The organism is Streptomyces pratensis, assembly GCF_037137275.1.
Classification (GTDB): Bacteria; Actinomycetota; Actinomycetes; order Streptomycetales; family Streptomycetaceae; genus Streptomyces; species Streptomyces pratensis_B.
Map to the genome: position 1 here is coordinate 300,977 of NZ_JBBBEN010000092.1, position 56,882 is coordinate 357,858.

Annotated in this window: 49 protein-coding genes (1 of these 49 cut by a window edge); 21 read left to right on the plus strand and 28 right to left on the minus strand. The window is 72.0% G+C overall.

The features are described from left to right. Window positions 1-28: 28 nt before the first annotated feature. The gene (locus V9U70_RS18180) at window positions 29-646 is read right to left on the minus strand and encodes a histidine phosphatase family protein (RefSeq protein WP_336676511.1); all 618 of its coding nucleotides are present in this window, start codon (window positions 644-646) and stop codon (window positions 29-31) included. A gap of 99 nt (window positions 647-745) precedes the next feature. Here V9U70_RS18180 and V9U70_RS18185 point away from each other — a divergent pair, with 99 nt between their 5' ends. Continuing rightward, entirely contained in the window at window positions 746-1,354 is a 609-nt protein-coding gene (locus V9U70_RS18185; RefSeq protein WP_336676513.1) for a hypothetical protein, read from the plus strand. A gap of 88 nt (window positions 1,355-1,442) precedes the next feature. Here the strand turns inward: V9U70_RS18185 and acnA are convergent, their stop codons facing one another. Further along, entirely contained in the window at window positions 1,443-4,160 is a 2,718-nt protein-coding gene (gene acnA, locus V9U70_RS18190) for an aconitate hydratase AcnA (protein WP_336676515.1), read from the minus strand. A 398-nt stretch (window positions 4,161-4,558) separates the two neighbouring features. Here acnA and V9U70_RS18195 point away from each other — a divergent pair, with 398 nt between their 5' ends. Together V9U70_RS18195 and V9U70_RS18200 are read left to right on the plus strand one after the other, a co-directional pair. Next, window positions 4,559-6,088, plus strand: a complete 1,530-nt coding sequence (locus V9U70_RS18195) for a helix-turn-helix domain-containing protein (protein ID WP_336676517.1) — start codon at window positions 4,559-4,561, stop codon at window positions 6,086-6,088. Window positions 6,089-6,330: 242 nt separating this feature from the next. Beyond that, on the plus strand, window positions 6,331-6,696 hold the full coding sequence (locus V9U70_RS18200; RefSeq protein ID WP_336676519.1) for a hypothetical protein: 366 nt from the start codon (window positions 6,331-6,333) through the stop codon (window positions 6,694-6,696). A 190-nt stretch (window positions 6,697-6,886) separates the two neighbouring features. Here V9U70_RS18200 and V9U70_RS18205 read toward each other — a convergent pair whose 3' ends face one another. Then, complete coding sequence (locus V9U70_RS18205; protein ID WP_336676520.1) at window positions 6,887-7,315, minus strand: arsenate reductase ArsC; 429 nt, start codon at window positions 7,313-7,315, stop codon at window positions 6,887-6,889. 109 nt (window positions 7,316-7,424) lie between these two features. Here V9U70_RS18205 and V9U70_RS18210 point away from each other — a divergent pair, with 109 nt between their 5' ends. From V9U70_RS18210 to V9U70_RS18220, 3 genes are all read left to right on the plus strand, one after another. Beyond that, window positions 7,425-7,733 (plus strand): ArsR/SmtB family transcription factor, encoded by a 309-nt coding sequence (locus V9U70_RS18210; RefSeq protein WP_336676521.1) that lies wholly within the window; start codon window positions 7,425-7,427, stop codon window positions 7,731-7,733. Then, window positions 7,730-8,818, plus strand: coding sequence for an ACR3 family arsenite efflux transporter (gene arsB, locus V9U70_RS18215; protein ID WP_336676523.1), 1,089 nt, complete (start codon window positions 7,730-7,732; stop codon window positions 8,816-8,818). The genes V9U70_RS18210 and arsB overlap by 4 nt, the downstream gene beginning before the upstream one ends. 207 nt (window positions 8,819-9,025) lie before the next feature. After that, on the plus strand, window positions 9,026-10,309 hold the full coding sequence (locus V9U70_RS18220; RefSeq protein ID WP_336676525.1) for an APC family permease: 1,284 nt from the start codon (window positions 9,026-9,028) through the stop codon (window positions 10,307-10,309). Here V9U70_RS18220 and V9U70_RS18225 read toward each other — a convergent pair. Beyond that, window positions 10,293-11,795, minus strand: a complete 1,503-nt coding sequence (locus V9U70_RS18225) for a SulP family inorganic anion transporter (protein WP_336676527.1) — start codon at window positions 11,793-11,795, stop codon at window positions 10,293-10,295. The genes V9U70_RS18220 and V9U70_RS18225 overlap by 17 nt on opposite strands. Before the next feature lie 399 nt (window positions 11,796-12,194). Here V9U70_RS18225 and V9U70_RS18230 point away from each other — a divergent pair, with 399 nt between their 5' ends. Further along, window positions 12,195-12,590 carry a MerR family transcriptional regulator gene (locus V9U70_RS18230; RefSeq protein WP_336676855.1) on the plus strand — a complete coding sequence of 132 codons (396 nt, stop codon included), beginning with the start codon at window positions 12,195-12,197 and terminating at the stop codon, window positions 12,588-12,590. A 262-nt stretch (window positions 12,591-12,852) separates the two neighbouring features. On the opposite strand, the gene V9U70_RS18235 is transcribed toward V9U70_RS18230, so the two are convergent. Both V9U70_RS18235 and V9U70_RS18240 read right to left on the minus strand, forming a co-directional pair. Further along, entirely contained in the window at window positions 12,853-14,454 is a 1,602-nt protein-coding gene (locus V9U70_RS18235; RefSeq protein ID WP_336676529.1) for a peptide chain release factor 3, read from the minus strand. Beyond that, entirely contained in the window at window positions 14,451-14,606 is a 156-nt protein-coding gene (locus tag V9U70_RS18240) for a hypothetical protein (RefSeq protein ID WP_336676531.1), read from the minus strand. Before V9U70_RS18240 ends, V9U70_RS18235 begins: the two co-directional genes overlap by 4 nt. Before the next feature lie 659 nt (window positions 14,607-15,265). Here V9U70_RS18240 and V9U70_RS18245 point away from each other — a divergent pair. The 4 genes from V9U70_RS18245 (at window position 15,266) to V9U70_RS18260 (ending at window position 20,416) form a co-directional block, all read left to right on the plus strand. Further along, entirely contained in the window at window positions 15,266-16,951 is a 1,686-nt protein-coding gene (locus V9U70_RS18245) for a ribonuclease J (RefSeq protein WP_336676533.1), read from the plus strand. A 107-nt stretch (window positions 16,952-17,058) separates the two neighbouring features. Next, a complete protein-coding gene (locus V9U70_RS18250) occupies window positions 17,059-17,775 on the plus strand; it encodes a polyamine aminopropyltransferase (RefSeq protein ID WP_336676535.1) in 717 nt (238 codons plus the stop codon). Window positions 17,776-17,965: 190 nt separating this feature from the next. Then, window positions 17,966-18,595, plus strand: coding sequence for an alpha-ketoglutarate-dependent dioxygenase AlkB (locus V9U70_RS18255; RefSeq protein WP_336676537.1), 630 nt, complete (start codon window positions 17,966-17,968; stop codon window positions 18,593-18,595). Between the two features lie 276 nt (window positions 18,596-18,871). Then, window positions 18,872-20,416 carry an exopolysaccharide biosynthesis polyprenyl glycosylphosphotransferase gene (locus V9U70_RS18260; protein WP_336676538.1) on the plus strand — a complete coding sequence of 515 codons (1,545 nt, stop codon included), beginning with the start codon at window positions 18,872-18,874 and terminating at the stop codon, window positions 20,414-20,416. Between the two features lie 62 nt (window positions 20,417-20,478). Here the strand turns inward: V9U70_RS18260 and V9U70_RS18265 are convergent, their stop codons facing one another. Beyond that, window positions 20,479-21,462 (minus strand): GDP-L-fucose synthase family protein, encoded by a 984-nt coding sequence (locus tag V9U70_RS18265; RefSeq protein WP_336676540.1) that lies wholly within the window; start codon window positions 21,460-21,462, stop codon window positions 20,479-20,481. A gap of 115 nt (window positions 21,463-21,577) precedes the next feature. Here V9U70_RS18265 and gmd point away from each other — a divergent pair, with 115 nt between their 5' ends. From gmd to V9U70_RS18285, 4 genes are all read left to right on the plus strand, one after another. Beyond that, complete coding sequence (gene gmd, locus V9U70_RS18270) at window positions 21,578-22,591, plus strand: GDP-mannose 4,6-dehydratase (RefSeq protein ID WP_336676542.1); 1,014 nt, start codon at window positions 21,578-21,580, stop codon at window positions 22,589-22,591. Window positions 22,592-22,907: 316 nt separating this feature from the next. Continuing rightward, window positions 22,908-25,160, plus strand: a complete 2,253-nt coding sequence (locus V9U70_RS18275; RefSeq protein ID WP_336676543.1) for a LamG domain-containing protein — start codon at window positions 22,908-22,910, stop codon at window positions 25,158-25,160. Further along, a complete protein-coding gene (locus tag V9U70_RS18280; RefSeq protein WP_336676545.1) occupies window positions 25,160-25,888 on the plus strand; it encodes a hypothetical protein in 729 nt (242 codons plus the stop codon). Before V9U70_RS18275 ends, V9U70_RS18280 begins: the two co-directional genes overlap by 1 nt. Beyond that, the gene (locus tag V9U70_RS18285) at window positions 25,885-26,724 is read left to right on the plus strand and encodes a glycosyltransferase family 2 protein (RefSeq protein WP_336676547.1); all 840 of its coding nucleotides are present in this window, start codon (window positions 25,885-25,887) and stop codon (window positions 26,722-26,724) included. Before V9U70_RS18280 ends, V9U70_RS18285 begins: the two co-directional genes overlap by 4 nt. On the opposite strand, the gene V9U70_RS18290 is transcribed toward V9U70_RS18285, so the two are convergent. Continuing rightward, on the minus strand, window positions 26,696-27,901 hold the full coding sequence (locus tag V9U70_RS18290; RefSeq protein ID WP_336676549.1) for a glycosyltransferase: 1,206 nt from the start codon (window positions 27,899-27,901) through the stop codon (window positions 26,696-26,698). The genes V9U70_RS18285 and V9U70_RS18290 overlap by 29 nt on opposite strands. A 100-nt stretch (window positions 27,902-28,001) precedes the next feature. Between V9U70_RS18290 and V9U70_RS18295 the strand changes: the two genes are divergently transcribed. After that, a complete protein-coding gene (locus V9U70_RS18295; RefSeq protein ID WP_419723994.1) occupies window positions 28,002-29,540 on the plus strand; it encodes a hypothetical protein in 1,539 nt (512 codons plus the stop codon). Here V9U70_RS18295 and V9U70_RS18300 read toward each other — a convergent pair. The 3 genes from V9U70_RS18300 to V9U70_RS18310 are packed head-to-tail and all read right to left on the minus strand — an operon-like array spanning window position 29,509 to window position 33,706. Beyond that, entirely contained in the window at window positions 29,509-30,762 is a 1,254-nt protein-coding gene (locus V9U70_RS18300; protein WP_336676551.1) for an MATE family efflux transporter, read from the minus strand. The genes V9U70_RS18295 and V9U70_RS18300 overlap by 32 nt on opposite strands. Continuing rightward, entirely contained in the window at window positions 30,759-32,447 is a 1,689-nt protein-coding gene (locus V9U70_RS18305; protein WP_336676552.1) for a lipopolysaccharide biosynthesis protein, read from the minus strand. Before V9U70_RS18305 ends, V9U70_RS18300 begins: the two co-directional genes overlap by 4 nt. Beyond that, window positions 32,444-33,706, minus strand: coding sequence for a glycosyltransferase (locus tag V9U70_RS18310; RefSeq protein WP_336676554.1), 1,263 nt, complete (start codon window positions 33,704-33,706; stop codon window positions 32,444-32,446). Before V9U70_RS18310 ends, V9U70_RS18305 begins: the two co-directional genes overlap by 4 nt. A 148-nt stretch (window positions 33,707-33,854) precedes the next feature. Between V9U70_RS18310 and V9U70_RS18315 the strand changes: the two genes are divergently transcribed. Then, window positions 33,855-34,304, plus strand: coding sequence for an FAD synthase family protein (locus V9U70_RS18315; protein ID WP_336676556.1), 450 nt, complete (start codon window positions 33,855-33,857; stop codon window positions 34,302-34,304). On the opposite strand, the gene V9U70_RS18320 is transcribed toward V9U70_RS18315, so the two are convergent. The 7 genes from V9U70_RS18320 to cmdF all read right to left on the minus strand — a co-directional run bounded on the left by V9U70_RS18320 (window position 34,273) and on the right by cmdF (window position 42,413). Next, a complete protein-coding gene (locus tag V9U70_RS18320; protein ID WP_336676558.1) occupies window positions 34,273-34,995 on the minus strand; it encodes a CDP-alcohol phosphatidyltransferase family protein in 723 nt (240 codons plus the stop codon). The genes V9U70_RS18315 and V9U70_RS18320 overlap by 32 nt on opposite strands. 79 nt (window positions 34,996-35,074) lie before the next feature. Continuing rightward, the gene (locus V9U70_RS18325) at window positions 35,075-35,632 is read right to left on the minus strand and encodes an MOSC domain-containing protein (RefSeq protein ID WP_336676560.1); all 558 of its coding nucleotides are present in this window, start codon (window positions 35,630-35,632) and stop codon (window positions 35,075-35,077) included. A gap of 117 nt (window positions 35,633-35,749) precedes the next feature. Then, the gene (locus V9U70_RS18330; protein ID WP_336676561.1) at window positions 35,750-36,739 is read right to left on the minus strand and encodes an alpha/beta hydrolase; all 990 of its coding nucleotides are present in this window, start codon (window positions 36,737-36,739) and stop codon (window positions 35,750-35,752) included. Between the two features lie 413 nt (window positions 36,740-37,152). After that, window positions 37,153-38,208, minus strand: a complete 1,056-nt coding sequence (locus tag V9U70_RS18335) for an alcohol dehydrogenase catalytic domain-containing protein (protein WP_336676562.1) — start codon at window positions 38,206-38,208, stop codon at window positions 37,153-37,155. Window positions 38,209-38,222: 14 nt separating this feature from the next. Continuing rightward, window positions 38,223-39,656: an aldehyde dehydrogenase family protein gene (locus V9U70_RS18340; protein WP_336676564.1), complete on the minus strand. Its 1,434-nt coding sequence runs from the start codon at window positions 39,654-39,656 to the stop codon at window positions 38,223-38,225. Further along, window positions 39,656-40,756: a phenazine antibiotic biosynthesis protein gene (locus V9U70_RS18345; protein ID WP_336676566.1), complete on the minus strand. Its 1,101-nt coding sequence runs from the start codon at window positions 40,754-40,756 to the stop codon at window positions 39,656-39,658. Before V9U70_RS18345 ends, V9U70_RS18340 begins: the two co-directional genes overlap by 1 nt. 49 nt (window positions 40,757-40,805) lie before the next feature. Then, window positions 40,806-42,413 carry a tyrosine 2,3-aminomutase gene (gene cmdF / locus V9U70_RS18350; RefSeq protein WP_336676568.1) on the minus strand — a complete coding sequence of 536 codons (1,608 nt, stop codon included), beginning with the start codon at window positions 42,411-42,413 and terminating at the stop codon, window positions 40,806-40,808. Window positions 42,414-42,872: 459 nt separating this feature from the next. On the opposite strand from cmdF, the gene V9U70_RS18355 reads away from it, so the two are divergent. Continuing rightward, a complete protein-coding gene (locus V9U70_RS18355; protein ID WP_336676570.1) occupies window positions 42,873-43,709 on the plus strand; it encodes a phytanoyl-CoA dioxygenase family protein in 837 nt (278 codons plus the stop codon). A 99-nt stretch (window positions 43,710-43,808) separates the two neighbouring features. Then, on the plus strand, window positions 43,809-44,843 hold the full coding sequence (locus V9U70_RS18360) for a methyltransferase (RefSeq protein WP_336676572.1): 1,035 nt from the start codon (window positions 43,809-43,811) through the stop codon (window positions 44,841-44,843). Window positions 44,844-44,957: 114 nt separating this feature from the next. Here the strand turns inward: V9U70_RS18360 and V9U70_RS18365 are convergent, their stop codons facing one another. Together V9U70_RS18365 and V9U70_RS18370 are read right to left on the minus strand one after the other, a co-directional pair. Continuing rightward, a complete protein-coding gene (locus V9U70_RS18365; protein WP_419723995.1) occupies window positions 44,958-45,629 on the minus strand; it encodes a helix-turn-helix transcriptional regulator in 672 nt (223 codons plus the stop codon). A gap of 89 nt (window positions 45,630-45,718) precedes the next feature. Then, window positions 45,719-46,228 carry a hypothetical protein gene (locus V9U70_RS18370; RefSeq protein ID WP_336676576.1) on the minus strand — a complete coding sequence of 170 codons (510 nt, stop codon included), beginning with the start codon at window positions 46,226-46,228 and terminating at the stop codon, window positions 45,719-45,721. 484 nt (window positions 46,229-46,712) lie between these two features. On the opposite strand from V9U70_RS18370, the gene V9U70_RS18375 reads away from it, so the two are divergent. Both V9U70_RS18375 and V9U70_RS18380 read left to right on the plus strand, forming a co-directional pair. Beyond that, entirely contained in the window at window positions 46,713-46,871 is a 159-nt protein-coding gene (locus V9U70_RS18375; RefSeq protein WP_336676578.1) for a hypothetical protein, read from the plus strand. Window positions 46,872-47,157: 286 nt separating this feature from the next. After that, a complete protein-coding gene (locus V9U70_RS18380; RefSeq protein ID WP_336676580.1) occupies window positions 47,158-48,681 on the plus strand; it encodes a PLL family lectin in 1,524 nt (507 codons plus the stop codon). A gap of 47 nt (window positions 48,682-48,728) precedes the next feature. On the opposite strand, the gene mnhG is transcribed toward V9U70_RS18380, so the two are convergent. The 8 genes from mnhG to V9U70_RS18420 form a co-directional block, all read right to left on the minus strand. Then, on the minus strand, window positions 48,729-49,082 hold the full coding sequence (gene mnhG, locus V9U70_RS18385; protein ID WP_336676581.1) for a monovalent cation/H(+) antiporter subunit G: 354 nt from the start codon (window positions 49,080-49,082) through the stop codon (window positions 48,729-48,731). Next, on the minus strand, window positions 49,079-49,402 hold the full coding sequence (locus V9U70_RS18390) for an MrpF/PhaF family protein (protein WP_336676582.1): 324 nt from the start codon (window positions 49,400-49,402) through the stop codon (window positions 49,079-49,081). Before V9U70_RS18390 ends, mnhG begins: the two co-directional genes overlap by 4 nt. Next, on the minus strand, window positions 49,399-50,028 hold the full coding sequence (locus tag V9U70_RS18395) for a Na+/H+ antiporter subunit E (RefSeq protein WP_336676583.1): 630 nt from the start codon (window positions 50,026-50,028) through the stop codon (window positions 49,399-49,401). The genes V9U70_RS18390 and V9U70_RS18395 overlap by 4 nt, the downstream gene beginning before the upstream one ends. Further along, the gene (locus V9U70_RS18400) at window positions 50,025-51,677 is read right to left on the minus strand and encodes a Na+/H+ antiporter subunit D (RefSeq protein WP_336676584.1); all 1,653 of its coding nucleotides are present in this window, start codon (window positions 51,675-51,677) and stop codon (window positions 50,025-50,027) included. Before V9U70_RS18400 ends, V9U70_RS18395 begins: the two co-directional genes overlap by 4 nt. Further along, on the minus strand, window positions 51,674-52,285 hold the full coding sequence (locus tag V9U70_RS18405; RefSeq protein WP_336676585.1) for a Na(+)/H(+) antiporter subunit C: 612 nt from the start codon (window positions 52,283-52,285) through the stop codon (window positions 51,674-51,676). The genes V9U70_RS18400 and V9U70_RS18405 overlap by 4 nt, the downstream gene beginning before the upstream one ends. Then, the gene (locus V9U70_RS18410) at window positions 52,282-55,185 is read right to left on the minus strand and encodes a Na+/H+ antiporter subunit A (RefSeq protein ID WP_336676587.1); all 2,904 of its coding nucleotides are present in this window, start codon (window positions 55,183-55,185) and stop codon (window positions 52,282-52,284) included. Before V9U70_RS18410 ends, V9U70_RS18405 begins: the two co-directional genes overlap by 4 nt. A gap of 221 nt (window positions 55,186-55,406) precedes the next feature. Beyond that, window positions 55,407-55,808 (minus strand): RidA family protein, encoded by a 402-nt coding sequence (locus V9U70_RS18415; RefSeq protein WP_336676588.1) that lies wholly within the window; start codon window positions 55,806-55,808, stop codon window positions 55,407-55,409. Next, on the minus strand, window positions 55,805-56,882 hold the 3' portion of the coding sequence (locus tag V9U70_RS18420) for an acyl-CoA dehydrogenase family protein (RefSeq protein ID WP_336676590.1). Its footprint extends 152 nt past the window's final position; only the last 1,078 of its 1,230 coding nucleotides appear in the window; its start codon lies off the right edge, out of view; its stop codon occupies window positions 55,805-55,807. The genes V9U70_RS18415 and V9U70_RS18420 overlap by 4 nt, the downstream gene beginning before the upstream one ends.

Below are 56,882 nucleotides of genomic sequence, written 5' to 3' on the forward strand. Positions count from 1 at the left end.
CCGGCGGGCCCCCTGCCGTCCGGCCGTCTCACCCCGGCGCGAGCCCGTCCGGCAGGGCCAGGTTGAGCGCGGTGACGACCGGTCGGCCGTGTTCCGTGCCGAGCCGGGAGACCGCGCCGGTGGCGAGCTGGAAGAGCCGCCCCTCCGCCGGAGTCAGGCCCAGATAGCGGGCGGTGAGGACGCGCAGGAAGTGCGAGTGCGCGACGAGAGCGATGTCCCCGCTCCCGAGCTCCTCCGCCGCCGAGCGGACGCCCGCGAGCACCTGGTCGGCCCGTTGCCCGATCTGCTCGGGGCTCTCCCCCGGGTGCTCGGGGGAGCCGGGGTCGACGCCGTCGGTCCACAGGTTCCAGAAGGGCCGGGTGCGGCGGATCTCCCGGGTGGTGACGCCCTCGTACCCGCCGTAGTCCCACTCCCGCAGCTCGGGGGTGACCCGGGGCGCGGGGAGCCCGGCCAGTTCGGCGGTGCGGCGGGCCCGGATCAGCGGGCTGACGAGGGTGAGCTCGATGTGCCGGTCGGCCAGCAGCGGCACGAGGGCGCGGGCCTGGCGCTCCCCGACGTCGGTGAGGGGGAGGTCGGTGTAGCTCGTGTGCTGTCCGGAGCGGGACCACTCGGTCTCGCCGTGCCGGACGAGGATCAGCTCGCCCACAGCGGTTCCTTTCGCCTTCTGCGCGGGTGGTGCGGGAGGTGCGGGGGTGGCCCCGTACCGTAAGCCCCTCACCTGACCGACTTCCCGTGGGGGGACCTCATGTCCGACACCTTCCCGCCTCCGCCGCCCGAACAGCCGCGTCCCGAGCACCCCGCGCCGCAGCCGGAGGCTTCGCCCTGGGCGGCCCCCGCCGCCGCTCCGGAACGCGGGCGGCAGCGTACGGGGCTGGTCGTGGCGCTCTCCGTGGGGGGCGGGCTCGCCCTGGTGGGGGCCGTGACGGCGCTCGTCTACACGTTGATGGGTACGGTCACGGACTCGATGGACCTGCCGCCGGAGCGGTCGGCCGCCCCGTACGGCGCGGAGCCTGGGGAGCCGGCCGAGGAGCCCGGCGCGACCGAGGAGTCGGACGCGGCGGACGTGGCGGACGTGGCGGACGACGTCACGATCACGGCGTGCACCAGGGACCCGCAGATCGGGTGGCCGGCCGCCGATGTGGAGGTCGTGAACGGGTCGGCGGCTCCGGCGGACTACTACGTGAGCGTGGAGTTCCTGGACAAGGACGGCGCCACGGTCGCGGAGGGGGTGACCGGGGTCCTCGGCCTCGGGCCCGGCGAGTCGGCGGAGAAGAAGGTCCAGGGGCTGGGCGAGGTGCCGAGCGGCACGACGTGCCGGCTCGACGACCTCGCGCGGACCCCTTCGGCGGGCTGAGAGACGGACGCCGCCCCGGGTCGGGGAACGCGGAGGGGCCGTGCCCCGGAACTCCGGGGTACGGCCCCTCGTCACTGGCGCCCTCCGCCTACTTGCGGATGAGGCTGCGGAGCACGTACTGCAGGATGCCGCCGTTGCGGTAGTAGTCGGCCTCGCCGGGGGTGTCGATCCGGACGACGGCGTCGAACTCCACTCCGGTGTCGGTGGTGACCTTGACCGTACGGGGGGTGGTGCCGTCGTTCAGCTCGGTGACGCCGGTGAAGGAGAAGGCCTCCTCGCCGGTGAGGCCGAGGGTCGCGGCGTTCTGGCCCTCGGGGAACTGGAGCGGCAGGACGCCCATGCCGATGAGGTTCGAGCGGTGGATGCGCTCGTACGACTCGGCGATGACCGCCTTGACGCCGAGGAGCGCGGTGCCCTTGGCGGCCCAGTCGCGGGACGAGCCGGAGCCGTACTCCTTGCCCGCGAGGATCGCGAGCGGCACGCCGGCGGCCTGGTAGTTCTGCGAGGCGTCGTAGATGAACGACACCGGACCGCCGTCCTGGGTGAAGTCGCGGGTGTAGCCGCCCTCGGTGCCCGGCGCGATCTGGTTGCGCAGGCGGATGTTGGCGAACGTACCGCGGATCATCACCTCGTGGTTGCCCCGGCGCGAACCGTAGGAGTTGAAGTCACGGCGCTCGATGCCGTGCTCCGTGAGGTACTTGCCGGCCGGGGTGTCGGCCTTGATCGCACCGGCCGGGGAGATGTGGTCGGTGGTGACCGAGTCGCCGAGCTTGGCGAGCACCCGGGCGCCGGTGATGTCCTCGACCGGGCTCGTCTCCATGGTCATGCCCTCGAAGTACGGGGGCTTGCGCACGTAGGTGGACTCGGCGTCCCACTCGAAGGTGTCGCCGGTGGGGATCGACAGCGCCTGCCACTGGGCGTCGCCCGCGAAGACGTCCTGGTAGGACTTGTTGAACATGTCCTCGCCGATGGCGTTCGCCACGACGTCGTTGACCTCGGCCTCCGAGGGCCAGATGTCGTCCAGGTAGACCGGCCGGCCTTCCTGGTCGACGCCGAGGGCGTCCTTGGTGATGTCGACCTTCATCGAACCGGCGATGGCGTACGCGACGACCAGCGGCGGGGACGCCAGGTAGTTCATCTTGACGTCGGGGTTGATCCGGCCCTCGAAGTTGCGGTTGCCGGAGAGCACGGAGGTGACGGCGAGGTCGTTGTCGTTGACCGCCTTGGAGACCTCCTCCGGCAGCGGGCCGGAGTTGCCGATGCAGGTGGTGCAGCCGTAGCCGACGAGGTTGAAGCCGACCTTGTCGAGGTAGGGGGTCAGACCCGCCTTGTCGAAGTAGTCGGTGACGACCTTGGAGCCCGGGGCGAGGGTGGTCTTGACCCACGGCTTGCGGGTCAGGCCCTTCTCGACCGCCTTCTTGGCCACGAGCGCGGCGGCGACCATGACGTACGGGTTGGAGGTGTTGGTGCACGAGGTGATCGCGGCGACGGTGACGGCGCCGTGGTCGATCTCGTACGTCGAGCCGTCGGGGGCCGTGACGGTGGTCGGCTTCGACGGGACGCCGTTGGGGGACACGGCCGGGGCGTCGGAGGCCGGGAAGGACTCCTTGCTCGCCTCCATGTCGTCCATGACGTAGTTGCGCACGTCCTGGGCGAACTGCTCCTTGGCGTTCGCGAGGACGATGCGGTCCTGCGGGCGCTTCGGGCCGGCGATGGAGGGGACGACCGTGGCGAGGTCGAGCTCCAGCTTCTCGGAGAAGTCCGGCTCGGCGGCCGGGTCCAGCCAGAGGCCCTGCTCCTTGGCGTACGCCTCGACCAGGGCGACCTGCTGCTCGTCGCGGCCCGTCAGGCGCAGGTACTTCAGCGTCTCGTCGTCCACGGGGAAGATCGCGGCGGTGGAGCCGAACTCCGGCGACATGTTGCCGATGGTGGCGCGGTTGGCGAGCGAGGTCGCGGCGACGCCCTGGCCGTAGAACTCGACGAACTTGCCGACGACGCCGTGCTTGCGGAGCATCTCGGTGATGGTCAGCACGAGGTCGGTGGCGGTGGTGCCCGGCTTCAGCTCACCGGTCAGCTTGAAGCCGACGACGCGCGGGATCAGCATGGAGACCGGCTGGCCGAGCATCGCGGCCTCGGCCTCGATGCCTCCGACGCCCCAGCCCAGCACGCCCAGGCCGTTGACCATGGTGGTGTGCGAGTCGGTGCCGACGAGGGTGTCGGGGTAGGCCTGGCCGCCCCGGACCATGACCGTGCGGGCCAGGTGCTCGATGTTCACCTGGTGGACGATGCCGGTGCCCGGGGGGACGACCTTGAACTCGTCGAAGGCGGTCTGGCCCCAGCGCAGGAACTGGTAGCGCTCCTTGTTGCGGCCGTACTCCAGCTCGACGTTCTGGGCGAACGCCTCGTTGGTGCCGAACTTGTCAGCGATGACGGAGTGGTCGATGACCAGCTCGGCCGGGGCCAGCGGGTTGATCTTCGCCGGGTCGCCGCCCAGCTCCTTCACGGCCTCGCGCATGGTCGCGAGGTCGACGACGCAGGGCACGCCGGTGAAGTCCTGCATGATCACGCGGGCCGGCGTGAACTGGATCTCCTGGCTGGGCTGTGCCTGGGAGTCCCAGCCGCCGATCGCCCGGATGTGGTCGGCGGTGATGTTCGCGCCGTCCTCGGTGCGGAGCAGGTTCTCCAGCAGCACCTTCAGGCTGTACGGGAGGCGCGCGGAGCCCTCTACCTTGTCCAGCTTGAAGATCTCATACGACTCGTCGCCCACGCGCAGCGTGCTGCGGGCGTCGAAGCTGTTCGCCGACACGACAGTCTCCTTCTTCAATGTGCGCGTATCCCCGCGCCGCGCCTCATGGGAAACGGGCGCCGCGTGGTGCCGCCTACGGCCCCCACCATCCGCTAAGGTAAGAGCTTAGTTAGGTAAGCCTTACCGGGCGGCGGCTGCGGTGCGCCTCGGCAGATATCTCGATGTCGAGATAACTCTAGTACATAGCCGCCGCTCGGTCATGCCCAGGTGCGGCCGGCCCGTCGGTGCGTCTCGGCACACACCCCCTCGACCCCCCGTTCGGACGCGCGCCCCGCGCTCCGGACCGCGAACCGAGAGACCCTGGAGCGAGCAGGCGGCGGCGGAGGGCATGCGCACCCGTCACTCCAACAGCCCACCCCCACATCACCCTCATCTCATATCTGAGATAACCTGCCGCCATGTCAGACGACTACCTCGTACGCATCGGCAAGCTCATCCGAGACGCCCGCCAACACCGGGGCTGGACACAGACGCAGCTGGCCGAGGCGCTCGCCACGAGCCAGAGCGCCGTCAACCGCATCGAGCGCGGCAACCAGAACATCAGCCTTGAGATGATCGCCCGTATCGGCGAAGCCCTCGACAGCGAGATCGTGTCACTCGGCTACGCCGGTCCCATGCATCTGCGGGTCGTCGGGGGCCGACGGCTCTCCGGGTCGATCGACGTCAAGACCAGCAAGAACGCCTGCGTCGCGCTGCTGTGCGCCTCGCTCCTCAACAAGGGACGGACCGTCCTGCGCCGGGTCGCCCGGATCGAGGAGGTGTTCCGGCTTCTGGAGGTGCTGAACTCCATCGGGGTGCGCACCCGCTGGGTCAACGACGGCGTGGACCTGGAGATCGTGCCGCCCGCCCAGCTGGACATGGAGGCGATCGACGCCGACGCCGCGCGCCGCACCCGCTCGATCATCATGTTCCTGGGGCCGCTGCTGCACCGGATGGAGCAGTTCACGCTTCCGTACGCCGGCGGCTGCGACCTCGGCACCCGCACCATCGAGCCGCACATGATCGCGCTGCGCCGGTTCGGGCTGGAGATCGCCGCGACCGAGGGGCTCTACCACGCGCAGGTCGACCGCACGGTCGCTCCGGGCCGCCCCATCGTGCTGACCGAACGCGGCGACACCGTGACGGAGAACGCCCTGCTGGCCGCCGCGCGCCACGACGGGACGACCGTCATCCGCAACGCCTCCTCCAACTACATGGTCCAGGACCTGTGCTTCTTCCTGGAGGCGCTGGGCGTACGGGTCGACGGCGTCGGCACGACGACCCTCACCGTGCACGGTGTCCCGCAGATCGACGTGGACGTGGACTACTCCCCCTCGGAGGACCCGGTCGAGGCGATGAGCCTGCTGGCCGCCGCCGTGGTGACCGAGTCCGAACTCACCATCCGCCGGGTGCCGATCGAGTTCCTGGAGATCGAGCTCGCGGTCCTGGAGGAGATGGGGGTCGACTGCGACCGCACCCCGGAGTACGCCGCCGACAACGCCCGCACGCGACTGGTGGACCTGACCGTGCGCCCCTCCAAGCTGGAGGCGCCGATCGACAAGATCCACCCCATGCCGTTCCCCGGCCTGAACATCGACAACGTCCCGTTCTTCGCGGCCATCGCGGCCTCGGCGCACGGCCAGACCCTGATCCACGACTGGGTCTACGACAACCGCGCCATCTACCTCACCGACCTCAACCGCCTCGGCGGCCGCCTCCAGCTCCTCGACCCCCACCGGGTGCTGGTCGAGGGCCCGACCCGCTGGCGCGCCGCCGAGATGATGTGCCCGCCCGCACTGCGGCCCGCCGTGGTGGTGCTGCTGGCGATGATGGCGGCGGAGGGCACCTCCGTACTCCGCAACGTCTATGTGATCAACCGCGGTTACGAGGAGCTGGCCGAGCGACTCAACTCGGTCGGCGCGCAGATCGAGATCTTCCGGGACATCTGAGCGACGGTTGCCGCCGCGCGCCTCCTTGCCGACCTGCTGCCCGGTGGGCCCGGGAGGGGCGCGGCACCGTCTCCGGTCGTTCTCCGCTCCCTGCGCCCTGACCACCCGCTCCCCCGCGACGCGCCGCTGCCACAGGCCGGAGGCCGCCGACCGCCGGGCCTGTCGGGGCCGCCGGGCCCGACCCGGGAGGGGCCGCGGGGCCTACCCTGGAACTCAGCGGTGCGAGGGGGAGGAGATATTCGGTGAACTGGATCTGGGTGCTGCTCATCATCTTCTGGACGGGCGGCTTCGCGTGGATGGCCGACAACGCCCGTACTGCTCTGCGCAACCGGCACGAGCGCAAGATGGAGGTTCTGGAGGCCGCGAAGCAGGAGCGGCTGGCGCTCGAAGCGGCGCAGCAGCCGCCGGAGCCGGTGTGCGGGTGCGCGCACCACCTCGCCAAGCACGACAAGCAGGGGCGATGCCATGAGCGGGTCGAGGTGCCGACGGCGTGGGACGAGAACAAGAAGCCGCTGAGGTACGAGGCCGGCCAGTGCAGCTGCCAGCAGTACGTGGGCCCGCAGCCCCTGTCACAGGTGTACGCCGAGGAGTTGACGGACCGGGCCTGAGCCCGGGTCCGTCGAGGTCGCGCGGGCTTCGCCGCTCTGCTCGGGAGCACGGCCGACCCTCGGCTGCACGACGGTGAGCGTCCCGCTCCATCCCCGGCGCGCGCCGCTCTCCCCGGGCGGCGCCTAACCCCCGTCCCGCGCGCCGCCCGGCCGGAGCCCCTTCCGTGGAGCGCTGTGGGACAGGGTCCGCTCAGACGGTCCGCCGCCGCCCCGGGACCTGCGGGGCGATCTCCTCGATCAGGTCCTCGACGAGTGCGCGGATCTGGTCGCGGATCGGGCGGACGGCGTCCACGCCCTGGCCCGCCGGGTCTTCCAGCGTCCAGTCGAGGTAGCGCTTGCCGGGGAAGACGGGGCAGGTGTCGCCGCAGCCCATCGTGATGCAGACGTCGGACGCCCTGACCGCGTCGACCGTGAGGATCTTGGGGGTCTCGGCGCTGATGTCGACGCCGGCCTCGCGCATCGCCTCGACGGCGGCGGGGTTGACCTGGTCGGCGGGCGCGGAGCCGGCAGAGCGCACCTCGACGCGGTCTCCGGCCAGGTGCGACAGCCAGGCCGCGGCCATCTGGGAGCGGCCGGCGTTGTGGACGCAGACGAACAGGACGGAGGGCTTCTCGGACACGGGGGTCTCTCTTGTCTCGCGACGAGTTCGGGCACGTAGGACGCGTTCAGGCACGAGGAACGTCAGCACCCGGTGGTGTCAGCCACCACTGATGTGACAGTATCAGCCCATGATGACGTCAGTCGACGCTGAACTGATCCGGGTGCTGAGCGATCCCCTGCGCCTGCGGATCGTGACCCTGCTCGCCCGCGAAACCCTGTGCACCACCCACCTCGTGGAGGAGACCGGCGCACGGCAGACGAACCTCTCCAACCATCTGAGAGTGCTGCGCGAGGCCGGGGTCGTGGAGACCGAACCCTGCGGCCGCTTCACCTACTACAAGCTCCGCCCCGACGTCATCGCCCAGCTCGCCGGCCAGCTCTCCGGTCTGGCCGAGTCCGCCCGCACCGCTGCCGAGAACAAGAGGGCCTGTCCGTGACCCCCACCCAAGCTCCCGCGACCACCGGGGACCCCTCTGTCGTCGCGAGGCTCTCGACGCTCGACCGCTTCCTCGCCGTCTGGATCATGCTCGCCATGGCTCTGGGCCTCGGGCTCGGCCGCCTGATTCCCGGGTTGAACGACGCGCTCGCCAAGGTCGAGATCGGCGGCATCTCCCTGCCCATCGCCGCGGGCCTGCTGATCATGATGTACCCGGTGCTGGCCAAGGTCCGCTACGACAAGCTCGACGCCGTCACCGGCGACCGGAAGCTGATGATCTCCTCGCTGGTCGTCAACTGGGTCCTCGGCCCGGCCCTGATGTTCGCGCTGGCCTGGATATTCCTGCCGGACCTGCCCGAGTACCGCACCGGCCTGATCATCGTCGGCCTGGCCCGCTGCATCGCCATGGTCATCATCTGGAACGACCTCGCCTGCGGCGACCGCGAGGCCGCGGCCGTCCTCGTCGCCCTGAACTCCGTCTTCCAGGTCATCGCCTTCGGCCTGCTCGGGTGGCTCTACCTCGACCTGCTGCCCGGCTGGCTCGGACTCGGCGAGGGCGAACAGCTCGACATCTCCATGGGGAAGATCGCGCTGAACGTCGTCATCTTCCTCGGCGTCCCCCTGGTCGCCGGCTTCCTCACCCGCCACCTGGGCGAGAAGAAGATGGGCCGCGAGTCCTACGAGGCGAAGTTCCTGCCGAAGATCGGCCCCTGGGCCCTGTACGGCCTGCTCTTCACCATCGTGATCCTCTTCGCCCTCCAGGGGAAGACCATCACCTCTCAGCCGCTGGACGTGGCCCGGATCGCGCTCCCGCTGCTCGTCTACTTCACGCTCATGTGGTTCGGCACGTTCCTGCTGGGCAAGGCCATCGGTCTGACCTACGACCGCACCGCCACCCTCGCGTTCACCGCCGCCGGCAACAACTTCGAGCTCGCCATCGCGGTCGCCATCGCCACCTTCGGCGTCACGTCCGGGCAGGCCCTCTCCGGCGTCGTGGGCCCCCTCATCGAGGTTCCGGTCCTCGTCGGCCTCGTCTACGTGTCGCTGGCCTGGCGCAAGAAGTTCACGGCGGCGCGGCTGGAGTGAACCGGTTCCGACACCGCCCCGCCGTCCCGCTGTCCCGCCTCGCCCGGCGGGCGGCGGGACGGTGTCGTACGGCGGTGGCGGCCCGCCGCACCGGCGTCGCCGCCATCGGTCGGCGGGGCTGAGGCCGGGGCGGCGGCCCCGCCTCGTACAGTGTCTGCCGGTGCCCAGCCCTGGGGAGCGTGCGACCGTGCCGCCGAGGAGTCAACGATGAGCAGACCAGCGAGCCAGGCCGGGGCCCCGGACGAGTTGCGGCGGCGGCTCGGGGTGCCCGACGCCGTGGTGATCGGGCTGGGCGCCATGGTCGGCGCGGGCATCTTCGCCGCGCTGGCCCCGGCCGCGCGCGCCGCCGGTTCCGGGCTGCTGCTCGCTCTGGCGGTCGCCGCGGTGGTGGCGTACTGCAATGCCACCTCCTCCGCCCGGCTGGCCGTCCGCTACCCGGCGTCGGGCGGCGCCTACGTCTACGGCCGTGAACGGCTCGGCGCCTTCTGGGGCTATCTGGCGGGCTGGGGGTTCGTGGTCGGCAAGACCGCCTCCTGCGCGGCGATGGCGCTCACCGTCGGCTCCTATCTGTGGCCGGACCAGGCGCACGCGCTGGCGGTGGCCGCCGTGGTGGCGCTGACCGCGGTCAACTACGCCGGGGTCCAGAAGTCCGCCTGGTTGACCCGGGCCGTCGTCGCCGTGGTCCTGGCGGTGCTCGCCGCCGTCGTGGTCGTCTCCCTCACCTCCGACGGGACTGACACCGCCCGGCTGGCCATCGCCTCGGACGCCGGTCCCTGGGGCGTGCTCCAGGCTGCGGGGCTGCTGTTCTTCGCGTTCGCCGGATACGCCCGCATCGCCACGCTCGGTGAGGAGGTCCGCGACCCCGCCCGTACCGTCCCCCGCGCCGTTCCGGTCGCCCTCGGCATCACCCTGGTCGTCTACGCCCTCGTAGCGGTCAGCGTCCTGCTGGTGCTGGGGCCGCAGCGGCTGGCGGACTCAACCATGCCGCTGGCGGACGCCGTGCGCGCCGCGGGCGCCCCCTGGCTGGCTCCGGTCGTCCGCGTGGGGGCGGCCGTCGCGGCGCTCGGCTCCCTGCTGGCGCTGATTCTCGGCGTCTCCCGTACGACGCTGGCGATGGCCCGGGACCGGCATCTGCCGCACGTCCTGGCCGCCGTACACCCCCGCTACGGGGTGCCGCACCGGGCGGAGCTGGTGGTCGGCGCCGTGGTGGCGGTCCTGGCCGCGACGGCGGACGTGCGCGGGGCGATCGGGTTCTCCTCCTTCGGGGTGCTCGCCTACTACGCCGTCGCCAACGCCTCCGCGTGGACGCTCACCCCGGCCGAAGGCCGCCCGCCGCGCCTGGTCCCCGCGGTCGGGCTGGCAGGCTGCCTGGCCCTGGCCTTCGCCCTGCCGCTCTCCTCCGTCGTCACCGGCGCCGCCGTCCTGGCCCTCGGAGCGGCCGCCTACGGGGCCCGCCGCGCCGCCGGCGTCTTCGTCAGTGGCCCGCGGTGAGCTGACCGGCGAGCTTGCCGTGCATCTCGGCGCTCGCCTCGTTGAGGCCCACGATGGTGACCTTCTTGCCCCGGTCGGCGTATTTCGTCTCGATGGCGTCGAGGGCGGCGACGGAGGAGGCGTCCCAGATGTGCGCGCCGGACAGGTCGATGACGACGTCGTCGGGGTCGTCGGTGTAGTCGAACTGGTAGACGAGGTCGTTGGAGGAGGCGAAGAACAGCTCGCCGGTGACCGCGTAGACGACCTGGTTGCCCTCGGGGTCGACCACTCCGGACACCTGCGCCAGGTGCGCGACCCGCTTGGCGAAGATCACCATCGCGGTGATCGAGCCGAGGACGACGCCGACGGCGAGGTTGTGGGTGGCGACGACCGCGGCGACGGTGACGACCATGACGGTGGTCTCGCCGACCGGCATGCGCTGGAGCGTCTTGGGCTGGATCGAGTGCCAGTCGAAGGTCGCGAAGGACACCAGGATCATCACGGCCACCAGGGCGGCCATCGGGATGTCGGAGACGATCGGGCCGAAGACGATGCACAGGACCATCAGGAACGATCCGGCCAGGAAGGTGGAGAGGCGGGTGCGGGCGCCGGACGTCTTCACGTTGATCATGGTCTGGCCGATCATGGCGCAGCCGCCCATGCCGCCGAAGAAGCCGGTGATCACGTTGGCGACGCCCTGGCCGAGGGACTCGCGGGTCTTGTTCGAGTGGGTGTCGGTGATGTCGTCGACGAGCTTGGCGGTCATCAGGGACTCCATAAGTCCCACCAGCGCGAAGGCGAAGGCGTAGGGGGCGATGGTGTTCAGGGTGTCCATCGTGAAGGGCACGTCCGGCAGGCCCGGCACCGGCAGGGACGAGGGCAGCTCCCCCTTGTCGCCGACGGTCGGCACCGCGATGCCCGCGGCCACCGTGATCACGGTGAGGATCACGATGGAGACCAGCGGGGCCGGGATGACGGTGGTGATCTTCGGGAAGAACACCATCAGCGCAAGGCCGCCGACGATCAGCGGGTAGACGGCCCAGGGCACGTCCCGCATCTCGGGGACCTGCGCCATGAAGATCAGGATCGCCAGAGCGTTGACGAACCCGACCATCACACTGCGCGGCACGAACCGCATCAGTTTGGCCACGCCCAGGGTGCCCAGGACGATCTGGATGATCCCGCCCAGGATCACGGCGGCGATCAGGTAGCCGAGTCCGTACTCGTGGTTCAGCGGCGCGATGACCAACGCGATCGCGCCTGTGGCGGCGGAGATCATCGCCTTGCGGCCGCCCACGACGGAGATGACCACGGCCATCGTGAACGAGGCGAACAACCCGACCGCCGGATCGACGCCCGCGATGATCGAGAACGAGATCGCCTCAGGGATCAGCGCCAGAGCCACCACCAGGCCCGCCAGCACCTCGGTGCGGAAAACCTTCGGGGAGGCGAGCCAGTCCGGCCTGGACATACGGAACCTGGGACCTGCAGACAGCGATGAAGACATGCAACCGTTTCTGTTTCGGGCGCACGCATTCACCGAACGGAATGCCCACGCTGCGTACTCGACCCCCACACCCGGCAGGCCCGACGAACGACGCCCCGACGGGTCTGCTCGACGGCGGCCCTGCCGGTGACGGCGGCGGCCGCACCGGCCGCCGATCGGGCATCATTGCCCAGAAGTCCTGAAGTGCCGGGAGCCGATTGGGGCTCGGCGCCGACGGGCGGCCCTCACCCGTCCAGCGCGGGCACGTCACCAGAGTCTACCCTGACGTGAGAGCAGAGTGCGAGTTGCGGCTTGTGAGATACAGGTGAACAGACCCTCTGACCATGTGATTCCAGCCACGTATGTGGAGGGATTCACAGTTCCGAACACTGACGAAACGCAAGAGGAGCAGGCGTGACGATGACAGAGCGGCAGATGCAGATCGGCGAGGTCGCCGAGCGAACCGGTCTGTCGTTGCGCACGATCCGCCACTACGAGGAAGTCGGGCTCGTGGCTCCTTCCGCCCGCAGCAAGGGCGGATTCCGCCTCTACACCGAGGCGGACGTCGAGCGGCTGATGGTCATCCGCCGTATGAAGCCCCTGGACTTCTCCCTGGAGGAGATGCGGGATCTGCTGGAGATCACCGACAGGCTCGCCGCGGCGGACACGCCGGTGTCCGAGGACGAGACGGAGCGGCTGCGGGAGCGTCTGGACTCCTACCGCAAGGTGGCCGACGCCCGGTGCGAGACGTTGCGCGCCCAGCTGATGGCGGCGGAGGACTTCGCCGCCACCCTCCGCCGCCGACTCGGCGCCTGACGTGCGTCGGCACTGACGTACGCCGGCGCGGGGAGGCGGCCGTACGCGGACCGCCCCCGTCGTGGCCCGGGCCACGCGGCCGACCGCCTGCCCGACGCGCCGTACGTGGCGACGGAGGCACGGCTCCCCCCGGGGCGGCGCCCGGCCCGGTGTCACAGCCGTGAGACGAGGCCGCCTCGCGCCCGGGACCCGCCGGCGCGCACAGGCCCGGCACGCCCCGGACGCGAAGGTCCCGGAGACCGTGGGAGAGGCCCCTGGGGGACTACTCGTGCGCCGCGAGAAGGGTGCCGAGACGGAGGTCGGGGAACTGCCGCTGGAAGGCGTTCGCCTGCCAGCGGTCCGGGAACAGCGCGAGCTGCGCCTTGTCGCGGACCCTGGTCAATGCCTCCCCCTTGACCAGCCGTGAGCGGTTGAGCGCATCCGCTCCGGCCGCGTCGGTGTCCCGCGCCAGGCTGTACGGCAGCATTTCCAGGCGTACGGGGGCGGAGAACTCGCCCTCCATGCGCGCGGAGACGACGTCGAACTGCATCGGGCCCACCGCCGCCAGCACCGGTGCCTGGTCCCCGCGCACGTCGCTGACGAGGACCTGCACCACGCCTTCCTCGTCCAACTGGCTGATACCGCGCCGGAACTGCTTGGAGCGGCTGATGTCGACCGGGCGCACGACCGCGAAGTGCTCGGGCGCGAAGGTCGGCATCGGCGGGAACAGGGCCGGCGAGCCGGTGTAGAGGGTGTCGCCCACGCGCAGGGACGCGGCGTTGACCAGGCCGACCACGTCACCGGGGTAGGCGGTGTCGACCATGGAACGGTCCTGGCCGAAGACGCTGTGGGCGTACTTCGTCGCGAACGGCTTTCCGGAGGCGGCACGGGTCACGTTCGAGCCCCGCTCGAAGACGCCCGAACAGACCCGCAGGAAGGCGATCCGGTCCCGGTGGGCCGGGTCCATGTTGGCCTGCACCTTGAACACCAGCCCGGAGAAGGGGGCGTCGACGGGCCGGCTGCCGCCGCCCTCCAGCTCCCGCGGCCCGGGCGGCGGGGCCAGGTCCACGATCGCGTCCAGGAGCAGCCGTACTCCGATGTTGGAGACCGCCGCCCCGAAGAACACCGGCGTGGAGCCGCCTGCGAGGAACGAAGCCCGGTCGAACCCGGCGCCGTCCGCCTCCAGCAGCTGGATCTCCTCCGTGGCCTGCTCCCACTCAGCGCCTTCCTCGGCGGCGGCCAGCTCGGCCGGCAGACGCTCCTCGACGGCTTCGTGGGCGCCGCCGGGGGCGCGGGTGTAGCGCAGCATCTGCCCCGGCTCCCGTACGTCGACGAGGCCGCGCAGGTGGCCGGCGGTGCCGACCGGCCAGTTCACCGGGGTGGGCTTGAGGCGGAACTCGCGCTCGATCTCGTCCAGCAGCTCCAGAGCCTCGCGGCCGGGCCGGTCCCACTTGTTGATGAACGTGATCACGGGGATGCCCCGGTGGCGGCAGACGTCGAAGAGCTTGCGGGTCTGCTCCTCCAGCCCCTTGGCCGCGTCGATCAGCATGACCGCGCAGTCCACGGCCGCGAGCACCCGGTAGGTGTCCTCGGAGAAGTCGGCGTGGCCCGGAGTGTCCAGCAGGTTCAGCACGCAGTCGCGGTAGGCGAACTGCAGGACGGCGGAGGTCACGGAGATCCCGCGGGCCTTCTCCATCTCCATCCAGTCCGACGCCACCCCGCGCCGCCCGGACTTGCCGTGCACGGCCCCCGCCGAGGTGATCGCGTGCGCGTGCAGCGCCAGCGCCTCGGTCAGCGTCGACTTGCCCGCGTCCGGGTGGCTGATCACCGCGAACGTACGCCGCTTGGCCGCCTCGGCGGCGACCCCTTCGCCCGTGGCGTTCACCGTGCCGCCCCCGATCCGGCGGCCGGAGCGTCCGGCAGGTGCGCGAGCCGCTCGTGCGGGGAGCGCGCGGGCCTCTCCGCCGTCCCCGGCCCCCGGCGCAGGTCCTCACACCGCGCGTCGGCCCGTACCCAGTACTTCCGCAACTTCGCCACCCATTCCTCGTACACCTGCTCGTCGCTCTCCGGCGGCGGGCCGCCGGGGCGAGGAAACCCGTCCAGCGCCTCAGGCCACGCCCGTACATGCGGTCAGGCGGAAGCCGGGCGGCCGCGCCCGGGCACCGGAGCCGGCGGCGCGCCTCCGACTCCGCGCACAGGCGCAATGCCCCCAGGCTACGTCCACCGGAGCGGGCGCACCGACGCCCCCGTGAGGACGGACCGCGCGCGGGGCCGCGGGGGCGCAGCAGGGCCGGGGCGCGGGGACCCGGCACCTGCGGACCGCAAACATACCCTGACGTGAGAGTAGACTGGCGACCGGTCGGGGCCCGGAGGGGCGACACCGCCCCCGCCGGAGCGGAGCCGCCCGGTGCCTGCCGGGCCGGGGCCGAGCCGTCGGGGGTCGCGCCCCCTTTCCCGCCCGCCCCGTCTCCACGGAACCTCCCGCCTCGGCAGCTATGAGTAATCATTCAATTACCTTTGGTCGCGAACGGCCCGGTCGGCGTTCACGGACGCCTTGCGGGCCGGGTTGCCCACGGCCCGCCGGTGGCGTCGCACCCCGAGCGGAGTGCCGGCTCCGGACCCGGCCCCGCCGCCCGCACCACCCCTATGCCCGCCCGCGATGGATCAAGCGGAGGACCCTCCGGTAGCGTCACGGTATGAGTCATCCGCATCCAGAGCTGAAGCCCGCCCCGCCGCTGCCCGAAGGGGGGCTCAGGGTCGTCGCTTTGGGCGGCCTGGGCGAGATCGGCCGCAACATGACCGTCTTCGAGTACGCGGGCAAGCTGCTCATCGTCGACTGCGGCGTTCTCTTCCCCGAGGAGAACCAGCCGGGGGTCGACGTGATCCTCCCCGACTTCACCTCGATCCGGGACCGCCTCGACGACGTCGTGGCCATCGTGCTGACCCATGGGCACGAGGACCACATCGGCGGCGTGCCGTACCTCCTGCGTGAGCGCAGGGACATTCCGGTCGTGGGCTCGAAGCTGACGCTGGCGTTCCTGGAGGCCAAGCTCAAGGAGCACCACATCAAGCCCCGGACCGTGCGCGTGCGGGAGGGCGACCGGCGCAGCTTCGGCCCGTTCGACTGCGAGTTCGTGGCGGTCAACCACTCCATCCCGGACGGGCTCGCGGTCGCGATCCGCACCGGCGCGGGCATGGTTCTGCACACCGGCGACTTCAAGATGGACCAGTTCCCGCTGGACGAGCGCATCACGGACCTGCGGGCTTTCGCCCGGCTCGGCGAGGAGGGCGTCGACCTCTTCCTCTCCGACTCGACCAATGCCGAGGTGCCGGGCTTCACCACCTCCGAGCGCGATCTGAACCCCGCGATCGAGCAGGTCATGCGCACCTCCCCGAAGCGGGTCATCGTCTCCAGCTTCGCCAGCCACGTGCACCGCATCCAGCAGGTCCTGGACGCCGCACACCAGCACGGGCGCAAGGTCGCCTTCGTGGGCCGTTCGATGGTCCGCAACATGGGGATCGCCCGCGAGCTGGGCTATCTGAAGGTGCCCTCCGGCCTGGTCGTGAGCACCAAGGAACTGGAGAAGCTGCCCGACCACCGGATCACCCTGGTCTGCACCGGGTCGCAGGGCGAGCCGATGGCGGCGCTCTCCCGGATGGCCAACCGCGACCACCAGATCCGCATCGGCAAGGGCGACACCGTCCTGCTGGCCAGCTCGCTCATCCCGGGCAACGAGAGCGCCATCTACCGGGTGATCAACGGACTGACCCGCTGGGGCGCGAACGTCGTCCACAAGGGCAATGCCAAGGTGCACGTCTCGGGGCACGCCAGCGCCGGCGAACTCGTCTACTGCTACAACATCATCAAGCCGCGCAACGTCATGCCGGTGCACGGCGAGTGGAAGCACCTGCGGGCCAACGCGGACCTGGCCATCAGCACGGGAGTGGACCCCGACCGGGTGGTCATCGCCGAGGACGGCGTCGTCGTCGACCTCGTCGGCGGCCGCGCGAAGATCACCGGCAAGGTGCCCGCGGGCTACGTCTACGTGGACGGCATGGAGGTCGGCGGAGCCACGGAGGCGTCCCTCAAGGACCGGCTCACCCTCGCCTCGGAAGGCGTGGTCACCGTCGTGGCCATCGTCGACGCCGACACCGGCGCGCTCGCAGAGGCCCCGGACTTCCTCGCCCGCGGCTTCGTCCACGACGAGAAGACGTTCGAGCCCGTCATCCCCGTCATCGAGAAGACGCTGGCCACCGCCGCAGAGGAAGGCGTCGGCGACGCACATCAGCTCGAACAGCTCATCGCACGCGCCGTGGCCAACTGGGCGTTCCGCAGCCACCGCCGCCGGCCGCTCATCATCCCCGTCATCATCGACGCCTGAGGCGCGGCCCCTGTGCCGCAGCCGTTCCGAGAAGAGACCGGGCAGCGTTTGCCGGTCGGTGGCGTCGACCACCGGCCGGCCGCCCGGGGCAGAGACGAGGAGCACCGATGACCGCGCGTTTCGAGGAGATCGACTGGCGCCCGACGCCCCTGGGCGACATCAGCCTGCGACGCCGCAGGTACCCGGGGTCACAGGACGACGTGTACGAGGTGAAGCTCGGGGACGAGTTCCTGATGTCCAGCCTCTTCACGGCCGGAGAGATCGCGTTGGCCGATCTGGGGCTGGCCGCGCTTCCCGGCGGCGAACTCGACGTCGCGGTGGGCGGCCTCGGGCTCGGGTACACCGCACGGGCCGCTCTGGACGACTCCCGGGTGCGCTCGCTGGTCGTGGTGGAGGCGCTCGCCGAGGTCATCGACTGGCACGAACGGCATCTGGCGCCCCTGGGCGCGGGACTGACCGGTGACCCCCGGTGCCGCCTGGTGCGGGCCGACTTCTTCGAGGCGGCCGCCGGTCCTGCGGGGCTGGACCCGCGGTCGCCGGGGCGGCGTTTCGACGCCGTCCTGCTGGACGTCGATCACTCGCCGCGGCACGTGCTCAACCCCCGCCACGCCGCCCTCTACCGACCGGACGGGCTGCGGAGCCTCGCCGAGCACCTCCGTCCCGACGGAGTCTTCGCCCTGTGGTCCAACGACCCGCCGGACGAGCAGTTCACCGCCGTGCTCGCCGATGTCTTCACCGCTGTCGAAGCCCACGTCGTGGACTTCGACAACCCGCTGCAGAGCGGCACCGCGACGAACACCGTCTACGTGGCTCGCCGGAAGTAACCGCCCGCCACCGGCACGGTGACCGGCCGACCGCCTGCCGTCACGGGCGTGGGGGCCCGCTCGCCACTCGCCACTCCACGACGCCCACCCGCCCGACGCCCGGCCGCTCAGAAGCGGCCGGGCGTCGGCGTCGGCCGCGCACCCCGTCCACCTATTCGCACGCGTGCTCGAATAACGTTACGCTCACCTCATGGCCGTACACCTGCAAAGCTCACTTTTCGACCAGGAGGCCGAGGTCAGCACCCGTCCGCTGAGCGGGCTGCGACGCACGGAGCTGGGCCACGGGGCCTGGATCGACGTCCTGCCGCAGTGGCTCGTCGGAGCGGACGCGCTGTGCGAAGCACTGATACGCGACGTCGACTGGCGGGCCGAGCAGCGGATCATGTACGAACGCGTGGTGGCCGTCCCCCGGCTACTGGCCTTCTTCGGGCGCCGCGCTCCCCTGCCGCACCCCGCCCTCGACGCCGCGCGCACGGAACTCAGCGGGCATTACGCGGCCGAACTGGGCGAACCGTTCACGACGGCCGGGCTGTGCTTCTACCGCGACGGCCGGGACGGGGTCGCCTGGCACGGCGACACCATCGGCAGGGGCAGCACCGAGGACACCATGGTCGCGATCGTCTCCCTGGGGGCGCCCCGGCATCTCACCCTGCGGCCGCGCCGCCCGGGGCCCGCCCCCGTACGCACGCCCCTGGGGCACGGCGACCTGATCGTCATGGGCGGCAGCTGTCAGCGCACCTGGGAGCACGCGGTACCCAAGACCGCACGGGCCGTCGGTCCGCGCGTCAGCGTCCAGTTCCGGCCGGACGGCGTGCGCTGACCCGCCCGCGAGCAGCCCCCGCGGGGCGCGCCCGTCCGAAACCCCGCGGCCGCCCCTTGCCGATCTGTCGCTCAGTCAACATCCTTACGCACAAGGCGACATCGGGCCGTTCGGATGGATCTTGTGCCTGTGAACCGCACCGCCTGAACTTCACGAGAACTCCAGCGAAATGGCACGTGTGTGGATATCGTGCACCGAGCGAGGCCGCATCCGTCAGTCCATGGGATCGACGGATGCGTCGCGTTTGCGGGGGCTGCGACTGTGACTGGGGGGTTCATGGGGCATGTCGAGATACCGGAGACGGGCATATCCGGGCCGGTGGGGCTCCGGGGTGCGCCGCGCCCCCGCACCACCGCTCCCCCCAGGCGCACGGCCGCGCTGGAACAGCTGTGGGAAGCCCCGACCGCGCGGCGTGGACCGGTCGGCCGCGCCCCGGCGCGGCGGGGCCCGGGGACGCTGTACGCCGCACTGATCGACCTGTTGGGCCTGGCCGGGCCGGCCTGGCTGCTGCTACGGGCGGGCGACCAGCCCAGGCCGGTGGCGGCCGCCGCCGCGGCCGGACTGGTGTGGGCCGCGCTACGGGGCGCGCGCGGACGGTACGCCGGCCCGTCGCGGTCCGCGTCGGGCGGTGCGCCCGGCGCGATCGGCGACTGGCTGGTGCTCATCGGTGTGCTGGCCGTGCTGCACACCGCGGCGGGCGGCCCGGTGGGCCCGGCCACGGCCGTCGTGGCCGTCGCTCCGGGACTGGCGGTCGCCGCAGCGGCGGCGGAGCTCCCCCGGTGGGCGCGTGCCGGGCGGCGCGGCCCGACCGCCCGCAGAGTGCTGCTGGTCGGTGAGGCCTGGGGGGTGGACCGGGCGGTGGGGCTGCTCGACTCCCGTACGGACCACGGTTACCAGCCCGTCGCGGCGATCCTGGTGGGGTCCGCGCCCTGGGCCCACGACGGGGTCCGCGTCTCGGGCCGGCTGGCGCCCCACCAGGACGGCGGCGACGTGGCCATGGTGCTCGCGGGGGCCTGCGCCCACGCCGCGGACCTGGTGCTGGTGGCCCCCGGTCCTCACCTGACCGGAGACCGGCTGCGGCGGCTCGGCTGGGGGGTGCACGACGGGGGCCTCGCCCTGTGCGTGCTGTCGGAGCTCTCCGGGGTCGCCGCCGAGCGGGTGCGGCCCGCCACGGCGGCCGGGCTCACCCTGCTGCACGTCGCCCCGCCGCTGCGCGGGGGCCCGCAGACGGTGCTCAAGAACGTGCTGGACCGCGCGGGCGCCCTGTTCGGGCTGCTGGTGCTGGCGCCGCTGCTCCTGGCGGTGGCGCTGAGCGTGCGGCTGTCCTCGCGGGGCCCCGTCTTCCACCGGCAGATCCGGCAGGGCCGGCAGGGCCGGCCGTTCACTCTGTGGAAGTTCCGCACGATGGTGGCGGACGCGGAGCTTCGTCAGGCCCGGCTCGCGCCGTACAACGAGGCCGACGGCCCCCTTTTCAAGATGCGCGGCGACCCTCGGGTGACCCCGGTCGGCCGGGCGCTGCGCCGGACGTCGATCGATGAACTCCCGCAGCTCTTCAACGTGTTGCTGGGGCACATGTCGCTGGTCGGCCCCCGCCCGCCACTGCCCGACGAGGCCTCGCGCTACGACGAGCGCGAGAGCCGCCGACTGGCCGTCAAGCCGGGAATGACGGGGCTGTGGCAGGTGAGCGGGCGCTCCGACCTGTCCTGGCAGGAGGCCGTCTCGTTGGACCTGTGGTACGTCGACAACTGGTCGGTGGCCGGTGACATGGGGCTTCTCGTCCGCACGGTGCGCGCCGTCGCCGACGGCCGCGGGGCGTACTGAGGGAGGCGGGCGCACGGATGCGAGGAGTCCCGGTGCGCCGCGACGCACACGCCGGTGGACGGTCAGGCCGTGGGCGGGAACCGGCCGAGCCACCAGGCGTACGTGCGGGCGACGCCTTCACGCAGCGGTATCCGCGGAGTGAAGCCGAGGGAGGTCATGCGCGTCACGTCGAGCAGTTTGCGCGGGGCGCCGTCCGGCTTCGAGGCGTCCCAGTCGATGCGGCCCTCATAGCCCGTCACCTCTGCGACGAGACAGGCGAGTTCGCGGATGGTCAGGTCCTCTCCGCAGCCGACGTTGACGGGCTCGTCGCCGTCGTAGGCCTCCAGCAGGCGTACGACGGCGGCGGCGAGGTCGTCGACGTGGAGGAACTCGCGGCGCGGGGCGCCGGAGCCCCACAGGGTCACCTCGGGCGCGCCGGCCCGCTGCGCTTCGTGGAAGCGGCGGATCAGCGCGGGCAGCACATGCGCGGTCTCCAGGTCGAAGGTGTCGCCGGGCCCGTAGAGATTGGTGGGCATGGCGCTGATGTAGGAGGCGCCGTACTGCCGCCGGTAGGACTGGATCTGGACGATGCCGGCGATCTTGGCCAGGGCGTACGCCTCGTTGGTCGGCTCAAGCTCCCCGGTGAGCAGCGCCTCCTCGCGGATCGGCTGGGGAGCCAGCCGGGGGTAGATGCAGGACGAGCCGAGGAAGAGAAGTCGCCCGGTCCCCGCCGCGTGCGCGCCCGCGATCACGCTGAGCTGGATGCGGAGGTTGTCCTCCAGGAACTGCACCGGGTACGTGCTGTTCGCCATGATCCCGCCGACTCTGGCCGCGGCCAGCACCACGGCGTCCGGGCGGACGTCCCGCAGATACGTCTCGGTCCGCGCGGCGTCGCGCAGGTCGAGGAGGTCGCGGCCCCGGGTGAGCACCTCGTGGCCGTCGTCGGCGAGGCGGCGGGCCACCGCGGAACCGACCAGTCCCCGGTGCCCCGCGACGAACACGCGGGAGCCGGGGCGCAGCAGGGGGCGGGCGGATTCCCGGAGTGGGCCGGGGAGTTCGGAGGTCATGGATCGGATTGTGCCAGCAGTAGGCGGCTGCGGTGACGGCGTGCCGCAGGACGCTCCCATTCCGACATGCCGGTGGACCGTCCGCTCTACCGGCGGGCGCAGAGAAGGGGAAGCAGTGGCGAAGACCGCGCTCATCACCGGAGTGACCGGCCAGGACGGCTCGTACCTCGCCGAGTTGCTGCTCGACAAGGGATACACCGTGCACGGGCTCATCCGGCGCTCCTCGAGCTTCAACACCGAGCGCATCGACCACATCTACCAGGGCCCGGAGGAGCCGGAGCGTTCTTTCGTCCTGCACCACGCGGACCTGTCCGACGGGGTGGCGCTGGTGAACCTGTTGCGCGACATCCAGCCCGACGAGGTCTACAACCTGGGCGCGCAGTCGCATGTGCGGGTCTCCTTCGACGCCCCGCTGTACACCGGCGACGTCACCGGGCTCGGCACCGTACGGCTGCTGGAGGCGGTCCGGGCCAGCGGCATCCACACCCGGGTCTACCAGGCCTCCTCCTCCGAGATGTTCGGCGCCAGCCCGCCGCCGCAGAACGAGGGGACCCCGTTCCACCCGCGCAGCCCCTACAGCGTGGCGAAGGTCTACTCGTACTGGGCCACGGTCAACTACCGCGAGGCGTACGGCATGTTCGCGGTCAACGGGATTCTGTTCAACCACGAGTCGCCGCGCCGGGGCGAGACGTTCGTGACCCGGAAGATCACCCGGGGCGTCGCCCGGATCAAGGCGGGGCTCCAGGACCGTCTGCACCTGGGCAATCTGGACGCCGTCCGGGACTGGGGGTATGCGCCGGAGTACGTGGACGCCATGTGGCGGATGCTCCAGTGCGACTCCCCCGACGACTACGTGGTGGCAACCGGCGAGGGGGTCAGCGTGCGGCAGTTCCTGGCGTTCGCCTTCGAACACGCGGGGCTCGACTGGCGCGAGCACGTGCGGTACGACCCCAAGTACGAGCGTCCCAGCGAGGTCGACGCGCTGATCGGCGACGCCTCCAAGGCACGGGAGCTGCTGGGCTGGAAGCCCGATGTGAAGTCGCGGGAACTGGCCCGGATCATGGTCGACGCGGACATCCGCCAGCTGGCCGACCAACTCGCCGGCGCGACCGTGCGGGTGGACAGATGACCGGCGCCGCGTACCCGTCGGGCGCCGACGGGGCGTGGCCTGTCCGGTCGCGCCTCCGGGGGCTCGGGGCCCGGCGCCGCCCGGGGCCGTCGCGCCCCGGACCGGCTGAGGCGGCCCGCTCGCGGTGACCACCGTCACGGGCGCGGAGGCCGGCTCCACCGGACGTCCGGTGGAGCCCACCGCGCCGGGGCGGGGCCGCGCGCTCTGCCCGCTCGCTCGCCCCGCGCGCACGCCGGGCCCCAGGGTCCGCCTGACCGTGCGGGGAGACAGGACCCGCGGCCCCGCGGTCGCGGCTCGTTCTCACCTTCGGAGCTGAATGATGAACAGGAACACCGGGCGAGAGGCCGCAGGGGGCACTCGCGTGCGGGCTTTCGCCGCCGTCTGCGGCCTGCTGGCCGGAGCCATGACGGCGACCGCGGCCGGGACCTCCCCCGTCGCGGCGCTGACCCCGCCGGTGGCCATCACCGCGGACGATCTCAGTACCTGGCAGACCAACGGCATCGTCTGGTCGATGGCCGCCGGCGACGGCGTCGTCTACGCGGGCGGCACCTTCTCCACCCTGCGGCCTCCTACCGCCGCCCCGGGCACAGAGGAGCAGCCCGCCCTGAACTTCGCCGCGTTCGACGCGGCGACGGGGGCGCCCACAAACTGCGCACTGTCGTTCACCATCTCCACGGGGACCGCGACCGTCCGGTCCCTGGCCCTGTCGCCGGACGGTGCGACCCTCTACGCGGGCGGCCGGTTCGGTGCGGTGAACGGCGTCGGCGTCAGCAACATCGCGGCGATCGACACCGCGACCTGCACGCCCCGCGACGACTTCAAGATCGCCGTGACGGCGACGGTACGGGCGCTCGCCGTCACCGCCGACACGGTGTATCTGGGCGGCGACTTCAACAGTGTCGGCGGTCAGACCCGCAACAAGTTCGCCGCCGTGACCACCGGGGCGTCGCTGCTGCCCTTCACCGCGAACGCCGACGAGGTGGCGCGGGCCGTGGAGGTGACCCCGGACGGACGCAACGTGCTGCTCGGCGGAGACTTCTTCCGCGTCAACGGCGCCGGCAGCCACGCCCTGGCCGTGGTCGACGCCACCACCGGCGCTCTGGCCAAGACCTACCCGGGGTTCATCCACGACAACTCCACGGTCCAGGACATCACCACCGACGCCACCGGCTTCTACACCGCCAACGAGGGCAGCGGCGGCGGGGTGTTCGACGGCCGTATCGCCCTGGACCTCGACGACTTCCAGCAGCGGTGGCGGGACACCTGCCTGGGCGCCACGCAGGCCGTGCTGGTGCACTCCGGCGTCCTGTACAGCGGCAGCCACGCCCACGACTGCTCCAGCATGGGCTCGTTCCCCGAGCAGCCGCGCAAGCATCTGCTGGCCCAAGCGGTCGACGACCCGAAGCTGCTGCCGTGGTTCCCGGACACCAACGACGGCATCGGGGAGCCGGTCGGGCCGCGCGTGATGGCCCAGACGGGCAGCGGTCAGCGCCACTACCTGTGGGTGGGGGGCGAGTTCACCACCGTCAACGGCAAACGCCAGCAGGGGCTGACCCGGTTCGCGGACGGCCCTGACACCGGTGCGCCCTGGGTGCCCAACGTCAGCCTCTCCACCCTGACTCCGGGGCGCGTCGACGTGAACTGGCAGACCAGTTTCGACGCCGACGACGGCACGCTGACCTACCGGATCTACAAGGACGGCTCCAACACGCCGGTCCACACCACGACGGGCCACTCCGTCTTCTGGGACCGGCCCCAGCTCACCTGGACGGACACCGACGTGTCGCCGGGCGAGACGCACACATACCGGATCACGGCGAGCGACGGTGTGAACACCAGCGCCAAGTCCCCGGCCCAGTCGGCCATGGTGACGAGCACCGCGGAGGCGTACCCGGCCCGGGTCAGGGCGGACGGGGCCACCCTCTACTGGCGCTACGACGAGGGCGTCTCCACCTTCGCCCACGACAGCAGCGGCCACCTCGACAACGGCTTCCTGCGCAACGCCCCCGCCTACCGCCAGACCCCGGCGGCGGTGGCCGGACCCTCGACGGCGATCGGCTTCAACGGGGTCGACGAATACGCCTACAGCAACCGGCTGCGCGCGGCGCCGCCCCGGTTCACGGTGGAGACCTGGATCAGGACGACCACCACCCGGGGCGGGAAGATCATCGGCTTCGGCAACGTGACCCAGGAGAACAGCACCCGTTACGACAAGCACGTCTACATGCGCGACGACGGGCGGCTCACCTTCGGCGTGTACAGCGGCGGGTCCCGGACCATCGTCACCCCGGCGGCGTACAACGACGGCCGGTGGCACCATGTCGTCGCCACCCAGGGCGCGGACGGCGTGAGCCTGTACGTCGACGGACAACGACGCGCGTCGAACAGGCTGTACACCGGCAACGAGGACTCCCCCGGTTACTGGCGGGTCGGCGGGGGCAACCTGGGCAGTTGGCCCGGCCGCCCCACCAGTAACTTCTTCGCCGGTCAGATCGACGAGACCGCCGTCTACCCGACCGCGCTGAGCGCCTCCCGGATCAGTGCGCACCACGCCCTGAGGAACGGCTGATGAGACACCGGACCCTGGCCGTCGTCGCCGCCGTCGCGACGCTGGCGATGACGGCCGCCTGCGGCACGTCCGCGGACGGCGACGCCCGGAAGGCCGCGGACGACCGGCGCCTCGCGGCCTCCGGGCCCGCCGTGCCCGGAGCCCCCGTCGGCTCCCCCGCTCCCACCGCGCCGGCTGCCGGGGAGCCGACGGCCCCCGGGCCGCCGGCCTCCACCGCCTCGGCGGAAGGACCGAAGACCCCCGCCGACGAGATCACCCCGGCCACCGGGACCTTCACCAGGGAGCAGAAGGAATACCTGGCAGACCGGGTGCCGCGCGGCATGGACCCGGCCGCCGTCCTCCAGACGGGCCAGGAGACCTGTGACAAGCTCCGCTTCCTGGCCAAGGGCGACCGCGACACCGCCGTGGGCGCCATCGTGACGGACGAGATCCCGGACGCGGCGGACGCGGTCGCCGGGCTCTGCCCGCACCACCAGGATCTGGTGGACGAGGCGGCGTACGGTTATCCGGACGGCACGCACACCGGGAAGCGGCTCCGGCCCGGCGTCTACCGGTCCGCCTCCCCCACCGCCGACTGCTCCTGGCGGATCGGCGGGGACGGGGAGAGGGAACTGGCCTCTGGCACTTCCGACACAGGCGTCTCCCGGAGGATCACGATCCCCGGGTCCGCCCGTACGTTCACCTCCACAGGCTGCTACGCCTGGCTGGCCGAAGGAGCCACCGGATGACCGCCGGGCCGCCCCGCCTCCCGATCGCCGTCGCCATCCCCACGAAGAACGAGGGGCTGAACATCGCGGAGGCCGTGGGATCGGTGCTCGGGCACTTCGAGGCGGTCGTGGTGGTGGACTCCCACAGCACCGACGACACCGTCGAGATCGCCGAGGAGTGCGGGGCCGAGGTGGTCACGTACACCTGGGACGGCGGCCATCCGCGCAAGAAGCAGTGGTGTCTGGAGAACGTCCGCACCGACCTGGACTGGATTCTGCTGCTGGACGGCGACGAACGCCTCAGCCCGGGGCTGCTCGCCGAACTGCGGGAGGCCTTCTCCGACCCGGCGGCCCCCAGGCCGGCCGCGTACGACATACCGCTCGGATACTGGTTCTCGGGCAAGCGGCTGCGGCACGGATACACCATCCGCAAGAGGTCGTTGACCGACCGTACGCGGTGCCGCTATCCGGAGGTCGGGGACCTCGACGCGCCGGGCATCGGGGAGGTGGAGGGGCACTACCAACCGGTCGCGGCGACCGTGGGGGCGCTGAAGAACCCGATCGAGCACCAGGACCGCGATCCGGTCACCGCCTGGTTCGAACGGCACAACCGGTACTCGGACTGGGAGGCGTGGCTGGAGCATCATCCCGAGGTGAAGGAACAGGTGCGGCAGGCCAAGTCCCGTCAGGGGCGGTTGTTCCACAAGGCGCCGTTCAAACCGGTGGTGTCGTTCGCGTACATGTATCTCTACCGGCGGGGCTTCCTGGACGGCCGGGCGGGCTTCGACTTCGCGCTGGCCATGAGCTTCTATCGCTGGCAGATAGCGCTCAAGTCACGTGACAGGCCGGTGCGTTGAACCTGTGACTGCTCGCCGCCCCCCTCCGGCGGACCACTCCCTCGTAGGTCGGCCGGAGGGCGGCGGTGACGGCTTCGATGGTGAAGCGCCCGTGGACCAGCTCCCAGGCGGCCCGGCCCGCCTTCTCGGCGGCCTCGGGCTCCAGCAGTTCCAGGACCGCCTCGGCCACCGCGCGCGCGTTGGCCGCGTCCTCGCCGACGCGGCTGTCGATCACCCGGCCGGCGCCCGCGTCGGCCACGTCGGGCGCCAGGCCGCAGGTCCGGGTGATGACGACCGGGGTGCCGACGGACATCGCCTCCAGCACGGAGACCCCCAGCGGCTCCTCGATCGACGGCAGGACGTACACGTCGGCGTTCCGTCCGGCGGCCAGGACCGCCTCGTGGTCCAGCGGGCCGACGTGGTCCAGGGAGGCGCTCACGCCCAGCTTCCGGGCGAGGGCCAGGGCGCCGGGCAACGCGCCGGTGTCGGGGCCGGCCAGCACGAACCGGGCGTCGGGGCGCCGGGCGAGCACGTGCGGCATCGCGGCGACGAAGTCCTCGGGGCGCTTGCGCTCCTGTATCCGGGCGAGGAAGAGCACGGTGGGCGGCCGGCCGGGAGCGCGGCCGGGCTTGCGCTCCTGGGGGCGCACGCCGTTGACCAACCGCACGGTGCGGGTCAGCGGGACGGGGGCGGCGACCGCGTCCACGGCGAGGCGTTCGGCCTCGGTCAGGTGCAGGACGGCGTCCGCGCGGCGCAGCACCGTGCGCACGCCGAGGAGATCGGTGATCCGGGCGGCCTTGTTCTCGGTCGGGTCGACCATGCCGTGGGTCTGGACGACCAGGGGGGTGCCGGTCGCCAGCGCGATCAGCGCGGCGGGCAGCGTCACCAGGTCCCGCATCAGGTGGACGTGCACGAGGTCGGCGCCGCGCATCATCCGCCGGGCGGTGCGCAGGAGCGTGGCGGAGGTGATGCCGCTGACCTCGAACACGGGAAGCAGGTGCCGGGCCCGGAAGAGCCTGACCGGGACTCCCTCGACGTGACCCGGCAGTGCGCCGTCAGGAAAGCCGTCCGCGAGGGCCATGACGCGGGCGTCGTCACCGGCGGCCCGCTGGGCCTTCGACAGGTTGAGCGCCACCCGGGTCGGTCCGCCGAACGCGTGGTCCGGGGTGTGCAGCGTGACGATGTGCAGGATTCTCACCAGGGTCCCCCTCGGCCGACTGCGCCCAGCGTAGTCATCGCACCCCGCCAAGTTCCCTGGTTCGTTAGAGTGTTGGGCGTTCCGCGGAATGGGGGGGCGCATGGCGTCGGTGCAGGCGTCGGCGCACGGGCCGACCACGGGGGCGCCCGGGGGCCCCGAGGGGCAGGCAGCCGCCGGGGGCCCTGAGGAGCCCGCCGCGCGGCCGATCGCGTGGGCGATGCTGTCGCGGGCGCTGGCGGTGCCGCTCATTCTGGGGCTGGTCTGCTTCCTGCCCGCGGTGATCGCCGCCCAGCCCGGCAGCGGTGCGCAGGACACCGCGTACTGGCTCCAGCTGGTCCTGACCTGTTATGCGGGTGCCCGGCTCGCGACGATGATCCTGTCGACCCGGCGGCGGCTGCTCCAGGGCGTCTTCTGGATGTTCGTGTACATCGCGATGGGCGTGGCGCCGTTCGCCCAGGTGGTGATCGGTCGGACGCCGACCCCGATGGTCGGGCCGCGCTCCGACCTGGTCACGGCGATCGCGATGGTCCTCGTGGGGTGCGCCGCCTTCGACCTGGGGGCGCTGCTGGCGTCGCGGCGGCCGCTGCGGCGGCGGGCCCCGGCCGGGCGCGGGGCGGGCGGGCCCGCCGTGGCGCACCCGCTGCGGCTGCGGCTGCTGGTGCTGCTCGCCTTCGCGGCGAGCGGGTACTACGTGCTGAAGCTGGGCGGGCCCGCGGTCTTCTTCTCCAGTCGGCAGGAGATCAGCGCGACGGTGGCGGCGAGCGGGGTCGCCTCGGCCGAGTCGCAGGTGGGCTCGGCGCTCCTGAAGGGCTTCGGCACGGTCCCGGCCCTGCTGGCGCTGCTGTTCCTCACCCGCCGGCTGGTGACCTCGCGCCGGGCGCGGCGCACCCCGTCGACGGTGCTGGTGTGGGGGGCGCTGACGGTGGTCAACGCGGTGGTGAACAACCCGGTCTCCAACGCCCGTTACTGGTTCCTGACCGTCCTGGTGTCGTTGCTGTTCACCGCCTTCCCCAGGAGCGCGGCGATGTACCGCTCGGTGCTCGCGGCGGGCGTGGTGGGGGCGCTGGTGCTGTTCCCGTACGCGGACCGGTTCCGGTACGACGAGGAGGGCTACCGGCCCGTGCGGTCGGCCTCCGTCTTCGAGCCGCTGGCCACGAAGGACTACGACCAGACGGTGATGTTCGCCAACGCCGTCGCGTGGGTGGACGCCCGGGGCCATACGTTCGGCCGTCAACTGACCGGCTCCGCGCTCTTCTTCGTTCCCCGGGCGGTGTGGAGCGGAAAGCCGGAGGACACCGGGGTGCGGGTCGGGCAGTGGATGGGTATGAGCATGACAAACCTGTCGGCCCCGCTGTGGACCGAGTTGTGGGTCGATCTCGGCCCGGCCGGCGTGATCGGCGGGCTGGCGCTGATCGGTTACGCGGCGGCCCGGACGGACCGCCGGTACGCGCTCGCGGTCACCCGCGCCGGGCCGGGTCCCGGCAGTGTGCTGGCCATCGCGGTCCCGCTGATCGCCGGCTACACCTTCATCCTGCTGCGCGGCCCGCTGCTCCAGGCGGTGGGGAAGCTCGCCATCGCGGCCCTGTGTCTGCTGCTGGTCGCCACGTTCAGGGAGCACCGGGCGGCGCGCCGGCGCTGACTCCCCCGTCCGGCGCGGCGGGCACGGCAGCGCGGCGGCGCAGACGGGCCACCCGGGTCCAGGTCGCGACCGCTTTGCCGGCCGAGCCGAGGAAGAGGCCCCAGGCTGCCCCGGTGACGCCGCCGAGGGCGTATCCGCCGGCGAGGAACACCACGGCGGTGAGGGAGAAGGCGACCTGGATGCCGAGCGTGGTGCGGGGGTCGAGCACGCGCAGGGCGAGCAGTCCGCAGGTGCCGGCCGCCATCGCCGCGTACTGGCTGCCGGTCGCCGGCAGCAGGGCGGCGGCCGTGGGCCAGGTGTCGCCGAGCAGCTCGCGCCCCACGCGCTCGGGCAGCAGGGCGAGCACGGTGGCCCAGAGCGCGGCCGTCGTGGCGAGGACGGCGGCCAGAGCCGCGGCGGCCCGCACCCGGCGGCGCTCGTCGCCGATGCGGTGGAGGATCGGCGGGCCGAAGGAGGTGGCGGAGGTGAACAGCACGTTCAGCGGCCCGAAGAGGGTGGTCGCCCCGCGCAGCGCCCCGACGAGGAGGGGGCTGCCGACGGCGCCGAGGCCGAGGACGGACAGCTGGCCGGTGGCGTTGCCCACGCCGAACTCCACGACGAAGCGCCGGCCGAGATGGCCTCGGCGCAGCAGGGGGCGCAGCCGCGTCGACGACCGGGCGGTGGCCCGGTGCAGCAGGACGGCGGACAGCAGCAGGGCGGGAAGGGCGGACAGCCCCCATACCGCGGTCAGCCGGGCCGGGGCCGTCCCGTAGTCCTGGGCGGACAGCGTCCCGAGCACGCAGACGAGTCGCAGCAGGTCGCTGGAGAGGGCGAGATGGGGCTGCTGGAGAGCGGCGAAGGCGTACCGCGCGGTGTCCTGTCCCAGCACCACGGGCAGGACCGCGCCGAGCACGATCAGAGCGCGGGCGGTGTCACCGGGGACGAGCGAGGCCACCGCGGCCAGGAGCGCGCCGAGCCCGGTCGCGGCGAGCACGGTGAACACCACGGCCGAGCGGCAGGCGCTCTGGGTGCTCTCGCCCGTACCGCGCGCGAGGACGAGGGGCTGCCCGGTGTACGCGCCGAAGACGCCGAGCAGCACGGTGAAGGCCAGGTAGACCGCCGAGAAGCGGGCGAAGTCGGCGACGGTGGAGAGCCGGGCGGCGGCCACCAGCACCAGGATGTTGGTGAGCGCCGCCACACCTTGGTCCGCGACCGAGCAGAGGACGGCGGTGCGGGCTCTCACCGGCGCACGGGCGGGCGGGTGACGTGGCGCAGGGCGAGGGTCTGGGCGGGGTCGCCGGTGAGTCCGGACGCCCCCGCGCCGGCCGCCGGGGGGCCGCTTCCGTCCCCGCCGGAGCGGCGGGCGGGACGGGGGCGGCGCTCGGTGCGGCGCAGGCGGCCCCGGCCGGGGTGGAGCAGGGCCCCAAGGACCCGGCCGCCCGACGCGCCGATGATCTCGCGGATGCGTTCCAGGTCGCCGCGGTGCACCTCGCGCGGGTCGCAGACGACCATGACGCCCTCCACCCGGTCGACCAGGGCGACGGCGTCCGCGTAGGACAGGACGGGCGGGGCGAGCACGATGACGACGCTGCCGGGCCGGTCGGCCTCCGCGACGATGCGGCCGACGGGGGTGGAGGTGAGCGCGCGCGGCACGTTGTCGACGGTGGCGCCGGGGATCAGCGCGAATGCGCCGGAGCCGGGGACGTCCACGTTGGAGCGGCCGCCGGTGGGCCAGCCGCCGCGGCCCTCCTCCGCGGCCCAGCGCGGCGGGCGCACCTCGTGGGCGGCGGGGCCGAGGCCGCGGACGAGCGACGGGCTCCGCAGATCGGCCTCGACCAGCAGGACGTCGCGGCCCATCTCGGCGAAGGCCGCGGCCAGGTTGACTGCCGCCGCCGACGCGGCGCGGTTGTCGCCGCGCGGTGCGGCGACCAGCAGACGGCGGCTCTCGGCGAACGCCGGGTCGTAGGCGAGGCGGAAGGCGACCGCGCGGTACTCCTCGGCGAGCCGCGAGCCGCTGCGGCCGATGGCCAGCAGGCTTCCCCTGGCGGCGCGCTCCCGGGGCAGGGCGCCGAGCAGCGGCGCGCCGAGCGAGCGGACCAGCTCGTGGGTGGAGCGTACGGCGGGGTCGAAGACGAGGCGCACCCAGGACAGCAGCAGTCCGAGAGCGAGGCCGACGACGCCGCCGAGGCCGAGCAGCAGGGGCAGGCCCGCGCCGGTGGGCTCGGTCGGGGCGACGGGCTTCTTGTCGAGGTAGCCAGGGGTGGTGTCCAGGGCCTGGAGCTCGGAGATCTTCCGGCTCAGCTCGGAGATGGAGACGATGATGTTGGCGCGGGCGCTGCTGACGTCGTCCGCGGACCCGACGCCGATCTGGTCCTCCAGGAGGTCGCGCTTCTCCTCCAGCGGGTCGAGCTGGGCCCGGTAGCCGTCGGACATGTTCCTGATGCTGTCCTCTGTGCGCGCCCTGCGGTGGGCCAGATACGCGTTGGCCAGGGCTTCGGCGCGGGAGCGGGCCTCCTCGGGGGTGTCCCCGGTGTACGCGAAGCGCAGGGTCAGGGTGTTGGGCGGGTTCGTGACCTGGAGCCCGTCGAGGAGTTCGTAGGCCGTGACGTCGTCTCCCGCCTTGAGGAGCGTGCCGGCCGCGAGGGTCCCCACGGTGTCGCTGACGGCGGTCTGGCGTTCGGAACCGATGTTGATGCCCTTGTCGGCGGAGGCTCCGGTGGCGAAGGGGTCCGCGGTCGCGGAGCGGACCTGCACCTCGCCGGTGGCGGTGTAGACGTCCTCGCCGCTGAGTGCGAGGTAGCCGCCCCCGAACAGGCCGATGGCGACGCCGACGACCAGCAGGCTCCGGTAGCGGAGAAGCTGGCGGAACTGGTCGCGGAGCAGCGCCGGTTCGTCCCTGTCGTCCAGGGCGCGGCTCGGGTCCGTCATCGGCGGGGGCTCCCTTGTGCGTCGTGCAGGGCCTCGGCGAGCAGGGCGTCGAAGCGGGCGAGACCCGCTTGCCTGCTCAGGTGGCGTGCGACGTAGCGCGGCCCTTCGGCTCCGAGTGCGTCGGCGGCCGCCGGGTCGGCGGTCAGCTTGCGCACCGCCGCCAGCAGGGCGGCCGGGTCCTCGGGCGCGACGAGGACTCCGGCGCCGGAGCGGCGGACCTCGTCCGCAGTGCCCCCCTCCTCGGCGACGGAGGCGATCACGGGGCGTCCGGTGACGAAGTACGAGGTGAGCTTGGAGGGGACGCTCATGTCGAGGACAGAGGCGCGCTGGGTGACCGCGAGGACGTCGGCGGCGGCGAGGACGTCGGGGAACTCGTCCGCTCCGGCGGGCTCCAGGAAGTCCACGTTGGGCAGGGAGGCGGCCTGGGCCCGCAGGGTGTCGCGCCGGCTGCCGTCGCCCATCAGGACGACGCGGAGGTCCGGGGCGAGGCGGGCGGTGTCCACCAGGACCTCGAGCCCTTGTTTGAGGCCCATGTTCCCGGAGTGCAGCAGGACGGGGGCGCCCTCGCTCCAGCCGAGCCGGGCGCGGGTCGCCGCCCGGTCGGCGGCCGGGCTCCGCACGTGGGTCCAGTTGGGGACGAGGCGGATGCGGCCGGGGTCGACGCCGAGAGCGGTGACGCCGGGGACGAAGCTCTCGTGTATGACGCCGACGAGGGCGGCTCCGCGCAGGGCGTACCGTTCGGCCGCAGCGGCGAGGGCGGCCGCCCGGCCGCCGCCCCGGATGCCGCTCTGCTCGGCGGCGGCGCCCATCAGGTCCTGGACGACCGGTATGCAGGGGACGCGGTGGCGGCGGGCGAGGCGGGCGCCGATGACGCCGCCGGCGAGGCTGGGCATCTGGGCGATCACCGCGTCCGGCCGCCCCGGCGGCGGGGCGGCCAGTCCGGTGGCGAGGACGCTGGCCTCGAACGCGGCGCGGTGCAGCGCGCTCTGCCGGCGCGGCACGTAGTGGGCGCGACGGTGGACGCCGACGCCGCCGCGTATCTCCACCGTCCGCCACACCCCCCGGTAGCGTGCGTCCAGCCGCCAGGACGGGTAGTGCGGCATGCCGGTGAGGGCTCTGACGCGTGCGCCGGACGCGGCCCAGTGCTCGGCCAGTTGGGTGGCGTACGGGCCGATGCCCGTCACCTCGGGTGCGTAGTTGGTCGACACCACCAGGAGGCGGCGGCCCCGCAACGGCCCGCGCCCCTCGACGTCGGACATCGGACGATCGCCCTCCCCCCATGACGGCCGCCGTCCCCCAGGGACGGCCCCGACCGAGCTTATCCGTTCACGGCTTGCACAAGTGCCCTTCACAGTAAGGTCGTTGGAACATCACCGGATCACGTTCACCGTGGGGGGAGAGATACGGATGGTGCAGCACAGGGTGGGTTACGCGCCCGGGGTGTACGACCTGTTCCACGTCGGCCACCTGAACATCCTGCGGCACGCCCGCAGTCAGTGCGACTACCTGGTGGCGGGGGTGGTCTCGGACGAGATGGCCGTCCTGGCCAAGGGGCACACGCCCATGGTCCCGTTGCGCGAGCGGCTGGAGATCGTCCGGAGTGTGCGCTTCGTGGACGCCGCCTTCGTGGAGACCGTGCCGGACAAGGTCGAGACGTGGCAACAGGTCCGGTTCGACGTGATCTTCAAGGGCGACGACTGGCGGGGAACGGAGAAGGGGAAGAAGCTGGAGCGCGACTTCGCCGACGTGGGCGTGGAGGTCGTCTACTTCCCGTACACGGTGCACACGTCCAGCACCCAGCTGCGCCGGGCCCTGGACGTGCTCGTCAACCGGCCCGGAGCGCTCTCAGCTCCCTGAACCATTTGGCGAGGAAGGCCGCCAGGAACAGCGTGTGCACCGCCGCGAGCGCGGCGTACCCGGCACGGAAGGCCTCGGGTGCGCCGAGCAGCAGGAAGACCAGGCAGAACACCCCGTAGTCGGCGGGCAGCAGCGCCACCGCCCGCACCCGGGAGACGGGCGCCGCACCGCCGGCCCCCTGGGCGGCCGCGGCCCTGCCGAGCTGTTCGCGCAGCAGTCCGGCGCAGAACGTCAGCACGGCGGCGAACTGGAAGCCCAGCGGCAGCAGCAACCAGCCGTCCGAGGGCAGGTCGCCGAAACGGTGGAACGAGATCAGTACGGCGGTGTGGGCGAGCAGCAGTTTGCCGCAGTCCACGACGTGGTCCAGCCACTCCCCGTCTGGCCCTCCCCCGCCGGTGAGCCGGGCGAGCTGGCCGTCGGCGGAGTCGAAGGCGAAACCCACCGCGAGCGCCGCGTAGACCAGGACCGCGAGCGTCCACGACGGTTCGAAGAGGGCGACCGAGCCCAGCGCGCCGTAGGTGAACAGGGCGCTGAGCAAAGTGACCTGATGAGGCGTCATTCCCAGTCGAAAGGCCCCGGCCGCCAGGAACCGCCCGGCGGGGCGGTTCACGTACCGTGAGTAGAGCGAGACGCCCTTGGCGCTCTTCTGTGCGCCGCGCAGATCGCGCAGCGCTGTGCCCGTGCTTCCCATACGCCCCCCAGCGTCCGGCATCGCCCGCATCATGGCACGCGCGGACGGGCCCCGTGGCCGGTTTGCGTGGGGCGAGCCGTCAGACCCGTTCGAGCGGGCGGTGCGGCGGTGCGGGCAGTTCCACCGCGATCGTGTCACCGGGCCGGACAACTCCGCCTTGGCGCACCACGCTCATGACGCCCGCCTTGCGCACGACGGCGCCCGTCGCGTCCCGGCCCACGACGCGTTTCAGCAGCCCGTCCTGGAAGGCGTCGATCTGTTGGCAGGGGTTGCGCAGACCGGTGATCTCCACGACGGCGGCGTCACCGATGCGCAGGAGCGTGCCGGTGGGGAGGGCCAGAAGATCGATGCCCCGAGTGGTGAGGTTCTCGCCGAGCTGCCCGGGGGCCACGGTGAATCCGGCGGCGGCAAGCTCTTCGAACAGTTCCGCGTGGAGCAGGTGGACCTGGCGCAGGTTGGGCCGGCTGGGGTCCTGGGCGACCCGGGAGCGGTGCTTGACCGTCGCGCCCGCGTGGACGTCGCCCTCGACGCCGAGTCCGGCGAGCAGCGTGACGCTGTCCCGATTCGACTTGGTGAACGTGTAGGCGTCGCTGCTGCTGACCGCTGTGACCGTTCCGTCCGCCACGTTCCCCTGCATGTCTCTCCGCCCCGGTCGATGCGCTTGGTCTGCCACGAGCTTAAGGGCTGTCCCGGAGCGGGAGCCCCCGAGCGCAGGGGCGCCGGCGGAGAGCGGACGCCAGGCGAGGACCGTGCGTCAGGCCCGGCGCAGGCGCGCGATGACGCCGTTGATGTCGCGTTCCAGCATCTCGGGGCGGACGAAGTGGCCACCGGGCAGCTCGTGCGCCTCGTGCGGGATGCCGACGCGGTGGAGGTGGTGGCGGAACTCCCGCTGGGTGCGGAGCACCACCCCTTCGTTGGCCTGGTCCCACCAGTTGACGGGGTCGGGGCTGGTGCCGGCGACCAGGAAGACCCGCTTGTGCCGGTAGCTCTCGATGCGCTCGACCGGGTTGTCGGCGCTGACCCGGGCCTGGTCCCAGGGAATGCCGTACACCGTGCCGCCCCCCAGCTCCACGGCGGCGGAGGACGCGTTGGCCCAGTGCGTCACCACGTCGCCGTTGGCGCCGCGCAGGTTCGCCGGGCCGGAGTGGGCGCTGACCGAGGCGAAGTGGCCGTAGTACTTGGCCGCGTACTTCAGGGCGCCGAAGCCGCCCATGGAGAACCCGGCCACGGCACGACCGTCGTACTCGGCGTAGGTACGGAAGTTGGCGTCGATCCACGGAAGCAGCTGCGCGATGTGGAAGTGCTCCCAGTCCCGGGCGCCGACGGTGGTGCTGACCGGGTTGGAGTACCAGCCCGCGCGTCCGCCGTCGGGCATGACGACGATGAGGTCCTTCCAGGCGGTCAGGCCCCGGATGTTGTGGTGGGCGTCGAAGGTGATGAAGTCCTGCTGACCACCGTGCAGCAGGTAGAGGACCGGGTAACGGCGTCCGCTGGTGTGGTAGCCGTCGGGCAGCAGCACGTTGACGGCCGGATTCCACCCACCGATGGCGGAGGTCTGGAACCGGTAGTACCACATCCGGTGATCGTGCTCTCCGCGTTCCACGATCCGCAGGCCGAAGCCGTCGCCGACCGCCGAGGCCGGCGACGCCGACGCGAGAACGCCGCCGGCGCCCAGGGCCACCGCGGCGGTGAGCCCGCCGGCGGACTTGAGGATGCTCCTGCGGGTGGGGTTCTGCGCGGTCACGGTGGCCTCCTGTGGGCGAGCTTGCTGGGGACCCGGCTGCCGTCCCGACGGCACCGGCGGTTCGGAGGCTAGCGACCCCACGCCCGGGGGGAGTACCCGGAACCTTACGGGCTGACAGAGCCGATCCGCGTTCCCTACGTTGAGCTGTGACCTGTGCGGTGGGGCCGATGGGTCGTTGACTCTTTCTGTTCGGCGCCCGATCCCCGACGGTATGGACCTCACGGCATGGGGAGCGACTGGTGTTCTCGCGACCCGGTGGCCGCCCCGGGCCGGGCTGTGAGGGTGTCGCTGCTCCAGTCGGGCAGGCGGCCTTCGACCAGAGGTCGGTGCGTTCGTCGGCTCAGCCGAAGGCCGCCTGCGTGGAGGGTGACTACCAGCCCGCCCGCGTCCGAGGAGCCGTTCGGACTACGAGGTCAAAGATCGAGCGCGGGGCGCAGGATGGGTTTGACGCAGCGGCGGGCGTCCATGGCCTCGAACGCCTTCGGCGCGTCGGCCAGGGAGAAGGCCGCGTCGAACACATCGCCCGGCCGCAGCGCGCCGTCGAGCACGTCGCCGAGCAGCCCCGGCATCGTGGCGCGCACGTTCGCCCCACCGCCGCCGAGGGTGAGGTTCTTGCCGAACAGTTCCCACAGCGGCAGTGTGACGCCCCAGGGCAGGCCCACATAGCCGATGCGACCGCCGGGGTGTGCGCAGCCGATCGCCTGCCGTACCGACTCCAGCGTCCCGACCGCCTCGATCACATGGCCGCTGCCGCCGTCGAGCAGGTCCGCCACCTCCGCCGCCCCCTCCTCCCCCCGGGCGGCGACCACGTCGGTGGCCCCGTGCGCGCGGGCGAGCCGTCGGCGTACAGGCGAGCGTGACATGACGACGATCCGTTCCGCCCCCAGTCTGCGGCAGGCGAGGACCGCGCACTGGCCGACGGCGCCGTCCCCGACGACCACGACCGTGGCCCCCGGGCCCACTCCCGCGTGCACGGCGGCCTCGTGTCCGGTGGACATCACATCGGTCAGGGCCAGCAGCGAGGGGAGCAGATCGGGTGGCGGCGCCCCGGGAACCGCCAGCAGCGTCGTGTCGGCCAGGGGTACGCGGACGAACTCGGCCTGTCCGCCGTCGAGTACCGACCCATCGGAACCGAACTCGCCGAACAGCATGCCGTTCTCACAGGCGATCGGCATCCCGCGGCGGCAGTGCGGGCACGTGCCGTCCGAGGTGCTGAAGGGGGCGAGGACGAAGTCCCCCCGGCGCAGAGCCGTCACGCCCGCGCCCAGGTCCTCCACGACGCCGACGAACTCGTGGCCGCTGCGGACCGGCCGCGGCAGGGGCGTAAGACCTCGCAGCACGGACAGGTCCGAGCCGCAGACACCGGCCGCCACCACCCGCACCAGCGCGTCCGTGGGCTCCTCGACGCGAGGTTCGGGCACCTCCTCGACGCGCACGTCGCCCGGGGCGCGAATGACCACAGCGAGCACAGCGTGTCCTCCTCTCAGATTCCGGCAAGGGCGGTGCTGCGCATGAGGAACTCGGCCAGATACCCGTCGTGCGGCATATCCGGCGGCAGCCACCAGGTGGGCCGGTCCAGGCCGTAGACGTTGCGGATGGACGGCTCGTCCAGCAACGCGTCCACCAGACCGGTGTTCCCGCCGGCGACACCGACCACCAAAGATCCGCGCAACGGCGCCGCCCCGTGTCCCGGGGACCAAGGGGCGACCCAGACGCAGGGGAACGGCATCTCCAGGCCCGTCTGTCCGGCCATGGGATCGTCCACCAGGTGCACCGCCGGCCGCAGCGCGGCACTGCCGTCGCCCAGGTCGTGCACGACACTGTCGCCGAGGACGGGCTCGCAGCCCGCCGCACCCCGGCGCAGGGCGTCCTCAACCCTTTGGGCCTCGTCCAGAGGCAGGCAGGGCAGCTGGGCCTCCTCCTCTTCCGGCGCCCCCGGCCGCAGGGCCGCGAGCCGCTCCGCCAGGGCCTCGGCGAAGCCCCTGGGGTCGTGTTCGACCAGCACGGCGGTCGCGTTGAGACACGAGACGCCTCCCAGTCCGCCGACGGAGTCGGCGACCACGTCGAGATACGGGTCCCACCGGCCCCTGATGAGGACCTTGACCCGGCCGGGCCCCTGGGTCAGGACCGGCGTCCCGGACCGGCCGCCCGCGTAGCGGCGCACGGTCGCGTCCCCGCCGAAGACCATGGCGAGATCGCTGCCGCCGACCAGTTCCTCTGCGGTGCTGTGGTCGCATGGCAGCGTGAGCACCTCGTCGTCGGCGAATCCGGCCGACCGCAGGGCCAGCACCAGCCGGTGGGGCGTGAACGGGTCCCGGCGAGAGGGCCGCACCGCGACCCGGTACCCCAGGGCCAGCGCCTCCAGCCACAGCGAGTGGACGGCCGGGTGGTTCCCGGACGCGTTGACGCCGAGCAGCCTGCCGCGGCGGCGCCAGACGACGGCGCCGATGCCGGGGACGCCCTGCCGGCCCGGTGGCAGCGCCGCCCGTGGTCTGGCCCCTGCCACGGTGTCGACCACACCGGCCAGCACGTCCGCGATGGTCGCCGTGGCGGCCCGGACCACCGACACCGGGACGCCGGTGGAGCGGGCCACGAGTCCGTCGTGCTCCTGCCGTGTCAGCCCGCCCAGCGTCTCCGAGGCGAACGCCGCACCCGCCGACCGGAGCCGGTGCCCGACCCGGGCCGGAGGCCGACCGCCAGAGGGGGCCGGCTCCCGGCGCAGCCGGTCAAGGGTGCGGGCGACGAACAGGCCGGGGACGAGCGACAGTTCCGCGAGGGGCTCCCCCGCCACGTCCCTGACTGTTTCCCGCCTGCCGGTGCGGTAGGCCCCGGCGGGCACGAGGGCGTCGACGAAGGGAAGCGTTCCTCTCCGGGTCCTCGGCGGTGCGATGTCCGCCGCGCCCGGTGCGGCCCCCATCAGTAGGCTCCGACGATGACGGGGACGCCGGTGAAGGCTTCGAGCGGGCGCACGTCCGCCACGGAGTGTCCGGCCGCCGCCGGCGGCGCGCTCACCCGCCGTGCCATGTCGCGCTCGCGGTTGTTGGGAAGCAGGGCCGATCTGCTGAGATGGTGCATGACGACCTGGCCCCTCTCCCCGACTGCGGCCGGCTCGCCGCTTACGGGGTCGACCACCGCGTATGTGACGTGCGGCGAGGGCGAGTCGAAGACCGAGTCGCCGTCCTCGGTGGTCGCGCGCTCGAAGGCGGCGCCCAGCGCCATCGTGCTCCCGTAGAGACCGAAGAGCGGTGTCCCGGGGAAGACCTCGCCGCGCAGCAGGTCCCGGGTGTCCCGGTCCATGCTGGTCCCGCACCAGGTGATGACCTCGACCTGGTCCCGTACGAGGTCGACCAGCCGCTCGTCGCGCGCGAGGCGCTCCAGCAACGGCGGGGGCGCCTGCAGCGCCCCGACCCGCTGGCTGCGGAGCACGTCGGCCGCCTGGGCGAGCACATGGTCCAGGTAGCGGTCGGCCTCGTCGTCACGGCCCTCCCGCAGGCACCGGCGCACCCAGCGGGGGTCGAAGTCGACGGCGAAGCGGAAGCCGCCCCGGCGGCGTGCGTGCTGGGCGGTGAGCTCGGCGTAGTCGTGCGGCCCGCTCGGGCCGAGCGACAGCCAGTTCACCGCCCGCGGATAGCCCCGCTCGTCCATGGCGCGCATGGCGCCGGCCATCTCGCGTTCCATCCAGTCGGACAGGTACAGGACCCGTTTGGGCGCCCCGGTGGTGCCGCCGCTCTCGAACACCCCGATGACCTCGGCGGCCCCTCCGTAGCCCCGGGGCAGCAGATCCTCCACCGGGGTGTGCCGCAGGTCGTCGACGACCTGCGGGAAGAGGTGCAGGTCCGCCGTGGTGCGTACGTCCGTGCGCGGGTCGAAGCCCAGCGTCCCCTGCCGCCGCAGCCAGAACGGTGTGCCGGTCTCCGGGGAGAAGTGCCACTGCATGGCCGCCCGGACGAGCTCGTCCGGGTCGACGTCCGCGCCGACCGGAGCGTCCAGGACCGCCAGCGCACTCGCCGTCTTCATCCTGCCTCCCTTGTTCCGCCGCCAGATGCTGATACCGAGCGCCACCGGTTCATCGCAGCGTGATCCCGGCAGAGGTGACGGCGCGCAGGAACTCGCCGCGCTCGACCGCGTCGGCCACGAGCTCCAGTTCGTCCGACATGTACCGGTCGCGGTCGAGGGTCGGAGCAAGCGCGCGCACGGCGTCGTAGGCGGCCCTGCCCGCGGTGCTGAGCTTGCTGTGACAGTCGTTCAGGTCCACGGCCTGCGCCGCCGCCAGGAACTCCACCGCGAGGATCTTGGTGTTGTTGGAGAGCACCCGCCGTGCGTTCCGGGCGGCGATGAGACCCATGCTGACGATGTCCTGGTTGTCGCCGTTGGACGGGACGCTCTGAGTGCTGGCCGGGCCGATGGTCCGGTTCTCCGCGACCAGCGCGGTGGCCGGGTACTGGGCGCCGGCGAAGCCGCTGTTGAGACCGGGCTCCCCGGCGACGAGGAACTCCGGGAGCCCGTAGCTGAGATGCCGGTTGAGCAGGCGGTTGGTCTGGCGCTCGGAGAGCACCCCGAGCTGGGTGAGGGCGATCGTGGTGAAGTCCATGGCGAACGCGACGGGCTGGCCGTGGTAGTTGCCGCCGTGGAAGACTTCCTGCCCGGGGAAGAACAGCGGGTTGTCGGTCGCGGAGTTGAGCTCCGTTCCCAGAGTGGTCGCCGCGTGCCGCAGGGTGTCGCGTACCGCGCCGAGCACCTGGGGGATGGCCCGCAGGGTGTACGCCTTCTGGAGGTAGACGTCGGTACGGGTCACGTCGTCGCCCGACCGCTTGCTTTCCACCTCGCCGCGGATCTCCGCGTGCGACACGGCCAACCGGCTGTCGGCGAGCAGCGTGCGCAGGTTCGCCGCCGAGTCGATCTGGCCGCGGTGCGGACGGGCCAGTTCATGGCCCTCGGCGAGGAACGGACTCGTGGAGCACTTCAGGGCCTCCAGCAGCAGGGCCGAGACGATCTCCGCCTGGTGGAGCTGGTCGAGGGCGCGGCCGACCACGAGCGATCCCAGTCCGGTCATCCCGGAGGTGCCGTTGATCAGCGCGAGGCCTTCCTTGAAGCGCATCTCCAGGGGCTCGATGCCCCGCTCGCGCAGCACCTCGCGGGTCGGGACCCGGCCGCCGTCGCGGAGCACGTACCCCTCGCCGATCACGGTGATGGCGATGTGCGACAAGGTCGCGAGGTCGCCGCTGGCGCCGAGCGAGCCGATCTCGGGGATCGCGGGGATGATGCCCTCGTTCAGGTAGAGGGCCAAGCGCTCCAGCACTTCGGGCCGCACCGCGGAGTATCCGCGTGCGAGGGCGTTCAGCCGGGCGGCGAGGATGGCGCGGGCCTCGTCCTCTGCGAACAGCGGTCCGACGCCGGCGCTGTGACTGCGGATCAGGTTCGTCTGAAGCTCCACCTCCTTGGAGGGCTCCACCTGCATGTAGATCATCTCGCCGTACCCGGTGGTCACCCCGTACACCGAAGCGCCCTGGCGGACGATGTCCTCGAACTGCTTCCGGCTCGCCGCCGCCTTGTCCAGCACTTCGGGGCTCACCGTGACCCGGGCGTGCTCCTCCGCTACGGACCGGACGTCGTCGATGCCGAGGTTCTCCCCGTCGAAGGTAACGGTGGCCGTCGCGGTGTCGATCGTGGTCATGGTGGGTTTCTCCTCGTGTCGATCGGGCCCGGTGACGGAATGCTTCGCACCGGGCTCCGGCGTTTTTTCGGTACCCGCTGATTCGACCACCGGGGTATCCGATGCCGAAACGCCCGCAAGGACAGCGCGAAATGTACTTCAGGGCACACCGAAACGGGTGAATGGCTGCGCATGACGACTTCGGGGCACAACCACATGCCCGGAAGGCGGTCGTCCGGTAGACATCGACCCAGACGCTGAACCTCGTTGACCAGCGTGAACGTGTCCCCATCTCGACACCGCCGCTTAGAGCCGGCCGAAGGGTCCTCGCTCTCACCGTGTTGTCACGGAATCGGAGTCGGGTAATTCTTTCCTCCATCGCACCCGGAGAGCGATCCCGACAGGAGGGGACAGAGAATGAAGCCGAAGACACATGACCGCTTCAGTAGCGACGCTCGTATCGAAGAAATCATGCACAGCATGCGCGAGAACGGGTACGCGGTTGTCGAGGATGTGCTTCCGCACGAAACGGTGGACGCTCTGCTGGGCGAGATGACGCCCTGGATCGACGCCACACCGTTCGGGCCGGACGCGTTCGCAGGCCAGCGGACCAAGCGCACGGGAAGCCTCGTCGCCCGCTCGGCGACCGCCCGGGAACTGATCGTGCACCCGCTGATCAAGGGGATAGCGGGGGAAGTACTCGCTTCGTCGACCGCGTTCCAGCTCTCGCAGACCCAGCTCATCAGCGCCCACCCGGGCTCGGTGGCGCAGAAGCCCCACAAGGACGAACTCGTCTGGGACTTCTTCCCGTTCGCGGCCGATCACCATGTGATGTGCCAGTTCTTCTGGGCGCTCACCGACTTCACCGAGGAGAACGGGGCCACCCGTGTCGCGCCCGGCAGCGACAAGATCGACCCCTCGGAGATCACGGAGGAGGACACCATCCCCGTCGTGATGCGCAAGGGGTCGGTCTTCGTCTTCAACGGCAAGGTGGTGCACGGCGGCGGAACCAACCGCTCGGACCAGGTGCGACAGGGCCTGATCACGAGTTACTGCTCCGGCTGGGTCCGGCAGGAGGAGAACCAGTACCTCGTCGCCCCGCCGGACGTCGCCCGTACGTTCCCCGAAGAGGTTCTCAGGATGATCGGCTACCAGCAGGGCTGCTTCGCCATGGGCTACGCCGGGGACATCGAGGAGCCGATGGACGTGCTCTTCGGCCGGACGACCACCCCGATCGTGCCGTCGGAGGCGACGCGCGGCGCCGCCAACGAGAGGGCGCGCCAGTGGAGTCAGGACGTCGCCCAGCGCACCGTGTGATCTTTCCCCGCCGCTCCCGCCCCGGCCCTGCCGGGGTTCGACCCGCCGACGGACGGCGGGCCCCGTTTTCCGCACTCCGCGCCGAACCGAGAGGTGACGATGACGTCCACGGAAGAACAACCCGTATCGGTCATGCCGATCATGAACATGGTCTACGGCCTGTGGGTGTCCCAGACACTCGTGACCGCCCACGAGCGCGATCTGTTCGGGCGCTTCGCCGAACGTCCGGGCCTGACACCGGCCGAACTCGCCGGTCTCCTGGACCTGGAGGAACGCCCCGTCGAGCAACTCGTCACCGCCTGCGCGGCGCTGGGGCTGCTGCAACGCGACGGCGCGGGCTACCGCAACACGCCCATGACCACCCGGTATCTGCTCCGCGATGGCGAGGACTACGTCGGCGGCTGGGTCGAGATCGTCTCCCGTCACGACTACCCCGGCTGGCTGCGACTGGACGAGGCGCTGCGGACGAACCGCCCGACCGCCTGGGACAGCGAGCGCCGCGACTCACTGTTCGACGACGAGAACCCTGTGGTCGTGGAGTCGTTCTGGGAGGGCATGAGCGCGATCTCCCGGCCCACCGCGCGGGCCCTGGCGCGGAGCGTCGATCTCTCGGGAGACCTCTCACTGCTGGACGTGGGCGGAGGCGGGGGCGCCTACGCGATCGAGTTGAGCCGGGCGTACCCGTCCCTGCGCACCACCGTCTTCGATCTGCCCTTCGTCTGCGACCTGACGCAGAAGAAGGTCGAGCAGGCGGGCTACGCCGACCGCATCTCCTTCGCCGGCGGAGACTTCTTCTCCGACCCGCTGCCCGCCGGTCAGGACGCCGTGCTGCTGTCGATGATCCTTCACGACTGGGACATCGACCAGTGCAGAGGAATTCTGCGGAGCTGCTACGACGCGCTGGCCCCCGGCGGGCGCCTGCTGATCAGCGAACTACTGGTCTCCGACACCAAGGACGGGCCGCTCGACGCCACGTTGATGAGCCTGTCGATGCTCGTGGAGACCTTCGGCCGGAACTACACCGGAGCGGAGTACCGGAAGTGGTTGTTGGAGACCGGCTTCACCGAGGTGGAGATACGCCGGTTCGACGCCCCGGCCGCCAACGGGGTCGTCATCGCCCAAAAGCCCCGGTGAGCCCGCGGGCGCGAACGGCGCCCCCGGGCTAGGTCGTGTCCGGCCGAGTCTCCGTCGTGCCCTCACCCCTCGGCCCCGGCCCGCCAGCGGCGGGCCGGGGCCGAGCGCGTCCCGTCAGATGTACCCCTCGCGCAGGGCGTAGGCGACGGCATGTGCTCGATTGCGCAGATGCAGACGGGCCGTCAGTTTGTACATGACGTCCTTGATCGTGCGCTCGGAGTAACACAGCTCCACAGCGATCTTCGCGGTGCCGAACCCCTCGGCGACCAGTCGCATGACCTCGACTTCGCGGGGAGTCAGCCCATGGGCGGGCGATCTCGAGCCGCCGGCCACGGCGGGTTGCGCTCCCGTGCCCATCTGACGGATCAACCGGCCCAGCAGATCGGCCGGGAGGTCCCCGTCGCCGCGTGCGGCGGCCAGCACGGCCTGGATCAGGCGGCTCCGGGTGGCTTCGTGGCGCCAGACGACAGCGCTGACCCCGTAGTTCACGATCTCGTGGAACTCATCGTCCTGCAAGGTGTCCAACACCAGAACAGCCTTCGACCCGTCGCCTCCGACAGCCCTGCGCATCTGGGTCAGCGTGCCCTGGCTGAGCACATGGTCCACCAGAACGATCACGCCGCCCGGACTCATCCGTTCGCGTATTTCGATGCGGGCGTCCCGGTCCAGAGCACTCAGCGCGCCCTCCCGTGATATGGGGTCCCGGGCGTGTACCACTACGGGCACCCGGGGCTCGAATGGTTCCGGGTGACGGTCCACAGAATTCACCGTTCCCGCAGGGCTCATGGTGCCGACTGAACTCGACAAGACTGTCCTCCGTATAAGCACAACCGTTGACGCATGCGAGCGGGACGATGCCCGTGATATCGACGCCGTCAGCGCGTACGGCAGGATTGCACCCCGGTCAGATCCCGTACGATGTCGGCCGCGAGATGCCGGCACACGATCGCACTCCGCTCCAACCGGGTGGCCGCCTCGCCGAGATGGCCGACGATGAGCAGGATCGCCTCGGCCTGGCGAGCGGTGCCCGTCCGCCCGTCGAACGGCCGGCTGCCGGCGGAGAGCTCGCCTTCACCCGGGTTGGCGTGCAGGGCGAGGGTGAGGGCGTTGTTGACCAGGGAGGAGGCGACCAGGACCGAGGACAGCCGCTCCAGGCTGGAACGTCTGCCGGCGGCGGCGACGAACGGGCTGTTGTGCAAGGCGTTCAGCCGGACGAGGGCAGTCGCGGTCAGGTCCTGCGCCGCGAGGAGGAGAGGGCCGATCCGGCGGAGAGCATCGGCTCCCGGGGTGTAGGAGACATCACGTACGCGGACGTGGAGAGCTTCGAATTCACTCGCGAGTTCATGAAGTTGCCGTTCATGGTGCTGCAATTCGCTTGTTGACATGGCGGCAAGGCTCCAGAGGATCGCAGCGTCGCATTCGGATGGCTGACAGAACGCCCGAGAGGAAAAGGTGAGCGGGTGACCCGGTCCCACTCCATCCAGCCTACTGATATCGATCCCGGACTCCAGATGTGCCATCAGAACGGCCAGAATCAAATCGATCAGATATCGGCCAGCCGCTGCACACTATCGCGCCACACTAAACGGGGCCTGAGAAAGTTCCGGTCCCTCACTGTTTGTTTTCCACTAAATCACTTCCGCTTCGGTGCCGCGCGCTCCCCACTCCGCCGCCCCATCGCGTCGGCGTTCCGTCCGCGGGCGCCCGTATCACCGCTCGGCAGGACCGCTTCTGCCCGTTTCGGTTGGTCGGTCGGCGGACCGTGTCCGCGCCGGAGCGTCGTCGAACCAGCCGGTCGGGGAAAGCCCTTATGGCCGGTCGCACCAGGGTGGGGGCGCCGGGCCCCGCGCCGGTGCTCAGGGGGGCCGCTTGGGCTCGGACATCAGTTCGGAGAGACGCGCCACCGTCGAGCACACCCTCAACCGCCCGGCAGGCGCCCGCGCCGTCGCCACCCGCTACGAGAAACGCGCCCTCATCTCTCCTGGCGCCGCCGCACTCGCCGCCCTCGCCCCCCGGCTCAGGACATGATGCGCGAAACAGCGCCGGGGGCGACGAGCTGAGGGGCCGGCCACCGGACGCCCCGTAGCGGAGTGGGCCGTCGGTGTCAGTCCGCAATCCTCCGGGTCCCCTGGCCGGAGCCCTCCCGGATACGTTGCAGCGCGACCCGGCCCGTCCACCGCGGGTCGCCTGTCCGTGAGTGCCTCGTACCGCTACCGACCAGGAGCCCGTTGTGAGCGCACACCGCCCTTCCCGCAGAGCCGTTCTCCGATCCGCCGGTGGGCTTTCGGCCGCGGTCTCCCTCGCGGGCGGGGGCGTGCTCGCGACGGAAACCGGGGCCCGTGCCGCCGGAAACGGAACCGGTCCTGCCGCCGTCCAGCGCGTCCAGTCGGACGTGGGCGGCCCGATCACCCGCGACGAAGTCCTTCTCCGCGCCCAGCACTGGGTCGATCTGAACGTCTACTACAACCAGGACGACTCCCACCCGGACCTGGACGGCAGGCACTACCGCACCGACTGCTCGGGCTTCGTCTCCATGGCACTGCACTTGTCCTGGTCCCCCAGTACGGTCTCGCTCCCCGAGTTCCTCGACCCGATCGCCTGGGAGGTCCTGAAGCCCGGTGACGCCGTCGGCACTCTCGGGCCGGGGACCGGCGGCGACGCGGGGCACGTGGTGCTGTTCACCGGCTGGGCCGACCGCGAGCACACGCGCTTCTTCACCATGGAGGAGATGGGCGGGGCAGGGTCCGTCAGGTATGAGCGGCCGATCGGCTACACCACGAGCGGAGGCCGGTTCACCGCACGCCCGTACCGCTACAAGCGGGTGGTCGAGGCCCCCGCCCACCGCGCCGTCAGCCCGGCCGAGACGGGCCGTGTCGTGTCGGCGCGGTCGGCCGACGGGCGGCTGGAGACCTTCGCGGCCGGAGCCGACGGGGTGCACCACGCCTGGCAGACCGAAGTGAACGGCGGGTGGTCGACCTGGCGGCCGCTCGGCGGCCCCCGCAACGCGCGGTTGGCGATCGCCCCCAACGCCGACGGCCGGCTGGAGCTGCTGGCGATCAACGGCGATACGGCCCAGCACCTCTATCAGACCGGGCCGTCCAGGGACTTCTCCGGCTGGCAGGGGTTCGGCGCCGGGGGCCGGCATATCGCCGCCGGCACGAATGCCGACGGCCGTGTCGAGGTCTTCGCTTCCGGCCCGAAGGGGGTCTACCGCAGATACCAGAGCGCGCCGGACGGTGACTGGTCCGGCTGGGAGTTCACCGGTGGCGGCCCCGTCGACGCGCGGCTGGAAATGGAGAAGTCCCCCGACGGGCGCCTTGAGGTCTTCGCTCTCAACGGCACGGTCTTCGAGCACCAGTACCAGCTCGCCCCCAGTGGCGGCTGGTCCGCATGGGAACACTTCGGAGGGGGCGGCCACGACCTGACGGCGGACCACAGTGCCGACGGTCGTCTTGAGGTGTTCGCCTCCGGACCGGAGGGGGTCTTCCACCGGTACCAGGAAAGCCCGGTCTCCTGGTCGGGTTGGGTGGGGACCGGCGGCCCGGCGGACGCGAATCTCACCAGCGAGCGCACCGCCGACGGCCGGGTGGAGGTCTTCGCGATCAACGGTGAGATCGCCGTACACGCTTGGCAGACCGGAATCAACGCCCCCTTCAGCGGCTGGGCCGCAATGGGCGGCGGGGGCACCGAGATCACCGCCGCCGCCAACGCCGACGGCCGCATCGAGGTCTTCGGAACCAGTCGGGCAGGCGTCTACCACACCTGGCAGACCGGTTTCTCCGACTGGGCGGAGTGGGTGTGGCTCAACGGCTCCGGCCCCGCGATCGCCTGGCCGTAGGGAACGGCCCGCGCCCGGGCCGGCCGCCGTCGGTCAGCCGCCGTCTGTCAGCCGCCGTCGGTGAGTTGCTCGTCGAGTTCGTCGAAGAGCAGCTCGTGGTGTTCGGTCTGGCCCGTGCGGTAGGCGGAGCGGGCCACGAGGTGGGAGGCGACCGGCCCGGTGAGCATCTGGAAGAAGGCGATGAGGCCCAGCGTGGCGAGGTCCATGCCGCTGCGCAGCCGCAGGGCCACTCCGACCAGCATCAGGATGATGCCGAGGGTCTGCGGTTTGGTCGCCGCGTGGCTGCGGGAGAGGACGTCGGGCAGCCGGAGCATGCCGATCACCCCCAGCAGGCAGGTCGCGGCTCCGAGGAGGAGCAGCACGGCCCCCGCCGTGTCGACGATCTGGAGCCAGACGTTCACCGCGGTCCCTCCTGGCCGTCGTCGGAGCGCGGCGGGCGGGGGCGGTCGCGTACGGCGATGAAGCGGGCGATGCCCACCGAGCCGGTGAAACCGAGGAACGCCAGCACCAGCATGATCGGGAAGTAGAACGGGTCGAGGTCGAAGGCCGACTTGAGGCCCAGGCCGACGATGATCAGGGCCGCCGCGACGTCCAGGGAGATCGCCCGGTCGAGCATGGAGGGGCCGAGCCAGATACGGGCCAGCAGCAGGGCGCCGGCCACCAGGATCAGCACGACGGCGATGGTGAGCAGGACGCGGTCGACCTGCTCGGGGGCGCTCATGGTCCGGACCTCCCGGTGGTGAGCTGGGGCGGGGGCGGGGGCTCGGAGACCCGGGCGATCTCGTCGGGGGTGCCGAAGGCCCGGACGACGAGCTCCTCCATACGCCATACGGAGCGGCGGGCCGCTTCCAGCTCTTCCGGCCGGTCGGCGTCCAGGACGTGCACGAAGACGGTGGCCGTGGCCTGGCGGACCTCGACGATGGAACCGCCCGGGACGTTGGAGACGGCGACGGCCGTGGCGGCGAGCATCAGGTCGCTGCGGCACCTCAGGGGGACCCCGATGACGGCCGCCCGGTGGGGCAGGCCGGCGAAGGTCTGCCGGGTGACCTTCACGCCGGAGGTGTACATGTCGTAGAAGAGGTAGCCGGCCAGGCACAGGATGCCCCAGAGGTGCAGGCGCAGTCCGAGGTCGACCCGGGGCAGCGGGAAGGCGAGACAGACGGCGACCGAGACGACCAGGCCGGTCAGGACGTTGGCCCAGGAGAGGGTCGGCCACAGCAGCACCCAGATGACGGTGAGCCAGCCGATCAGCGGCAGGTCCAGCACCCGTCTGCGGCCGTCGCCGAGCTCACAGCTCAGCGGTGGCAGGTCGGCGTTGCGGAACGAGAGCCGCAGCTTGCGTGTCACCGGCTCAGCACCTCCTGGATGTAGGGGGTCCGCTGGAGGAGCTCGACGGCCGTGCGGTCGGTGTAGGCGGTGATCGGGGCGGCGAACACGGTGAAGGCGAGGCCGAGCACGATGGTGGCGGCGGTGGCCGCGGTCATCGGGCGGGGCAGCCGGCTGGTGGTGGTGACCGCCCGGCTGTGGAGCGTCGCGGCGACGGCCCGGCCGGCGGGGCGGTGGGCGGGGTCGACGCTCTCGTCCCCGGTGCCCGCCATGTCGTCGGGCCCCTTGTCGCTGTCCTCGTCGCTGTCGTCGCCGGACTCCAGAATCGTGCCGGCGGCGGCCTGGCCGGGCGGGGCGGCCCGCCAGAAGGCCAGGTTCCACACCTTGGCGGCCACGTACAGCGTCAGGAGGCTGGTGGCGGCCGAGGCGGCGACCAGGACCCAGGCCCAGGCGCCGCCGTCGGCGACCCCGGCGCGCATCAGGCCGAGCTTGCCGATGAAGCCGGAGAGCGGGGGGATGCCGGCGAGGTTCATCGCGGGGACGAAGAACAGCAGGGCGAGTATCGGGGCGGCTTTCGCCAGTCCGCCGATCCGGGTCAGCTCGTTGGTGCCGCCGCGGCGTTCGATGAGTCCGGCGACGAGGAACAGACTCGTCTGGACGGTGATGTGGTGGGCGACGTAGAGGATGGCCCCGCCGTACGCGTCGCGGGTGGCGAGGCCGATGCCGAAGACCATGTAGCCGATGTGGCTGATCAGGGTGAAGGAGAGCAGCCGCTTCAGGTCGGTCTGGGCGACCGCTCCGAGGATGCCGACGAGCATCGAGGCGAGGGCGACGGCCATCAGCAGGTCGCCGATGCGGTTGCCGGGGAAGAGCAGGGTCTCGGTGCGCAGCATGCAGTAGACCCCGACCTTGGTGAGCAGGCCGGCGAAGACGGCCGTGACGGGCGCCGGGGCGGTCGGGTAGGAGTCGGGGAGCCAGGCGGCGACCGGGAAGACGGCGGCCTTGATCGCGAAGACGGTGATCAGCATCGCTTCGATCAGCGTCCGCACGCCGAGGGGGATTTCGGCCAGCCGTTGCGCGAGCTGGGCGAAGTTCACGGTGCCGGCGGCCGCGTAGGTCAGGGCGATCGCGGTGAGGAAGAGCATCGAGGAGAACAGCGAGATGATGACGTACGTGGAGCCCGCCCGCATGCGGGGGCCGGTGCCGCCGAGGGTGAGCAGGACGAAGCTGGCGACGAGCATGATCTCGAAGCCGACGTAGAGGTTGACCAGGTCGCCGGCGAGGAACGTGCAGGAGACTCCGGCGACGAGGATCAGATAGGCGGGGTGGAAGATGGCGAGCGGGGTCTCCCTGTCCCGGTCGGTCATGCCCTGCCCGATGGAGTAGACCAGCACGCAGAGCGTGATGGCAGAGGAGACGGTGAGCATCAGCCCCGACAGCCGGTCGGCGACCAGCGTGATGCCGAGCGGTGGGGCGAAGTCCCCCAGGTGGACCGAGAGCGGGCCGCGCCGGTCGGCGGCGACCATCAAGGTCACCGAGAGCGCCAGGACCGCGGCGAGCACGATGACGCTGATGAAGCGCTGGATGCGCTGGAGGCGGATGCCGAAGGCGAGGCTGAGGCCGGTGGCGCACAGCGGAAGCAGTACCGGCAGCGGGACGAGCGCGTTCATCCGGCGGCTCCTCGGTCGTGGGGCGGGCGGTCGCCGTCCTCGGCATCGCGTTCGTAGTCCTCCGGGTCCGCGCCCAGCACGTCGTTCCAGAGGTTCCCGGAGGCGTCGCGGCCACGGGCCTGGTGGGCGCGGTCGGCGCGCAGCCGGTCGCGGAGTCTGCGGCGCTCCTGGCGGTAGCGTTGGCGCTCCCGTGCGGTGGGCAGGGCGCCGGAGCGGAACCGCTCGCGCAGTTCGTCGCGCTCCCCCATCACCTCGGCGCGCAGCGCGATGCGCCGGTCCTCCAGGTCGTCGTGGACCTCGTCGGTGCCGGTGATCTGGTGGCTGCGGTAGGCCATGGCGAGCAGGAACGCGGTGGTGCCGAGGGTGATGACGATGGCGGTGAGGGCGATGGCTTGGGGCAGCGGGTCGGTGATCCGGCTCAGGGCGACCCCGTACAGCAGCGGCTCCGCGCCTGCCCGGCCGGTCGAGGCGAGGATCAGGAGGTTGACGCCGTTGCCGACGATGACGGCGCCGAGGAGGATACGGGTCAGCGGCCGGGTCAGCATGAGGATGCCGCCGACGGCGCAGAGCACGACGGCGGTGGCCAGGAGCGAGGCGCTGACGGTCATCGCGCGCGCCCCCCGGCCTCTGGGCCGCCTTCGGGGGCCAGGACGCCCGCCGCCCGTTCGATCTGCCGGTCGACCTTCGCGCCGAGGGCCCGCACGATGTCCAGGACGACGCCGAGGACCAGCAGGTAGACGCCGAAGTCGAAGAGGACCGCGGTGCTGAGGTGGTAGTCGCCGAAGACCGGCAGGTGGCCTTCGTGGGTGAAGGCGTGCAGGACCGTGCCTTCCGAGAGTCCGAGGACGGCCACTCCGGTGGAGACGAGCAGCCCGAGGCCGGTGAAGAGGCCGGGTTGCAGGGGGGCGGCCTCGGCGAGTTCGAAGCGGCCGCCCGCCAGGTAGCGGGTGATCAGGGCGATCCCTGCGACGAGTCCGGCGACGAAGCCGCCGCCGGGCAGGCTCTCGGCGCAGAAGAGCAGATAGAGCGAGAACACCAGGATGGGGTGGAACAGCAGGCGGGCCACCACCTCGAAGACGACCGAGCGGTGCTCGGGCGCGAGCGTCGATCCGGCGGCCAGCCAGCCGCGTTCGGGGGCCGTCTCGGCGCCCTCCGGCACCCTGACGGCGTGGTCGGCCGTCAGGGACCAGGCGGTGCGGCCCCGCAGCTCCTCCGGGGCCATGGAGACCTCGTTGCGGCGGTGCAGGTAGACGAGGCTGGTGACGCCGACCGCGGCGGCGGCGAGGACGGTGGACTCCCCCATCGTGTCCCAGGCCCGCAGGTCGACGAGGATGGTGGCGACGACGTCCTTGAGCCCGTGGTCGTCGACTTCCGCGACCATGGCGGCGCCCGCCGGCTCCGCGGTGCGCGCTGCGGCGGCGACCCACATCCCGATGCCGACGGTGGCCGCGGCCGCGAGGGCCACGGGGACGCGGCTGACCCGCCGCCAGGTGCTCACGGACTCGCTGAAGTGGACGGGCATGCGGCGCAGCACCAGCACGAACACGATCATCGCGACGGTCTCGACGCAGAACTGGGTCAGCGCCAGGTCGGGCGCCCCCTGGACGACGAAGAGCAGGGCGGCTCCGTATCCGGTCAGGCCTGCCAGGACGACGGCCTTCATCCGCCGTCGCACGGTCAGGCAGAGCAGGGCCGCGACGCTGGTCAGGACGGCGACGACGGCCTGGAGCGGAGTGTCCCAGGCGCGGGGCGGCGCCGCGCCCTGCCAGGGCCGGTCGACGATGAGGACGGCGAGCTGTCCGATGAGCATGACCAGCAGGGTGGTGGCCAGGTACACGGCGAGGGAGCCGCGCTGCATGAAGCCGGTGACCTGGAGGGCGAGGCGTTCCTGCCCGAGCAGGAGGTGGCCGAAGGCGCTGTCGGCGGTGGGCCAGGCGATCCGCCGGGAGTACCGGGCGACGGGGGCGCGGGCGAGGAAGAGCGCGACGCCGACGGCCCAGGCGAGGACCGACAGGAGCAGGGCGGTGCCGAACCCGTGCCAGAGGGCGAGGTGGTACGGGGGTTGGGAGGCCGGGTAGGCGTCGGCGTACGCGCTCAGCAGTCGGTCGGTCAGGCCGACGCCGGGGCCGAGGGCGAGGCCGAGCACGGCGAGCAGCGCGGGGGCGGCCAGGAAGGCGGCGCCGACGCGGTGGACCGGGGTGTCGGGGACGCCGGGCTTGCGGGCGAACGCGCCCCAGAAGAACCGCAGGGTGTACGCGGTCGTCAGCGCGGACCCCGCGACGACGGCGGCCAGCGCCCACCGGTCGGCGGTGGAGCCGTGCAGCAACGCCTCGAAGGCGGCTTCCTTCGCGGCGAAGCCGAGCAGCGGCGGCAGGGCGGCCATGGAGGCGGCGGCGAGCGCGGCGACACCGGCGACGTACGGCAGGCGGCGGCCGACTCCGGAGAGTTCCCGCAGGTCACGGGTGCCGGCCGCGTGGTCGACGATGCCGGTGACGAGGAACAGCGGCGCTTTGAAGAGGGCGTGCCCGAGGATCATGGCGGCGGCGGCGAGCGCCGCGTCCCGTGTGCCGGTTCCGGCGAGCAGGACGAGGAAGCCGAGCTGGCTGACGGTCCCGTAGGCGAGGACGAGCTTCAGGTCGTGCAGGCGCAGCGCCCGCCAGGCGCCGAGGAGCATGGTCGCGCCGCCGAGCACCAGGACGAGGGGCTTCCAGACGGGGACGTCGGCGAAGGCCGGGCTGAGCCGGGCGATCAGGTAGACACCGGCTTTGACCATCGCCGCCGCGTGCAGATAGGCGCTGACGGGCGTCGGTGCGGCCATGGCGTTCGGCAGCCACATGGAGAACGGCCAGATCGCGGATTTCGACAGGGCCCCGCACAGGATCAGGACGAGGGCGGCGGAGACGGCAAGGGTCGCCTCGGGCGGATCGGCGGTGATCGCGGAGATCCGGTACGTTCCGGCGGCCTGACCGAGGATCAGGAAGCCCACGAGCATGGCGAGCCCGCCGAAGGTGGTGACGACGAGGGCCTGGAGGGCCGAGCGGCGGCTGTGCCGCTGTTCGCTGTCGTACCCGATCAACAGGTAGGAGAAGACCGTGGTCAGTTCCCAGAAGACGTAGAGCGTGATCAGGTCGTCGGCGAGGACGAGTGCGAGCATCGCGCCGGCGAAGGCGAGCAGGTTCCCGGCGAACCGGGCGAGCCGGGGAGTGTCGTCGGTGAAGTAGGAGGCGCAGTAGAGCAGGACCAGCGCACCGATCCCGGCGGCGAGCAGCACCATCAGCAGGGCCAGTGCGTCCAGGCGCAGGTCGACGGAGACGTCGTAGACGGGAATCCACTGCCAGGACCAGGTGACCGGCTCCCCGGAGGCGGCGGCGTTCCCGTGGGCCGACGCCCAGACGGCGGCGGCCGCCGGGGGCAGTGCGAGCACGATGAAGGCCCGGCGGCCGAGCCGGTGCACGAGCGGACCGGCGCAGGCCGCCAGCACGAAGTGGCAGACGATCAGAGCGATCACAGCGGGAGGTCCGGATCGGGCGACGGGGGAGCCGGGAGGAAGGGCACTAAATACAGATATATCCCTCAGGCTGCTTCACCCGACCGGCGCGCCGCACACGGCCCGGTCCGCTGCGGCGGAGCCGGCCGGCCGCCAGGCGCCCCGAGCCGGTTCCGGCCGGGGTGCGGCGCAGGGCCCGCCGCCGTCGCCGTGCGGGGCGCCCCCGCGGACCCGCGGCCGGCTCACGGCAGGACGGCGACCCCGTCGATCTCGACCATCGCCTGCTCGTCCCAGAGCCGGTCCACCCCGATGACGGCCATCGCCGGGTAGTCGCGCCCCGCGAGCCTGCGCCAGATCCGGCCCAGCTCGGCGGCGTGGGACCGGTAGTCGGCGACGTCGGTGGCGTAGACGGTGGCTCTGACCAGGTCGGCGGGGGCGCCGCCGGCCGCGTGGAGGGCGGTGAGCAGATTGCCCAGAGCGGTGGCGAACTGCTCCGGCAGGGTGGTCCCGACCACGGCGCCGTCCGGGTCGAGGGCGGTCTGCCCCGCGAGGAAGACCAGGTGGCCGCCGGTGGCGACGACGGCGTGCGAGAAGCCGGTGGGCGGGGCGAGTTCGGCCGGGTTGATCCGGTGGGACGGGCTCATGCGGACGTCTCCTGGGTCGGGGACACTGCGGGCGGGCGGACGCGCCCGGGGGCGGCGGAGGCGGGCCGCGAGGCGTCGGCCGGGGCCCCGGGGCCGGCCCCGGGGCCGCCGGTGGCGCTCGCGTACAGCTCCTTGGCGATGATCGCGCGCTGCACCTCGCTCGCGCCCTCGTAGATCCGGGGTGCGCGGACCTCGCGGTAGAGGTGTTCGAGAAGGTGCCCGCGGCGCAGGGCGCGGGCCCCGTGCAACTGGACGGCCGCGTCGACCACGTACTGCGCCGTCTCGGTGGCGTACAGCTTGGCCATGGCGGCCCGGCGCGGCACCCCGCCCTCCCCCGCGTCGTACGCCGAGGCCGCCGCGTACACCAGGAGGCGGGCGGCCTCGGTGCGGGTGGCCATCTCGGCGACCTGGTGCGAGACGGCCTGGAGGTCGCTCAGCGGGCCCCCGAAGGCCGTGCGCCGGGCAGTGTGCTCCAGGGTCGCGTCGAGCGCGGCGCGGGCCATGCCGACGGCGAAGGCGCCGACGCTGGGGCGGAAGAGGTTCAGGGCGTCCATCGCGACCCGGAACCCCCGGTCGGGTTCGCCCAGCACGTCGTCGGCGGTGACCGGTACGCCGTCGAACTCCAGGGTGCCGATGGGGTGCGGGGAGAGCATGTCCAGGGCGGAGCCGGTGAGCCCGGGGCGGCCGGAGGGGACCAGGAACGCGGTGATCCCCCGGGACCCCGCGCCAGGCGTGGTGCGGGCGAAGACGGTGGCGAAGTCGGCCTCGGGGGCGTTCGAGATCCAGCACTTCTCGCCGGTGAGCCGCCAGCCGTCCGGGGTGCGCTCGGCGGCCAGGCCCAGCGCCGCCGCGTCGGACCCCGCGCCCGGCTCGCTCAGCGCGAACGCCGCGACGGCCCGCCCCGCCCCGACGCCGGGGAGCCAGCGCTCGCGTTGGGCGGCGGTGCCCGCCTGGACGATCGGCGCGGTGCCGAGGCCCTGGAGGGCGAGGGCCGTCTCGGCCTCCGTGCAGCCCCGGGCCAGGGACTCGCGCAGCAGGCACAGATCGAGTGCGCCGGAGCCGAGCATCCGGCCC

What these genes read in the sequence shown, in the direction of transcription:
- V9U70_RS18390 (WP_336676582.1), bottom strand. Translation starts at nt 49,402, where the DNA reads ATGAGCGCCCCCGAGCAGGTCGACCGCGTCCTGCTCACCATCGCCGTC.
- V9U70_RS18345 (WP_336676566.1), bottom strand. Translation starts at nt 40,756, where the DNA reads ATGAAGACGGCGAGTGCGCTGGCGGTCCTGGACGCTCCGGTCGGCGCG.
- V9U70_RS18295 (WP_419723994.1), top strand. Translation starts at nt 28,002, where the DNA reads ATGGCGTCGGTGCAGGCGTCGGCGCACGGGCCGACCACGGGGGCGCCC.
- V9U70_RS18320 (WP_336676558.1), bottom strand. Translation starts at nt 34,995, where the DNA reads ATGGGAAGCACGGGCACAGCGCTGCGCGATCTGCGCGGCGCACAGAAG.
- V9U70_RS18370 (WP_336676576.1), bottom strand. Translation starts at nt 46,228, where the DNA reads ATGTCAACAAGCGAATTGCAGCACCATGAACGGCAACTTCATGAACTC.
- V9U70_RS18260 (WP_336676538.1), top strand. Translation starts at nt 18,872, where the DNA reads ATGGGGCATGTCGAGATACCGGAGACGGGCATATCCGGGCCGGTGGGG.
- V9U70_RS18315 (WP_336676556.1), top strand. Translation starts at nt 33,855, where the DNA reads ATGGTGCAGCACAGGGTGGGTTACGCGCCCGGGGTGTACGACCTGTTC.
- V9U70_RS18415 (WP_336676588.1), bottom strand. Translation starts at nt 55,808, where the DNA reads ATGAGCCCGTCCCACCGGATCAACCCGGCCGAACTCGCCCCGCCCACC.
- V9U70_RS18360 (WP_336676572.1), top strand. Translation starts at nt 43,809, where the DNA reads ATGACGTCCACGGAAGAACAACCCGTATCGGTCATGCCGATCATGAAC.
- V9U70_RS18275 (WP_336676543.1), top strand. Translation starts at nt 22,908, where the DNA reads ATGATGAACAGGAACACCGGGCGAGAGGCCGCAGGGGGCACTCGCGTG.
- V9U70_RS18185 (WP_336676513.1), top strand. Translation starts at nt 746, where the DNA reads ATGTCCGACACCTTCCCGCCTCCGCCGCCCGAACAGCCGCGTCCCGAG.
- V9U70_RS18210 (WP_336676521.1), top strand. Translation starts at nt 7,425, where the DNA reads ATGATGACGTCAGTCGACGCTGAACTGATCCGGGTGCTGAGCGATCCC.
- V9U70_RS18310 (WP_336676554.1), bottom strand. Translation starts at nt 33,706, where the DNA reads ATGTCCGACGTCGAGGGGCGCGGGCCGTTGCGGGGCCGCCGCCTCCTG.
- V9U70_RS18355 (WP_336676570.1), top strand. Translation starts at nt 42,873, where the DNA reads ATGCGCGAGAACGGGTACGCGGTTGTCGAGGATGTGCTTCCGCACGAA.
- V9U70_RS18225 (WP_336676527.1), bottom strand. Translation starts at nt 11,795, where the DNA reads ATGTCTTCATCGCTGTCTGCAGGTCCCAGGTTCCGTATGTCCAGGCCG.
- V9U70_RS18245 (WP_336676533.1), top strand. Translation starts at nt 15,266, where the DNA reads ATGAGTCATCCGCATCCAGAGCTGAAGCCCGCCCCGCCGCTGCCCGAA.
- V9U70_RS18230 (WP_336676855.1), top strand. Translation starts at nt 12,195, where the DNA reads ATGACAGAGCGGCAGATGCAGATCGGCGAGGTCGCCGAGCGAACCGGT.
- V9U70_RS18405 (WP_336676585.1), bottom strand. Translation starts at nt 52,285, where the DNA reads ATGACCGTCAGCGCCTCGCTCCTGGCCACCGCCGTCGTGCTCTGCGCC.
- V9U70_RS18305 (WP_336676552.1), bottom strand. Translation starts at nt 32,447, where the DNA reads ATGACGGACCCGAGCCGCGCCCTGGACGACAGGGACGAACCGGCGCTG.
- V9U70_RS18400 (WP_336676584.1), bottom strand. Translation starts at nt 51,677, where the DNA reads ATGAACGCGCTCGTCCCGCTGCCGGTACTGCTTCCGCTGTGCGCCACC.
- V9U70_RS18220 (WP_336676525.1), top strand. Translation starts at nt 9,026, where the DNA reads ATGAGCAGACCAGCGAGCCAGGCCGGGGCCCCGGACGAGTTGCGGCGG.
- V9U70_RS18255 (WP_336676537.1), top strand. Translation starts at nt 17,966, where the DNA reads ATGGCCGTACACCTGCAAAGCTCACTTTTCGACCAGGAGGCCGAGGTC.
- V9U70_RS18340 (WP_336676564.1), bottom strand. Translation starts at nt 39,656, where the DNA reads ATGGGGGCCGCACCGGGCGCGGCGGACATCGCACCGCCGAGGACCCGG.
- cmdF (WP_336676568.1), bottom strand. Translation starts at nt 42,413, where the DNA reads ATGACCACGATCGACACCGCGACGGCCACCGTTACCTTCGACGGGGAG.
- V9U70_RS18325 (WP_336676560.1), bottom strand. Translation starts at nt 35,632, where the DNA reads ATGCAGGGGAACGTGGCGGACGGAACGGTCACAGCGGTCAGCAGCAGC.
- V9U70_RS18365 (WP_419723995.1), bottom strand. Translation starts at nt 45,629, where the DNA reads ATGAGCCCTGCGGGAACGGTGAATTCTGTGGACCGTCACCCGGAACCA.
- V9U70_RS18285 (WP_336676547.1), top strand. Translation starts at nt 25,885, where the DNA reads ATGACCGCCGGGCCGCCCCGCCTCCCGATCGCCGTCGCCATCCCCACG.
- V9U70_RS18280 (WP_336676545.1), top strand. Translation starts at nt 25,160, where the DNA reads ATGAGACACCGGACCCTGGCCGTCGTCGCCGCCGTCGCGACGCTGGCG.
- V9U70_RS18195 (WP_336676517.1), top strand. Translation starts at nt 4,559, where the DNA reads ATGTCAGACGACTACCTCGTACGCATCGGCAAGCTCATCCGAGACGCC.
- V9U70_RS18265 (WP_336676540.1), bottom strand. Translation starts at nt 21,462, where the DNA reads ATGACCTCCGAACTCCCCGGCCCACTCCGGGAATCCGCCCGCCCCCTG.
- V9U70_RS18250 (WP_336676535.1), top strand. Translation starts at nt 17,059, where the DNA reads ATGACCGCGCGTTTCGAGGAGATCGACTGGCGCCCGACGCCCCTGGGC.